This window comes from Candidatus Obscuribacterales bacterium, assembly GCA_019744775.1.
GTDB lineage: Bacteria > Cyanobacteriota > Vampirovibrionia > Obscuribacterales > Obscuribacteraceae > SBAT01.
Window position 1 is genome coordinate 57672 of the sequence record JAIETZ010000006.1, and the last position, 57671, is coordinate 115342.

15 protein-coding genes (2 of these 15 cut by a window edge) are annotated in these 57671 nt (G+C 49.9%); 10 read left to right on the forward strand and 5 right to left on the reverse strand.

Annotated features, from left to right (window positions below):
- From K2Y22_13540 to K2Y22_13550, 3 genes are all read left to right on the forward strand, one after another.
- On the forward strand, positions 1-3039 hold the final stretch of the coding sequence (locus K2Y22_13540; GenBank protein ID MBX9879478.1) for a hypothetical protein. 19176 nt of this gene lie to the left of the window's left edge; only the last 3039 of its 22215 coding nucleotides appear in the window; its start codon lies beyond the left edge, outside the window; the stop codon is at positions 3037-3039.
- A 224-nt stretch (positions 3040-3263) separates the two neighbouring features.
- On the forward strand, positions 3264-15077 hold the full coding sequence (locus tag K2Y22_13545; GenBank protein MBX9879479.1) for a hypothetical protein: 11814 nt from the start codon (positions 3264-3266) through the stop codon (positions 15075-15077).
- Positions 15078-15331: 254 nt separating this feature from the next.
- On the forward strand, positions 15332-47854 hold the full coding sequence (locus K2Y22_13550; GenBank protein ID MBX9879480.1) for a hypothetical protein: 32523 nt from the start codon (positions 15332-15334) through the stop codon (positions 47852-47854).
- Positions 47855-47911: 57 nt separating this feature from the next.
- Here the strand turns inward: K2Y22_13550 and K2Y22_13555 are convergent, their stop codons facing one another.
- The gene (locus K2Y22_13555) at positions 47912-48151 is read right to left on the reverse strand and encodes a type II toxin-antitoxin system prevent-host-death family antitoxin (protein ID MBX9879481.1); all 240 of its coding nucleotides are present in this window, start codon (positions 48149-48151) and stop codon (positions 47912-47914) included.
- 170 nt (positions 48152-48321) lie between these two features.
- Here K2Y22_13555 and K2Y22_13560 point away from each other — a divergent pair, with 170 nt between their 5' ends.
- The 3 genes from K2Y22_13560 to K2Y22_13570 are packed head-to-tail and all read left to right on the forward strand — an operon-like array spanning position 48322 to position 49813.
- Positions 48322-48522, forward strand: coding sequence for a type II toxin-antitoxin system VapB family antitoxin (locus K2Y22_13560; protein MBX9879482.1), 201 nt, complete (start codon positions 48322-48324; stop codon positions 48520-48522).
- Positions 48519-48917, forward strand: a complete 399-nt coding sequence (locus K2Y22_13565) for a PIN domain nuclease (GenBank protein MBX9879483.1) — start codon at positions 48519-48521, stop codon at positions 48915-48917. Before K2Y22_13560 ends, K2Y22_13565 begins: the two co-directional genes overlap by 4 nt.
- Positions 48917-49813 carry an FkbM family methyltransferase gene (locus K2Y22_13570; GenBank protein MBX9879484.1) on the forward strand — a complete coding sequence of 299 codons (897 nt, stop codon included), beginning with the start codon at positions 48917-48919 and terminating at the stop codon, positions 49811-49813. Before K2Y22_13565 ends, K2Y22_13570 begins: the two co-directional genes overlap by 1 nt.
- Here K2Y22_13570 and K2Y22_13575 read toward each other — a convergent pair.
- Positions 49803-50963: a glycosyltransferase family 4 protein gene (locus K2Y22_13575; protein ID MBX9879485.1), complete on the reverse strand. Its 1161-nt coding sequence runs from the start codon at positions 50961-50963 to the stop codon at positions 49803-49805. The two genes, K2Y22_13570 and K2Y22_13575, sit on opposite strands and share 11 nt — an antisense overlap.
- A gap of 80 nt (positions 50964-51043) precedes the next feature.
- Between K2Y22_13575 and K2Y22_13580 the strand changes: the two genes are divergently transcribed.
- On the forward strand, positions 51044-52054 hold the full coding sequence (locus K2Y22_13580; protein MBX9879486.1) for a hypothetical protein: 1011 nt from the start codon (positions 51044-51046) through the stop codon (positions 52052-52054).
- Entirely contained in the window at positions 52044-52745 is a 702-nt protein-coding gene (locus tag K2Y22_13585) for a YdcF family protein (GenBank protein MBX9879487.1), read from the forward strand. The genes K2Y22_13580 and K2Y22_13585 overlap by 11 nt, the downstream gene beginning before the upstream one ends.
- Here K2Y22_13585 and K2Y22_13590 read toward each other — a convergent pair.
- Together K2Y22_13590 and K2Y22_13595 are read right to left on the reverse strand one after the other, a co-directional pair.
- Positions 52742-53419, reverse strand: a complete 678-nt coding sequence (locus K2Y22_13590; GenBank protein ID MBX9879488.1) for a hypothetical protein — start codon at positions 53417-53419, stop codon at positions 52742-52744. The genes K2Y22_13585 and K2Y22_13590 overlap by 4 nt on opposite strands.
- Before the next feature lie 30 nt (positions 53420-53449).
- Positions 53450-54433, reverse strand: coding sequence for a glycosyltransferase (locus K2Y22_13595; GenBank protein ID MBX9879489.1), 984 nt, complete (start codon positions 54431-54433; stop codon positions 53450-53452).
- Positions 54434-54599: 166 nt separating this feature from the next.
- On the opposite strand from K2Y22_13595, the gene K2Y22_13600 reads away from it, so the two are divergent.
- Together K2Y22_13600 and K2Y22_13605 are read left to right on the forward strand one after the other, a co-directional pair.
- Positions 54600-55598: an NAD-dependent epimerase/dehydratase family protein gene (locus K2Y22_13600; GenBank protein MBX9879490.1), complete on the forward strand. Its 999-nt coding sequence runs from the start codon at positions 54600-54602 to the stop codon at positions 55596-55598.
- A 20-nt stretch (positions 55599-55618) separates the two neighbouring features.
- On the forward strand, positions 55619-56911 hold the full coding sequence (locus K2Y22_13605; GenBank protein MBX9879491.1) for a class I SAM-dependent methyltransferase: 1293 nt from the start codon (positions 55619-55621) through the stop codon (positions 56909-56911).
- Here K2Y22_13605 and K2Y22_13610 read toward each other — a convergent pair.
- Positions 56901-57671: the 3' portion of a glycosyltransferase gene (locus tag K2Y22_13610; protein MBX9879492.1), read on the reverse strand. It continues 213 nt past the right edge of the window; the window shows 771 of its 984 coding nt (coding positions 214-984); its start codon lies beyond the right edge, outside the window — the gene reads right to left on this strand; it ends in the stop codon at positions 56901-56903. The two genes, K2Y22_13605 and K2Y22_13610, sit on opposite strands and share 11 nt — an antisense overlap.

Below are 57671 nucleotides of genomic sequence, written 5' to 3' on the forward strand. Positions count from 1 at the left end.
ACCTATAATGCCGACTTCAACACCTTTGTGCAGCTGCAATCGAAAGCATCCGGCGGCTCGGTAATTGTTGGTAGCGGCACAACACAAACAATCAACGGCAGCGCTTATGGTCAGTTGATAGCACCGCAAATAACCTTTAACGGCGCAGCCACTGTTAATAATTCCGGTGGCTACCTAGATCTAACCGGCGATCAGCTCTCCACGAGCATCACTTTGACCAACAATACAAACGTCACATTGAATGTATCCGGCGGTGTTACCTTCATCGGCTCATACGCATCACAAGCACTTGTGATCAATAAGACAGCCGGTGCCAATTCAGCAACATTGCAAATCAACAATGAAGTGCAAACATTCTCCTATGGAGCAAACACAACAATCGCCGCAGGAGTAATTCTTTCTTCAAACAACAACATCACCGTCAGTGTCGACGGCGGCATGCTGACCACCAATGGCACAATAACAACGTCTGCTGTCGGCGGAACAATAGCATTAGGCAGTCTTGATGCCAACACAACTCTGGCCGGCACACCGCAAGGAATTACCGCCACAGGTGGTGGCGGCTCAGTCATACTTGTACAAGCAGGCGGCATAGGTCATACCTTGGCTATAAACGGTTCTCAATCATTCAATGCCGGCACCGATGGTAGTGTCACCTTCATTGCCGATACTCTCAGCATGAACACGAGCATCACGGCGTCATCAACAAGCAGTCCTCTGGCTTTTTTCGGGCAAAACGTCAATCTCAATGGCGGTGCAGTCATATCCGGCACCAATTCAGTTTCCTTCTTTGCCTCAGGAGGCTCAAATACGCTGACAATTACATCTCCTGATGCAACTTCAGCGCAGATTGTTTCCAGTTCCGGTCAAATCGTATTTCAAGGACAAAGCATTGTCTTTGCCAAATCATCCGGTGGCAACACAACCTTTCTCAACCTAAACAACTCTCCTACTTATATTCAATCCGTTGGTGGCAATGTCACGATAAATCCCAGTGTCACTGTGAGATCAAACAACGATATAACTCTGCAAGCCAACAATGGTGTCAGCTTCAACATTAACGGTACTCTTGAGTCAACCAAAAATGGGGGACTAATCGACATCTCCGGAACCGCAGGCATGACCATCGCCGGCTCATCCACAGGCACCATCAAAGTATCAGGCTCAGGCGCCAATTCAATAAGAGTAATCGGCTTTGATAGCGGTCTGACTCTCAACAATTCACTAATTCTAGATGCCGGCGCAGCAGGCACAGCCCTCATTGGTGCAGCCGTAGGCTCGATGACAATGGCAGCCGGCAAAACCATTAACTTTGCCAATTCGACTCAAGGCAACGTGCAGGCAACAACACTTCTATTATCCGGAAATAACACAATCACTGGCTCCAAAACATCCGGCACCGCTCTCAACATATTTTCATCCAACCCGAATCCATTTACCTTGAACCTGCAGGCGACAACCTCTTCAACATTTGCCACAGGCGGCGGCTCAATAAATGTGTTTTCTCCCAAAAATGTCACCATCGGCATTAGCGGCGGCACACCAACAGACACGGCAACACTTAACTTCACAGGCGGTCCGGCAACCATTACTTCCAACCAAGGAACAACCGTCATCAGCTCCCGAGTGATAATCAACTCCCAAAACAACATAACATTCAATGTAAATCAAATTACCGTGGGCTCCAGCGGACAAATAAACACTTCCCTCGGCTCGATAACTCTGATTGCCGCCACAGGCACTATCAGTATCGGCAATAATGTCACCATGTATGCCAATGAAGGCAACTTGACCATCCAAAATACCGATACATCGGGCGGCACAATTAATATCGCCAGCGGTGCCAACCTGACCGGCTTTACACTCAGCAATCCAGGCTTAGGCTTTGTCAATATTGTCGTTGGACCAATACCAAGCATGCCCACTGTCGGCTCGGTGCCCGCCAATGTCATCGTCAACGAATCAGGAGGCGGCATTGTCTACTTCGGCACAAACAGCATTAATGCTGCCGCACCGAATAACACGATAAATGCTAAAGGACGCAATGTGGTCTTCAACACAGGCGGACAAGGAGCATCGGCAATTACTCTTGGCGGCAACGTGACCATAACAGCTGATCCTCCTGAGTTTGTCGCATCGGATACAACCAGCTCCTCCAAACAATTTGCTTTCACCAACCTAAATACCTTTCTACCTGCCGATTCAACCAATCTCAACTCGCACAGTATCGCCACCACCGTCATTCCATTTGATACCAGTCCTTCATCCACCGTGCAATCAGCCGTGGGCGACGACACAATAAACAACTACGTAAGACAGGCACTTACTCAGTCCGGTGTTTTGCATAAGCCGACACAAGACAACGATGATGATAATGACGACAACAACCCATACGAACCAATTAGCTATAGCCCATCTGTTGTGCGCAACAAACGATTCGTGCCGGCAACTCACGCCAATGGACTTTACACTCTGGAAACAGACAACGCATTTATTAAATGCACCAACGGAGCCAGGGTCAGTATAAAACAACCGACAGTGGTCACTCTCAAATCAGGTGAAGCTCTCATAGCAACTACAAGAGGCAAACAGCAAATCGCCGCCGGTTCCTATACGGTCAGGGTCAACGCTCAAGCAACCGTAGTTGTTAGTTTTGAAAACAACGTACTTAAGGTCGCCAATATTTACGACAAAAGTCCTTCGTCCGTTCAGGTTGAGACTGCCGGTGGCACAGTAAGTTTGGGTGTCGGTGAAGAACTAATTATTGCACCTGACGAAGACACTATTGCAGAAGCTATGCAAAGCGACAAGCTTGGTCGCCGTAATATCAAATCACACAACCTCCACATCTCTTGTCGCATAACGCACAGCGAAATTTCCCTGGTGTCGCTTTTGGAAAACAATGCCACCGTCAATCAGTTGGTGTTAAGCCACGATCGGGATGATCGCGCGCTCGCTAATTGCATTCTCAAGACAGCTGCTTGCTTAATGCTGTCCACAGCCAAGCATGGTCCATATCAAAGTGCTATCCAGAAATAGTTTCATTCTGCACCCACTTAATCGTGCTTAAAAGCACTGGTTAGTTGTAAACGCTCTCAAATGCACAAGAGCTTAATTGCAAAATACCAGTTGCGAATTACATCTTGCAGTTCTACAAAAACTTCACAAGTTAAATATATAATTCTCACAGAACCTATGAAAGAAAGTTCTGTCACTTCTATATAGCACCCTGACTTACTCAGTCCCCTGTGCCCGGAATCCCAATGAAGAAATCCCTACTAGCACTACCCCTGGCATTTTTGCTGACGTTCAATTATCTGCCTCTGCCGCTTCAAGCTCAAGAGGCACCTGTTGATGGAGCTGCTGCCCAAAGCACCCCTGCTCCTGTAGTGCTGGACCATACTTCGCTTGGGCAATTAGCTGATCTAGTGATCAACCCACAACAAACCGTTGCTATTGACTTCGGCTCCCTAACAGGTGGATTGACGCTGCCCGGCAACCTGACAAACAATGGTTCAATTTACGCCTATTCAACCAACCCCAACGTAAACATCGGCTCCATTAACGCCAATAACATCTATAACAATGCCGGCGGCTTAATTACTTCAGTCATTCCGCAAGGTGGTATCCCTGGGCTCTCACTAAACCTGGCGAATCTGGTCAGTAATTTCAGCCTCAATCTAACAGCAGTAAACAACATAGTTAATGCCGGAATGATTTCCAGCGCCGGCAACCTATCAATGACAGCAGGCGGCACCATCACGAATGCCGCCACGCAAGCAAATTTGGCAGCCATGTTAACAGCAGTCAACACTGTTAACCTAACAGCAAGCAATATTGTGAATAGCGGCATAATTTCGGCTATGCAAGGCAACATCAATCTCGCCTCAAAACTCTCTACAGATTTAATCCTGAACAATGTCAATGGTCAATTGTCGGCATTGAACGGCATAATCAACGCTCGAGACTTAAGTTACCTCGGCGCTATGAATACCATTCTTCATGGTGGTGATTTTCTATCCAGAGAACTAAATATTTATTCCGGAGATGGCATTGTCGATGTTAACGTCAACGACATTTTAGGAACGGTCAATATTAATGCCGGTTGCGCCCATGTCCAGGCTGCAACTGACAATTTACTTTTAGGCTCGCTGATTATTACAGGCGATCCAACCTACTACAACACTCTAGGTTCCATTACAGTAACCGGTCCTGTATCGACAACTTCCGGACAGAACCTGGCTTTTGCCGCCCGGCAGGACATAACCGTCAGCGGTAATATCTCAACAATTGCCAGTACTTCAACTAACGGTACGCTTATATTTATTGCCGGGGCAAATATTACCGGACCAACACCATTAGCAAATACTCAAATCAACAACAATACTGCCAACACAGTAACCATTGCCTCCGGTTCCGGTTCGACAACAGGCGGGGCTATTAACTTAACAGGGTCAGGTAACACCATCACAACCAGCGGTGGCAACTTAACCATGGTTGCTTTTAGTGGATCCGGTGCCGGTTCTGCTCTCACACCAGGCACGATAAGTGTTCAGCAATCTATATCAACAGCCGGCAGTGGTACTGGCTTCAATGGCAGCGTGACAATGATAGCCGGAGCAACTTCAGGCGCCGGTATTACCACAAGTGCTATTAACACAGGTGGTGGCTCAGGTTCAAATGGTGGCGCTATTACACTTAGAACTGCCGCTCCAAGCACCAATAGCAGCACATCACTCACCAACGGCACCCTCACAGGAGGCTTCACAGCCGGCAGCACGACAGCTGCCTCTGTTACTACCGGTGCCTTAACTACCATTGGCTCAACCAGTACAAGCGGCCGCGCAGGCGGAGCCATCAACATTACAGCCGGCACCTCCATCACCACGGGCGCAATTGCCACAATCGGTGGCACGGGCACTAGCAACACGGCAGCTGATGGTGGCGCCGGTGGTGCAGCAGGGAGCGTCACATTCAATGCCGGCGGCAATATTTCGGTGGGCAATATTAGTGCCTATGGGGGCACCGGGGGAAGCTTCACCGGTACCAGCGGCAGCGCTTATTACGGCGGCGCCGGTGGCGCCGGCGCAGCAGTCAGCCTGGTGACGACAGGTGACAGCTCCAGCATAAGCAGCGGCTTCATCAATACATCGGGCGGTGCTACAGGTACAGGTGGCTATAATTCCGGCACAATTTCAGGAAGCTCAGCAGGAGCCCAAGCCGGTGGCTCTGCAGGAACAATTACACTTACCGCCCCTGGCGGCATAAGTGCCGGTTACTTACGAGCATTTGGTGCAGGCGGTGAAGGTGGCAATAACGGTAGCAGCGGAGTTATCGGCACACAAGGCGGCAATGGGGGCGCAGGAGCTGCCGTATCACTAACTTCCACCGCCGGTGCTATCACTTTGACAGGTGATATCAATACTTCAGGCGGCGGTGGCGGTGGCACGGGAAATTCCGGTGGCACGGCTACAGGTGGCACCGGTGGTGCAGCAGGAAATATTAGTATCAATGGAGCTGGAGTTGTCCAAATTACCGGTCCTGTGTTGGCAGCAGCCGGAGGCGGCGGCAATGGCAGCAGCGCCTCTTGCTGCGGTGGTGGCGGTGGTGCCAGTTTCGGTGGTGGCGGCGGCGGCGCCGACGGCGGCAGTGCAGGCGGCGGTCTCTTCGGCGGCGGCGGCACATCCAACTGGGGAAGCGCCTCAGGCGGCAGCGCCGTTTCCGGCGGCGTTTCAAAAAACCCGCAAGGAAGTGCCGGCGTAACGAACGGTTCGGTCGGACAAGGCGGCAACAGTTTTGATACTACTCCTAACGCCAGCCGAACAGGCGGTGTCTTTGGCGTAGGTGGCGTCGGTACAAATGCAACTGCCAATCAAGTAGGGCAAGCAGGACAAGGAAATATGGGGGGAGCCGCCGGTTCCACCAACGGTAATATCACCATCTCCGGTGGCAGCGTGTCTTTAACAGGCACTGTTTCAAGCTTTTATCCTGGTTCAACAGGGGGATCCACAGGCTTCACCAGTTCACCTTATTCTGATGTTTCAATCTATGGAGGCACGACCGGTCAAGCTGTCCAAATAACAGCCACCAGTGGTGATGTTTCCATTGCAGGTACTCTCAATCTCTCAGGAGTAGATAGAAGCGGACAAACAAATGGAGCCGCCGGTGGAGCAGCAGCCGGCTTAACGGTATCTGCTTCATCAGGATCAATCAGCCTAGGTGGCATTACTGCTGTCGGCGGCAGCGGTGCTTCCACCACCAGCGCCGTGGGTGGCGCAGGTGGTGCAGGCGGAGCAATAAGTTTAACTGCCGGACAAAACGTCACAGTCGCCGGCGCCATTAATCTAGCGGGCGGACTTGGTGGCACATCAACTTCTTCCAGCTTCAATGGAGGTGTCGGTGGTGCCGGTGGCAGCTTATCCTTAAATGCCAACGGCATTGTTTCACTTGCCGGCAGCGTTTCAACAGCCGGAGGTACCGGAGGTACAAATTCATCACGCACAGGTGGTACCGGCGGACAGGGAGGCTCAGTTACAATTACCGATACGGCAGGACCTATAACAATCACAGGCAATGTCAGCACAGCCGGTGGCACCGGGGGCACAGGCTCGACTCAAGGCAACGGTGCAGCCGGCGGAGCCATGTCCATTCAAACAACAAACTACGGCGCTGTCACAGTCTCAGGCAATCTAAATACCTCCGGCGGCAATGGACCAACAGTTGGTCAACCGGGAGCGATTACAGTCAGAGCTAACAGCAATTTTGCTTCACAGGGTTTTGCCTCTCCCGGCAGTCCTATCTTTATAAGTGGTTATATTCTTGCTCAAGCAGGTGGCACAAGCCGCAGCGCCTTAACCTCCGGTGCAGGTGCTATTACATTAGCAGGCAATGCTGTAGCCATAAACGGCACGACAAATATAAGTGGAACAAATTACAGTATCTTCGGTGGCTCCTCGGTCAATATCACATCACCCGGTGCCACCATCGGTCAGAACTATGCTTCTGCCAGTGATCTCAGTTCAACAAACACCGTCACCAATGGTATTTCTACTGTGGGTTTTAGCGGCAACAACACGAGTGCAACCTTTGCAATGGGTTCAAGTGGCAGCAAAGGTCAAATCGCCAGCCGCATCAACGGTACCAGTGACACCATTACCATCAATACGGCTCCTAACAGCGGACATCCAACCGCTCATAATATCCTCGATACCTCACCACAGACATTTACGGGTGGTTCTGCCGGGCTGCTTTACCGCGACAGTGGCAACACCGTGCGCTCAGTAACTTCAGCAAGCACTATGACTGCGGCAAAACGTATTGCCGTCATCCAAAACCTATATGCCGGCACTCAGACACTGATAGTTGATACAACAAACACCCCGATTGCAACAGGCGGAAGCTTTGAGATAGCCTCAGTCAATTTTCCAACGGCAGGCGACAATGGCGGCAACTTCTCAACCTTAGTTATTCCAGCATCAGTTACAGCCAACGTCACAACAACTACCGTCATTCCGGCAAACGGACCCACAGTTGGTCCAATTACTATTAACGGCACGCTTAGCTTCAATGCCACTTCGGGATCATCTTCCGGTGGTATCAATGCTGCGGGCAACATTACAACCGGTGCCTCCGGATTGATAACCAGCACGCAAACTACAACAGTAAGCCTGACTTCGACAGCAAATAGTATTGGCTCATCCGGATCTCCGCTGAAAGTAAGTTTGTCTAATCTGGCATTGAACGCAGCCAACGGCTCTGTCTATGCCAATGATCAATTATCCAGCGGCAACATCACACTTAACAACTCAGGAGTCAATACATCAACAGGCACATTCCAATTCCAAGTCACTGCAACAAGCGGCAACCTGCTCACAGGTGCTTCACAAACAATTAGCGGCAAGACACTTGTTATAACATCCACTAGCGGCAGTATCGGTACATCCGGTTCCACTGTAGCTGTGAACACAGGGCTGCTGACAGCTTCTGCTTCAAGTGGCAACGTCTATATAACCGATAGCGCCAAGGTCATCTTGCAGGACAATGGCGCCTTCACCAACGGAGCCTCAACATCAAGCGGCACCTTCTCCATAACTGATACAAATGCGGCCGGCTCCGGCAATACTGCAATTGCATTTAGCGGACCAACAACAATTAGTGCCGCAACTGTAATTCTCAATGCCAGTACCAGTGGTGATGTTGGCACATCAGCAACACCCATAGCAATTATCGCAGGTACAGTCGCTCTCAATGCACCTAACGGTTCTGTTTACGTCAATGACTCTTTGTCAACCGGAAATATCACAATAAACAATTCCGGCGCCAACACATCCAACGGTAGATTCCAATTTAGAGCAACTGCTACAAGCGGCAACATCTTAACCGGTGGTTCTCAAACTATTACCGGCAACAATGTCATTCTTGCTTCCACAAACGGCAGCATTGGTTCAACCTCTTCACTGGTTGCTGTAAATACCGGTCTTTTGACCGCACAAGCTACAAATGGTTCTTCTTATATAACCGACAGCGCACGCGTAACACTGCAAGACAACAACGGCTTTTCCAATGCCGCCAGTTCTTCCGGTACATTTTATGTAATAGACACTAACGCAGCCGGTGCCGGTACCACTGCCATCGCCTTCTCCGGACCAACAGGAATCGCAGCCGGCACTCTAGTTCTGCGTGCCAGTGTCAGTGGCGACATCGGTACAACCAGCAACCGTATCACAACCAGTGCAACGAATATTACAGCTAATGCTCAATCAGGATCTGTATACATAACTGATACCAGTAACTCAAATGTCAATTTACAAAATACAACAATCGGCAGCACGATACAAAACTCAGCCGGCAATACATTCAGCCTTGTAACCAATCAAAACCTAACTACCGTTAACAGTTTTGCTGCAATCAACAACTTATCCCTAACATCGACCAACGGCGCAGTCGATCTCTCCGGCATATTGTCGGCAGGCTCTGTTACAGCAAGCGGTGGCAGTTTAACTGTTTCCGCCGGCACCAATATAGTAGCTCCAGGAAATGTTTCAGCAGTAACTTACAATACATCCGGCGTTAACGGCACTAATGGAACATCTTCAGGCGGTACAGGCAATGCAGGCGGAGCAATAACACTTACAGCCGGACTCACTTCAACATCAGGCGTCATCACGCTACCAAATCTCTCACTCACAGCTAACGGCGGTAATGGTGGCACAGCCAGCAGCTCCGGCGGTACAGGCGGTCAAGGTGCGACCGGCGGCAACATAACAGTTGCAGCAAGTGGCACTATTTCCCTTAATGCAATAAGTGCCAACGGTGGCAACGGCGGCAGCAAAATTGGCGGCGGCAACGGCACCGGTGGAGCCGCCGGCGCAGGCGCCACAGCGATGATTATTTCAACAGGAGACAATGTAAATCTAGGTACTATCACTGCAACAGGCGGTACTGGCGGCAACGGAGCGGTCAGCGGTAGCAACGGTAACGGCGGTGCCGGAGGCAAAATCGATATCGAGAGCCAGAAAAAATCCATCTCTATAACCGGCAATGTAGACGCCTCCGGTGGCATAGCCGGTACGGGCGGTAGCGGTGGCAGCGTTGGACAACCAACAGGAACATCGGGACACAGTATTCAATTGATGGCTGTTGGCTCTCTGGCAGTAACCGGTTATGTGGCAGCAGCAGCCGGTGGCTCGGCAGCTAATACTATTACCGCTACAAATGCCGACATAATTATGTACGGCAAGACAGTTAATTTGTCAGCAACAGGCACAAGCCTCTTTGGCGGTACCGGCGGCTATAACGCTTTCGGCGGCTCTTCCATGACAATCGTAGCGCCAGGAACATCGACACTGACTCAGTACAGCACTAACTTGGATCTGACTACAACTTCAACAGTTTCCATGGTTGCTTTCACCGGTGGCACATTTACGGTCGGCACAACACCTGTGCCCGGTGGCAACGGAGCTGCTGCCCAGCTGGGAACTAAAGCGGGTTCGACGCTTTCAATTAACGGCATCAATACTCCAAATCCGGTGAATAGCACTTCAACACCACGCACTTTCGCTGGCAACTTGGTCGTTATATACAATGGTAACTCCTTCATGACCGTTGCTCCGGCTCAAGCAGTGACACCTGCTCAGTGGGTAGCAGCAGTTCAAGTTTCAACAACAAGCTCGCAAGATGTCACTCTCAATGCAGGCGGCACCGGCACGCAAGTATCCGGCATATTCACGCTTGCAGATTCCAATTATCCGTTAATTACAGCTGCTGGCGGCACATCGACGACTTTCACCAACATCAATATTCCATTAGGGGTTACTGAAAATGTCACCACTACCAATACGGTTACCTCCACCGGCAACGTAACAATTAACGGCTCCTTGAATTTCCAATCGGGATCATCTGGTGCACTCACCGCCTCCGGCAATAACTTAACTATTGCCGCCAATGGCACCATTCAGTCAGCAAGTGGCAATTTGGCTATTACTGCAATCGGTACCGGTTCAGGTCTGGTTGTAGGCAGCTCAGGTATTGTGGCTTCAGCCGGAGGCAATCTCTCAATTACAACAGGAGCAGTTAATAACGGTGGCTTGATTACAACCTCACAAAATAACGGCACAATTACCATTCAAAATGCCAACACAATGACATTGACCGGCAATGGTTCAATAACATCAACAGGAACTGGAGTTAGTTCAATCCTCATTCAAACAACCGGCAACACTCACTCACTGACGATAAATGGCTCATGGACTTACGATCCAGGAATTGCCGGTTCCACAACCATTTCTGCAATAACGACAGGCAGCCCGCTCACTTTTGGTGCATCCACTACGCAGAATATAGCCAGCGGTACTCTTACCGTAAGTTCTCGCACGGTAGTTCTCGGCGATGGCGCGCTCATACAAAGCCAAAGCTCAACTGGCACTGCAATCACCATCGACAACGGTGCTGCTGGAGCAACTCTAGTTGTGCAGGGACCATCCGGAGGATCAGCAACCATTCAAACAAATGGAGCAGATATTCAAATACAAACAACTAACACAAGACAAATTACGTTCGACAAATCGAGCACTGCCGCTACGACACTTAACTTCAATACGCAAGGTCTTGGCACGGTTATTACAAGCAACAATACAGATCAAAACATAAACAGTTTGGTTACCTTTGCCTCCGACAGCAACATTCAAATGAACATCAATGGCAACAATAACCTCAACTTAAACGGAACAATCAATTCCTCCAAATCATCGGGTTCTATTGTTGCGCAGAGTACAACTGATTTAAACATAGCCGGAACAGGTACTATCGCCTTCACCGGCGGCGCTTCAGGCACAATTCAATTAATTGCTAATGGCGCAAATAGTCTAGCCTTCATTGGTAATACAACCATGGATCCAGGTGCAGCAGGCTCAGCAATATTCAAATCACAAACAGCCGGCGGCATTATTTCAATTGCATCAGGGACAATACAAACTGTGCAATCAGGTGCTTCGATCTTGGTGAGCGCACAGAATTTTCGCTTCTTGGGTGACGGTGCTGCTCTTGTTGCAACAGGATCCTCCAACATCACTTTCGATTCGGGTACCGCCGGCAATAACCTTCTAGTAAGAACTCAGGCAGGCACGACAACAGGCGGCATATCGACTGCTGGTGGCACGATTCTTTTCACGCCACTAACTGACGGCACACTGACATTTTCAAAAACTACTGGAGCCGACGCCATCCTTATCCTGTCAACAGGCGGCTCCGGACTTGTTAAAACAGTGTCGGCTGCCAACACAGCCATCAACGCCGGCGTTATCTTATCTGCCGACAGCAACATTGAAGTAAACGTCAATGGCGGCAATACAGCAACAGTAAACGGAACGATTACAACGAACAAAGCTGCTGCCAACTTGCTCATTCAAAGTACAACCAATCTAACTCTTGCCGGCACCGGCATCTTGGCAGTCACCGGCAGTGGCAGTAAATACATAACAGTTCAGGCACAAGGCGCCAATGCGCTGACAGTTGCTGCATCACTGACATACAATGCTGATGTAGATACTTACGTGCAATTGCAATCAACAGCTTCCGGAGGCTCAGTTGCATTTAACAACAACACCGCGCAGACGATAACCGGCAGTGCTTATGGTCAAGTTATTGCTACTCAAATAACTTTCAGCGGTAATGCCACATTTACAAACTCGGCAGGCTATCTAGATTTAACTGGCGATCAACTGTCCACAAATATTACTCTTACCAATAGCAGAACCGTGACTTTGGATTTGCCTGGCGGTGTAGCGTTCATTGGCTCATATGCTGCGCAGCCGTTGGTAATAACAAAGACGACAGGCACCGGCAATTCAACATTGCAAGTCAACAACGAGTTACAGACATTTTCTAATGGCGCCGATACTACTATCGACACGCGTGTCATTCTTTCATCTAATAACAACATTACAGTAAATACAGATGGCGGCGCCTTGAATGTCAACGGCACAATAACTTCAAGTGCAGCAAATGGCAACATCACTATCTCAAGCCGCAATGGCAGTTTAGTAATGGGCGGCTCACCAACAGGAAGTATTTCCGTAACCGGCGGTGGCTTAGCATCAATTCTTGTTCTAGTACAAGGCATTTCAACTGCTCTGACAATGAACTCCAACTACACTTTTAACGCCGGCGCCTCCGGAACAGTCAATGTCATTGCTGATCAAATTACATTCGGTGCTGGTACAACCACCACCATAACAGGCACTAGCGCACTAGCCTTCTACGGACAAAATATTATCTTCGGCAATGCAGCAACCATAACAAGTGCCAATACAGTTAGCCTATTTGCTTCAGGCGGCAGCAATCTGCTGACGATAACCACACCGGACAACGGTTCGGCTAACATCAATGTCTCTTCCGGTCAGATAGTAGTTCAAGGTACTTCACTGGCATTTGCTAAAACTGCCGGAGTTAATAGTTCAACTCTTAATCTGAACAATGCCAATGTATACATGCAAAGTTCCAACGGTAACACATCGATAAATAGCAACGTCATTGTTCAGTCCAATCGCAACATCACCCTCGAAGTCAGCGGCAATCACAACTTTGCACTAGAGGGGACGCTCAAATCCAGCAACAATGCCGGCGTAATCAACATTTCCGGCAGCGGCGGTGTAACAATCTCAGGCAGCACTGCCGGGACTGTGCAGATGACAGGCAGCGGCGCTAATAACATTAGCCTTATCGGCTATGACTCAGGACTAACCGTTAACAACTCAATTACTCTTGATGCAGGATCATCGGGCACAGCAACAATCGGTGCCTCCTGCTGCGCCATGACTCTGGCAGCAAATAAAACAATTACCTTCGCCAATCAAACTGCAGGCAGAGTTCAAGCGACAACTTTACTTTTAAGCGGCAACAACACAATTACAGGCAGCAAAACAAGTGGCACAGCGCTCACTATTTATTCTCCAAATCCCAATCCGTTTACCTTGAACCTGCAAGCTAATACCTCCTCCACAATTGCCAGCTCCGGTGGTGCAATCAATATAGATTCACCAAAAAACATCACAATAGGCATAAGCGGCGGTACCGGCTCCAGTACTGCAACACTTAATTTCACCGGTGGCAATGTCACGATGACCGCCAACGAAGGAACAACGGTGATAAGTTCACGCGTAACAATCAATTCGCAGAAAGATATTACCTTCAATGTAAACCAAGCAACAATTGGTGCTAATGGACAGATAAATACATCTCTGGGATCAATCACCTTAATTGCCGCCACAGGAACAATAAGCATAGGCAATAACGTGACGATGTACGCCAATGAAGGCAATCTCACCATTCAGAATACAAATGCGGCCGCAGGCGCCATTGATATTGCCAGCGGCGCCAACCTGACTGGCTATACAACCGGTAATCCGGCATTGGGCTTCGTCAATATCGTCATCGGACCAATTCCCGCGATGCCTGTTGTCGGCAGCGTTCCAGCTAATGTCACCGTCAATGAGTCAGGTGGCGGAGTTGTTTATTTCGGACAAAATAGTATTAACGCATCTGCACCAAATAACACAATTAATGCTAAGGGCAGAAATGTTGTCTTCAGCACAGGCGGACAAGGCTCATCAGCTATTACACTAGGGGGCAACGTCACCATAACAGCTGACCCACCACTTCCAAGTGATGCAACGGCAAGTCAATCAACAGCTCCAACATTGTCTTTTGCAACAACAATTCCAACAACGACTGCAGTACATCAGACAATTTCCACTACCGTTATCCCGTTTGATACCAGTCCGGCATCATCAGTCGGTACGCTTGTTGGCAATGACACGTTGAACAACTCGGTTAATCAAGCACTTAACGCCGCATTCCCTGCGACAGAAGATGAACTACGGAAGCACAAAGACAACGATGTTTACAGCAATTTAGATCCCACAGTTTCGCCATATCAGCCGATAAGCTACTCACCTGGACTGGAATACCAACGTTTAAAACCTGCTGACAGCAAGAGTGAAATCTACACATTTGAAACAGCCGGCACATCAATTAAGTGTGTCGGTGGTGCCAGAGTACTCGTTAATGAACCGGGTGTTGTCGCGGTAAAGCAAGGTGACGTGGTCATTGCTGCTAACAAAGGCAAAACAACCGTTCGCTCCGGAGATGCAATCATAACGATAGATTCCTCAACAATTGCCTTTATTAGCCAAGAAGGCAACTCGCTGAAAATTCGTAATCTATACGAGACAGGCGGCGATTCTATGTGCGTTGTCGTCGACGGAAAACAATTTCACGTCGCCGTTGGACATGAAGTCATCATCAGTGAAAATGAAGCTGTTTACAAAGAAAGCAAACACGACAAAGTAGGCAGACGTCACACAAAAGCCATTGACTCTCAATGCGACAAACATATTGCAACATGTGAATTCTCATTGTTGTCTCTTATCGAGACAAGCAAAATACTGAGACAAATTTGCCACAGCAACGAAGCAGATGACAAAGCTATAGAAGCTCGCTTGGTTAAAATGGCAGCTTGCTTAATGCTCACTACTAGCTCGCATGGAGCCTACACGGATGATATAAAAGGTGGGCAGTAAACTAACAGCTAATAACTAACCAGTTAGCTAACTAGAATTTCGTAAAACATTAAACCGAACCCCGGTTTAACGGAAAAGTAGTTTAAATATATATATGCGAGGGCATATAAACGTTGAGTGGGCGTTGTTCAGCATGTCCTGCGGCGGTGAATGTAGCTTTGCTGATTGGCTAGCCATGAGTGTCCGGTTTGGTGCTCTGGGGGTCGGCTAGTGCTATGGGTACAAGTAGGTCTTTACTACCAACCAAGGTGCTAATGGTTTTATTAACCTGGCAGTTGATTCTGCCGGGATTTTTGGCGTTTCCGCCCGCTGCATACGCTCAAGATGCCTCAACTCCACCCGCTGCCCCTGCTCCCGCCCCCACCCCTGACCTCGACTTAAGCTCTGCCGCAAAAAATTTCACAGCCCCGACCAACCTTAGTCCGACCAATATTACTGTCGGTGGTCAGACCGTAACGGTCCAAGCATCGCAAGCACTAACTGCAGCTGAATTTGTTGCCGTGCGCCAAGTTATGAATACAGGTAACCAGTACCTACAATTAAACGATCTCGGGGTAGCAGTGGGTGGCGGACTTAGATTAAATCCGACCCTAATGACCGGCATTGGCAACCTTGTCGTACCTGAAAGTGTGAGAGTGTCTCAAAACGCTGCAGTTTTACAAAGCCTCAACTTGGCAGGCAACTTCGTCAATTCGGGCACCTACAATATCTTTTCGTCCAACCCGGCAGTGACAGCCGCCAGTATTAACGCCGCCAATATTTTCAACAATGCCGGCGCCACAATAAGTTCGTCTTTAGCCAACCTCACCCTTAATGCAGTCAACAACATAGTCAACGCCGGAACAATCACCAGCGCCGGCAATTTGTCCATGATGGCCGGTGGTTCAATTACCAACACCGGGGCACTGGCAATGATGTCGGCGCTCAACAATATAAACATGACCGCCAACAACATCGTCAACAGCGGTGTCATTCAATCACAATTGGCCAACATCAACATCGCCTCGCAAATGGCCAGCAATTTAGCCATGAACAACATGGCAGGACAATTAAAAGCGCTCAGCGGCAATATCAACTTCCGCGATTTAGCATTTTCCGGCAAGCACAACTTGAGTCTCATCGGTGGAGATTTCTTGTCTCACCAACTGAACATGTACTCCGGCGACGGAATTGTGAATGCCGATATAGGCAACGTCACCGGTCAAATAAACATCTCAGCCGGTGAAGCACATGTTAGTGCAGCAACAAACAATTTAAACCTGGGCAACATGAACATAACCGGAGATCCGACGTATTACAACACTGCAGGCGATGTTACAATTTCCGGTAATCTTGGTACCAGCACTACGCCTTTAACAGTTTTAGCCATAGTTGCCAGCGGCAATATTCTTACAACTACAGGTGCCGGTTCGATAGACACTCGTGGACTATCAGGCAATGGTGGAGCGATAACTATGGTCGCCGGCGCCAAGTTTACTTCCGATGGTCCGGCATCCGGTAGTAATGACACCACATCTACTCTCACAATCACCGGCGCATCGCTCACCGGCGGCAAAATCGACTTAAATACAGGTGCGGCAATCTCTTACATCGGTTCGTCCAGTACAGGTGGCGTTGGTAATGGCGGCAACATCCAATTAGTAGCCTTTGCCGGCTCGGCTTCCGACTCAGGCACAATTACATTGCCGACAAGCACCCCGGTTTTTGCCAACGGCAATGGCGGCGGTAATGGTGGTGCCATCTCCATGATAGCCGGAGCCAATTCCGGCACTGCAATTACGACCGGCGATCTAACTTCTACCGGAGCAAGTGGAACAGGCAGCATAGCTCTGGCAACGGCACAGCCGACTATTTTTACTATATTCAATGACCCAAATGTAATCATCTCACCTGGAGGAGCCATAGGCTCAGGAGCCTTTATTGCCGGTGCCACCACAGGAGCTTCCATATCAACTCAAAACCTGCAAACATCAGCAGGAACAGTAAGCATCACTGCCGGTAATAACGCCGGCATCAACACAATTACAAATGCCGGTGGCACGGTCACAATAAATACCACCAGCTCAACAGCCTTCAATATTGGCGGCGGTGGTGTCAACGGCACCACTGGAGCAATTACTGCCAATAACACATCCGGGCAAGGGGGTACTATTTCCATAACCAATAACGGTTCCGGCGGCATCACGCACAACACAACTGCCAACCTCAGTGTCACCTCAGCCGGCAACGGACGAGGCGGGGCGATTATACTCAATGCAATCGGCACAGGCGCAGGTGGACCATTAACCATCGGTACAGGCGCCACAGCAGTCACCATTTCAGCCAATGCTATCGGCACAGGCTCCGTCGGTGTCGCACCTGCAGCGAACATAAGTTTGCTAGGCACAACGTTGAGCTTCAGCACAAACGGTCTAACGCTAAGTTCGACAGGCGGCACGTCAGGCGCCGGCGGCAAAGTTAATGTCTCAGTCTTAGGTGGCACATTAACAGCCGGTACAGCTACTTCTCTCATCATCAACGCAACAGGTGGTGGCACATCCGGTGCGGGGGGCACGATAAGTCTCGCCTCAAGCGGAGCTTTGGCAGTTACAACTGGCGCCAATTTTACCAACGCGCCCACAAATGGTGCCGGTGGCGTCTATAACCTCACGTCATATGGCTCTTCCGTCACGGTGACCGGTGCTCTGAGCGCTAGCGCTGTCGGCGCTAATGGTGGCGCGGGCGGCAATATATTCGCCTCTGCCGCGACCACGGCTAGTTTCTCCAGCACAGTCAGTGCAAGCGCAATTGGTTCTATCGGCGGAGCAGGCGGCACTATCTCAATACTGAGTAATAGCGGCACGACTTTTAATATCGGTGGCGGCGGCGGCAACGGCACAGGTGGTGCAATCACTGCTAATGCCGTTACAGGCGGTCAGGGCGGACAGCTATACATCACAAACAATGGTACGGGCGGTATCACACACAATACTACCGCCAACGTAAGCGTCACTTCTGCCGGCAACGGGTTGGGTGGACTTGTCCAACTGGATGCCGTCGGCTCAGGTAGCGGTGGTGCGTTAGTAATCGGAAATGGCGGAACGGCTGTTACCATATCAGCTAATGCATCGGGCTCAGGGTCAGTCGGAACATCCAACAACAACATCCTTCTCTATGGAACAACAATCACTTCTGCAAATGGTTTGACATTAAATGCAACCGGTGGCACTACGGGTGCCGGCGGCAAAATTATAGTGTCGACGTCCAACTCCGGAATAACAGCAGGCTCCGCCACTTTCGTGGTCAACGCCGTGGGCGGATCGACTTCCGGCGCCGGTGGGCAAATAACTCTAAATTCATCCGGCGCTCTAGCTGTAACCACAGGAGCTAATTTCACTGCCGCGCCAACTAATGGTGCCGGTCCTTCATATACTTTCATCTCCACTGGTTCTACTATCGCTGTCACCGGCGCCCTGAGTGCCAGCGCCGTTGGTGCAAACGGTGGTGCCGGCGGCAGTATTTACGCCAACGCATTTAGCAGTGCCGGTTTCTCCAGCACTGTCTCAGCCAGCGCCCTAGGCAGTACAGGTGGTGCAGGCGGAACAATTACCATTTTCTCCAATAGCAGTTCGCCATTCAATATTGGTGGTTCGTCAACGCAGGGAACAAGTGGCGCCATTACCGCCAATGCGGTAACGGGCGGACAAGGCGGACAAGTATTCATTACTAATAATGGCATTGGTGGTATCACTCACAACACTACAGCCAATATCAGCGTGACTGCTGCCGGCAATGGACTAGGCGGCGTGGTATCACTAGACGCAGTTGGCACGAACAGCTTAGGTGGCACCCTCACACTAGGTACCGGCACGGCTGTCACCATCACCGCCAGTGCCGCAGGCTCTGGAACCGTCGGCTCAGCTGTTACCAACAACATATTTTTGAAGGGATCAACAATCAGCTTCGTCACCAATGGTCCCATTCTTACCGCTTCAGGCGGCACAACAGGTGCCGGTGGCAACATCTATATTGAAGCCACCAATGGAGCACTCACTGCCGGCACCGCAGCCACATTAAGGCCGACAGCTACCGGTGGTTCCACATCAGGTGCCGGTGGCACTATTACCATTAAATCATCGGGCAATTTGTCGGTAACACCTGGAGCGGGAGTGTTCACCGCAGCTCCTGTCAGTGGCGCCGGTCCAACATACAACTTAATTTCTACGCAGGGTTCCGTGACGGTCACGGCAGCTCTAAGCGCCAGTGCTGTCGGCGGAATAGGCGGCAATGGCGGCAACATCACCGCCACAGCCGGCACCACCGTTGGTTTCACTGGTGCATTAAGCGCCAGTGCTCTTGTGAGCGGCAATGGCGGCAGTATTACTATCACCTCCAACAGCTCCACAACCTTCGCTGTCGGCGGCTCCGGCACCCAAGGAACCAGCACCACCATAGCCGCTAATGCAGTGTCGGCAGGACAAGGCGGCAAAATTTTTATTACAAATAACGGCACGGGTGGTATCACCCACAATACTTCCGCCAACTTAAGCGTCACTGCGGCAGGCAATGGCTTAGGAGGCGTAATCTCACTCGATGCCGTCGGCAGCAACAGTGTTGGCGGACCTTTGACCTTAAACGCAGCAGGAGGTGTCGCCATAACCGCCAGTGCAATAGGATCCGGTACTGTAGGTGTTGCAGTCAGCAATAATATTTTTCTCAAGGGCGAATCCCTTGTCATGGGCGCAGGCGGCGTCCAAGCCAACACTACAGGAGGCACAACAGGCGCCGGCGGCAAAATAACCGTGCAGATTACCAATGGAGCGCTCACAATCGGAACAGCAGCTACCTTGCGCTTGAGCGCAATTGGCGGCGGTACCTCTGGAGCCGGAGGCACCATAACCATTTCATCGAGTGGTGCACTGACTGCTACGCCTGGTGCCAACTTCACTGCTTCCCCGACAAATGGTGCCGGTCCCATATTCTCTTTAACTTCAACTGGTTCTTCTGTAACAACGTTAGCAGCGTTGAGCGCCAGCGCCACAGGAGCTGCCGGAGGCGCCGGCGGGTCGATAACTATAAATGCAGCAACGACTGCCAATATTACGGGAGCACTGGGCGCGAGTGCTTCGGGCTCAACCGGAGGTAATGGCGGCGTCATAAGCATAAGCAGCAATAGCGACTCTACATTCAATATTGGCGGTTCCGCCACTCAAGGGACGAGCGGCGCTCTCTTGGCCAATGCAGCTACTTCCGGACAAGGCGGGGTTATAACCATAATTAACAACGGCGTAGGTGGTATCACGCATAACACATCCGCAAATATCAGCGTGACAGCCGCCGGCAATGGACTGGGCGGCTCGGTGACCCTCGATGCAGTCGGCACCGGCACCGGCGGTCCTCTGCAAATAGGCACCGGCGGCACCGCAGTCACCATTGCCGCAAATGCGTCGGGAACAGGAGCTGTCGGAACAGCACCTACGACAAACATCAGCTTAAAAGGCACCACTCTTGCCTATAGCAGTCTCGGCTTAACTCTGCAAGCAACTGGTGGCACAACCGCGCCGGCAGGCGGCAAGATTTCGGTACAAGTTACAGACGGAGCCATTCAGACAGGTGCCAGCAACTCGCTTTTGATTAGCGCGGTCGGTGGCTCAACATCCGGCGCAGGAGGCACCATTACCATTAGCGCCAAGGGTGCTCTTGCTGTTACTCCGGGCGCCAACTTCACAGCCGCACCCACAAGCGGCAAGGGCGGCAACTACAACCTTACTTCCACCAACGATTCTGTGTCCATAATTGGCGGTAGCTTATCAGCTAATGGTGTCACGTCAGGCGCCGGTGGCTCAATCACCATATCGGCAGGACAAAACAATTCAGTGAGTGGTGGCAGATTATCATTTAGTACCAGTTCATCAACATTGACAGCAAATGGAGCTGGAGGCGGCAATGGTGGCAGCATCAGCGTGACCGTCAGCAGCCCCTTCGCCTTCAATATTGGCGGCGCAGCAACAAATGCCAATGGCACAGGGGCAGCCATTACAGCTAATTCAGGCGGTTCAGGCGGCGCTGGCGGGTCTGTAGTTATTACCAGCACAGGCATCGGTGGAATTACCTTACCGGGCAATAACATCTCGGTTAACGCAACCCTCGGCGCCGGCGGCACAATAAAGCTTTTAGCTGCTGAAGGACCCATAACAGGACCTCTAAATATCGCCGCCGGTACAACACTCAATGCCGGCTCGACAATGGACGAAGGCGGAGAAATTTGGCTCTCCGGTTCAACCATTAACTGGACCGGCTCTGCTGCACAAGGACTCACGCTAAACGCTGATGCATCACAAGTCGTCAACTTTGGTGACGGGGGAATAGTATCCATCAAAACAACAGACTCTGTCACCTCCTTGAATATCGGCACCGGTGCTCAATCCATTTCCATAAGTGCCAGAGGCGGTGACATGACAGGCGCCGGTGGACAAGTGACCCTTTCTTCCGGAAAAGACATCACTTTAAGTATCGGCTCAGGCTTTGTGGTTGGACCGACTAACGGTAGTGGTGCAACATTCACATTCACTGCCGGAACCAACGCATCTGCCGGCAGCGGCAATATCAGTATAAGCGGCGGTAGTCTCTATGCCAGCGCCGTAGGCGCCGGTTTGTCGGGCCTAGGTGGTAGCGGCGGCACGGTCACCATTATTGCCGGACAAAATAATGCCGCAGGCGGCACTCTGTCATTTGCCACCGCCGGCAGCACAATCCTATCCGACAGCACAGGCACTATTGGCGGCGGTATCATTAGTATCACAACTAATAGCTCTACGGCATTTAATATCGGCGGTGCTTCTCCAGGTGCCAATGGAACGGGTGCAGCCATATCCGCCAGAGCCACCGGACACGCAGGAAGTGGCGGCTCAATCACAATCAAGAACATGGGTAGTGGTGGCATTACGCTGCCGGGAAGCAATATTTTAGTCAACGCCTCCAGTGGCGCCGGTGGGACTATCACACTTGATGCGGCAAGCGGCTCAACAGCAGGAGCACTCACCATAACCGCCGGTTCCGTACTATCTGTCAACGCGGCTGGCTCCGGAAACTTCAACGGCGGACAAATCACTCTCAAGGGCTCCAGTATTTCTTGGTCCGGTGCCTCAACTCCGGGACTGACCCTTAACGCCAACGCGGTTGGCTCAGGAAACGGCGGCTCCATTTCCGTGACCACAACAGGAACAACCAGCGATCTAGCTATTGGCACGTCAGCCACAAGCCTGAGCCTGGCTGCACGTGGTGGTTCACTTAATAGCTCGAATGGAAAAGGTGGCACAATTACTATCTCGGCAGGACGCGATCTAAGTGTTACAACAAGTTCGATATCTGTTGCTCCTCAGGGAGCCACGGGAGATGGAGCTACGATAAGTCTTATTGCCGGTGCCACCGGTAGCACCGGTAATCTGGCTATCACAGGCGCCTTAGATGCAAGTGCCGTCACACGCGGGTCAGGCTCAAGTGCGGGCGGTTCGATAGCACTAGCATCTAAGTCTTCCACCACTTTCAACGTCGGTGGTGGTGGGTCCAATGGTACTACCGGCGCGCTGTCCGCTAATGCCACGCAAAATGGACAAGGCGGAACGATATCCATCACTAACAACGGCACAGGTGGTATCACTCACAACACGACAGCTAACATAAGCGTTCTATCCGCTGGTCAGGGCAAGGGCGGAGTTATTTCTCTCGATGCAGTCGGCTCAGGTTCTGGAGGTCCTTTAACACTAGGCACAGGAGCAACCGCTGTCACCCTCTCAGCCAACGCACTCGGGCAAGGTATTGGAGGCACCACACCAACAAACAACATATTCCTTAAGGGAAGCACATTGAGTTTCAGCACCAACGGACTTACCCTCAACTCAAATGGCGGTAGAACTGGCTCTGGTGGCAAAATAACAGTTCAATTACTCAGTGGCAATATAACAGCCGGAACAGCAACAACTCTTATCGCTACGGCCACAGGAGGCACGACCTCCGGCGCCGGCGGCAGTATATCTCTCCTCTCTGGTTCCGGCTCGGTCACCGTGACCACCGGAGCCAGCTTCACAGCTGCACCGACAGACGGTGCGGGACCTTCCTACACACTAACATCCAGTTCGCAGGCAGTTTCTGTTACCGGCGCCCTTAGCGCCAGTGCTGTCGGCTCAGTGGGAGGCGTAGGCGGTTCAATAACGGCAAGCGGCGGAACGACATTAGGATTCTCCAGCACTGTCAGTGCAAGCGCAATTGGTTCTACAGGAGGAGCCGGTGGAACAATCACATTGTCCAGCACAAGCGGCAGCACATTTAACGTTGGCGGATCTTCCACTCAAGGCACCAGCGGAGCAATTACAGCCAATGCTGCCGCTAACGGACAGGGCGGCACCATCTCCATTACCAACAACAGCACAGGTGGTATCACTCATAACACAAGTGCCAATATGAGCATAACCGCCGCGGGCAATGGTGAGGGCGGAGCAATTCTCCTTGATGCCGTAGGTAGCGGGGCCGGTGGCACATTGACACTGGGAACCGGTGCAACAGCAGTAACACTGGATGCTAACTCCATTGGAGCAGGCAGCGTAGGCACCGTTATGACTAACAATGTGCGTTTGAAAGCAACCAGTATCAGCTTCTCGACAAACGGTCTAATTGTTAATGCCACAGGAGGTACAACTGGGGCAGGCGGCAACATATCAATAGAAGCAACCAACGGCGCCTTAACAGCAGGAACATTAACAACACTAGTTCTTAATGCCGTTGGCGGCAGCACATCCGGCGCAGGCGGCAGCATCACTCTTAAATCCAGCGGTGCGTTGACCGTCACGCCAAGCGCCAGCTTTAATGCAGCAGCTACAAGTGGTGCCGGTCCATCCTATAGCCTGACGTCCACAGGCTCGTCTGTATCAGTCGCAGCCGCCCTCAGCGCATCGGCAACTGGCGCCATAGGCGGCAATGGCGGCAGCATCACCGTCAGCGCCGGAACTACAGCCGGCTTCACCGGAGCTGTGAGCGCCAGCGCCCTTGTCAGCGGCAATGGTGGCACCATATCAATTGCCAGCAATAGCGCAACAACATTCGGTGTCGGCACGTCAACAACCCAGGGTACAAACAGCACAATTGCTGCAAATGCGGTTACCAGCGGACAAGGCGGCACAGTTTCAATAACCAACAACGGCACCGGTGGTATCACTCACAACACTACCGCCAACTTGAGCATTTCCTCAGCCGGTAACGGCTTAGGCGGCTCCATTGTATTAGATGCCGTTGGAGCCGGCTCCGGCGGACCACTCACACTAGGAACGGGAGCCACTTTGCTTACACTAACAGCAAATGCATCAGGCTCCGGAACCACAGGCACTGCTCCCACAAATAACATAAGAATCAAAGGCTCAACATTGAGCTTCAGCACTAATGGTCTTTCCTTGAATGCCACCGGTGGAACAACAGGATCTGGAGGCAACATTTACGTCCAAACAACAACAGGTGCCGTCACAGCCGGTACCGCCACGACACTCATTGCCAGCGCTATCGGTGGATCGACATCAGGAAATGGCGGCACAATCAGCCTCATTGCCGGTGGCGCATTGACCGTAACACCGGGAGCAAGCTTCACCGCCGCCCCAACAAGTGGCGCCGGTCCAACATACAATCTCACTTCCAGCAATTCAACAGTTAGCGTAGCGGCAGCCTTAAGCGCTAGTGCTGTAGGAGCAATCGGCGGCAATGGCGGCAGCATCAACGTCAGTGCAGCTAGTACTGCCGGATTCACCGGTGCGGTAAGCGCTAATGCTCTAGTAAGCGGCAAGGGTGGAAGCATTGTAATTTCTACCAACAGCGGTACGACCTTCGGTGTCGGCACCTCCACTACCCAGGGAACTAATTCAACTATTTCCGCCAACGCCGTATCGTCCGGACAGGGTGGCACAATTTCAATAACCAACAATGGTACTGGTGGTATCACTCACAACACTACTGCGAACATCAGCGTCACTTCTGCCGGCAATGGTGAAGGCGGCACAATCATTTTTGACGCTATCGGCACCGGGACTGGTGGCACACTGACACTTGGAACCGGCGCTACTCAAGTAGCCCTATCAGCGAATTCCTCCGGATCCGGCAACTTCGGCACTATGCCGACCAACAACATTCGCCTCAAAGGCTCGACGCTTGCCTTCAGCACCAATGGACTTGCTCTCAATGCAACCGGCGGTACAACCGGAAATGGCGGTAACATTTCCGTGCAAGTGACAGGCGGCACATTAACAGCCGGCACAGCAACTACATTAATAGTCAACGCAGGCGGTGGTTCTACAACCGGCGCAGGCGGCACAGTGTCATTGACCTCCAGCGGCACCCTCACCGTGACAGCCGGCGCAAGTTTCTTGGTTGCACCCACAAGCGGCAATGGCGGCAACTTCAACCTAACTTCAACCGGCGCCAACGTGAGTGTCACAGGTGCTTTCGCAGCCAGCGCGGTAGGTACAATAGGTGGTGATGGCGGCACTATAACAGTCAACGCTGCTACAAACGCCCTATTCTCCAGCACAGTCGCTGCCAGTGCAACAGGCATAAACGGCAGTACTGGTGGCACAATCAGCATTACCACAAACAGCTCATCAGCTTTCAGCATGGGCAGTGCGGCAACCAACGGCACCTCCGGCGCAATCACCGCACAAGCCAACGTTGGCGGACAAGGCGGCACAGTCAACATAACCAATATCGGCGGCGACATTTCAACCGGACTTTCACCAGGCGTCACCACCAGCTCGCTCAATCTAACGTCAAAGACAGGCAACATTGGTACTTCCGGTTCGCCGGTTTTGGTGTCCACATCAATGGTCACTTCAAACACAGGTGCGCCGGGAACTTCATTCATATCTAATTCCGGCTCCGCCACAATCATCGGCACGTCAAGCGTCGGCGGCAACTTCTCTGTTACAGGCACAACGAGCAACGCCGAAATGTTTACCAACGGCACAGTGACATCACAGACAGGCACACTGACGCTGACTAACAACGGTACCATTAATACATATCACGCGATTACCGGTTATGCGCTTGCACTTTCAACATCAGGCAGCAATGGAAGTATTAATCTCGATCAAAACGCCACAGGCATATCCGGAGTAACAATCACCACCAACGGCTCTGGCAACGTAACGAACGCTGCATCAACTACCATCGGGACAACCAATTCCTCCATCACAATTTCAACCAATGACGTCAGCTTCTCCGGCTCCATCAATGCAGGTGTTGGCACTGTGTCTCTTCAACAAAATGGCAACAAGCCGATAAGCGTTGGCGGTTCCGGTGGCACTGTTTCCATTTTGGCCAGCGATTTAGCTGCCATTACGGCTGGTACCCTGGTGATTGGCAACTCCACCCAACCAGGTGCAATAACCGTTGCCGGAACAATTGATGTGTCCGGCGCAGGTCCTGCAGGAGTCTATAATTTGCAATTCAATACTACCACTACATTTACCTCGACCGGGCAAACCATAACACTAGGCACAAAATCGCTAACTATAAATATGGGCAATTCCGCCACACTTGGAGCCACAACCGCCACCACAGGAAACATATATATAACTAGTGGCAACGCACCCACCATAGACGCTGCTGTGTCTACATTAGGTTCGTTAATTGTCACTGGCGTAAACAGCATAAATGCAACATCCACGATTGCCAGCAATTTCCTCTATTTATATTCAGACGCCGGTATCTTTCTTAATCAACCGGTTTCCGGCAACACCGGAGTTGTCTTAATTGCCGCAACCAACAGTATTTCTGCAGACAGCATCAACGCCAATGGGCTCAATGGAGGCAATGTTGTTTTACTAGCTGCCGGCGCCGTTAACATAACCGGTACAATTGACACCTCATCCACAGGCGGTGGAACTGGTGGAAACATCAACATCATAGCTAGCAGCTCATTCAGCAATATTCAGGTACAGAATCTTACTACTACAGGTACTAGCGGTGGCGATGTAGTAATGTCCTATCTTGGCACATCTCTGCCTGGTATTGGCGTAAATGTAACTGGTAATATCACAACCGATGCAACAGGACTCAATGGATCAGCGGGCTCAATTGCACTTACCGGTTCTGCCAGTATTCTAATCTCCGGCAATATCAGCGCTCAAGCCACTGCCAATGGTAGTTCAACCACAGCCCTAGGAGGCAGCGTCTTCCTTTCTAGTGGCAGCACTTCATCGACCGCCATCAGCGTTGGCACCATCAATACAAGCGCAACCAACAATGGCACAGGCGACAAGGCTGGCAACATCATCTTACTTTCGGCCACCGGTTCAACTGGTCTCAATCCTTCAAATATCACCAAAGGGACACTGACCCAAACTGGAGGCACTGCGGGCAGCAACCTTGTGTACGGACTGAATGGTGCTGCCACCACCATTCCCTCAAGTCTGAATGTCACACCCACAACAAGTATCAATATTCGTCCAGGCGGCTACGATACCGTCCAAGGGTCAGGCGGAGCCGGATCGCTCAATATTGCTATGAATACCGGTGGCGATACACAAATGCTGGTCCCACTCAATACTAGCGCCGGCTCCGGAAGTACATCGCTGTTCCTAAATTCATTTACCCAAGTATCCGGGTCTGAAAGTCTAATACTTGCTTTACCGGGCGGTCTAACCACAAATGCTGCAATTAACACTTCCTCAACAACAGGGTTGGTGAATATAGTTGCTCAAGGCGCCATAACTATGGGCGGAGCTCTAAACCTCAATTCAGCCTCTGATGTGATCGTACAAAGCACAAATGCCAGCGGTATTACAGGCGGTTTCAACTTTACTGCCACTGCAGCACGGCATGTTCAGATATACGGCACCATGACGCCATTTAGCACCACCGTAGGTGGTAATGTCAGTCTGACATCTACAACCGGTGCTACCTACGTCAGCGGCAACATAACAACAACACCTTCTACCAGCGGTAACGGCGGCTATGTAAGCATAGTCTCCGGCACGACGATAACCAAATCCAATATAACTACTTCCGCCACAGGCACTACGTCTAACGGTGGATACATATATCTAAATGCGCAAGGTGCAATAACTACCGGCAACCTGACGTCCACCGGCGGCGCCTCATCGGGAGTCCCAGGCAGAATCAACATCACAGCCGGAGCCGGTGGTACAGGCAATCTTGTAACAGGCACAATTACCGGGGCTGGTGGCAGCGACACATCTTCAATGTACTTAAGTTCACCAGGCTCAATTACGACAGGTGATGTTAACTTCATCTCAACCGTCAACATGACCGCCGGTACTAATGTGTTAACTGGTGCGATAACCACCAGAAACAACGTTACTTTGTCCGCAACCTCAGGTTACGTCGTAGCCGGCGGTAGTATTTCTACCGTGCCTTCCACTTCAGTAGTGGGTGGTTACTTGAAAGTTGACGCAGGAACTTACATCACTGTTCAATCTATCAACACCACGGCAGGTACAGGCGGCAATAGCAACGGCGGTACCGTCTATCTAAACGCACAAAGCGATATAACTGCCGGCAATATTACGGTACACGGACAAGGGACAGGTGCTCCTGGCGCCGTGCTTATTTCTGCCGGAAACGGTGGCACAGGCAATGTGCAAATTGAAAGCATCTCCGGCTCGGGAGTTAATAACGGAGTCAATGTCGGTATAGATACGCCCGGCACCATAAGCGCTGGACACATCGCCTACGTAGGGCTAGTAGCAATGAGTGCCGGCACAGGCATCACCCTATCAGGCATCAACACCACGCCATTCGCTGCCACCGCCCAAGCAGGCTTTATAATCGTTCGCTCCTTAACAGGCAATATCAATGTCACCAATACCGGTATCACAGCCAACAGCTCCGGCTCAGGCATACTTGGCGCAACCGTCAGACTGCTTGCTAATGCCGGTGATATCACCGTCGCCGGTGGCATCAACCTTGCCGGCACATCCACCGCCTCCGGAGGCGGACTGGAAGTAACAGCCAATAACCTGACTCTGTCCGCAGGACTGGATGGCGGCGCACTTAATTTGTCCGGCAGCGGCACCACCGGCAGTACCGGATACGCCTACTTATTTACTCAAAACAACGTCACCCTCAATGCAATTACCATGAACTCCGGTACATCCGGATTGGGATCGCTATTCTACATTCAAGCCGGCAACAGCGGCACAGGCAATATTTCAACAGGTGCTATTACCGGCACCACTGCTTTGTCAGGTCATGAAATGCTATTTATGGCTCCCGGCACAATCACCGTCAACGGTAACATCGACATACACATAACCAGCACAGGATGCTGCGCTACATTCCAGGCAGTGGCAGGCAACGCGGGCACAAGTCGTGCAGCAGCCCAATCAGGAACACTTCTTATCAACGGTAACATCGATGCATCAGGTGCCAATAATGGCGGCAATGTGTATCTCGTCAACATGGGCACTAATGGTGGCATCACAGTAGGCAATATAAATACTAACGTCACAACCTCCGGACAAGGTAATGCAGTAGTCGTTATTGCGCATGGCGCACTTAACCTGGGCAACATCAACACAAGTGCCACCGGTGTTTTCTTCGGCGGTCCGGTATTCTTGTCCAGCGGCGCTACATCCGGAACAGCAGTCACAACAGGCACAATAACAGCTAGCGGCGGAGCAGGTTCACAAAGTCTCTGGATTGCAAAAACATCAACTGGTGGCGTCAGTCTCGGAACACTGACTGGATTTGCCGGTCAATTTATAGGTACGCCTACCGGTGCAGTTGCCAACGTCACAAGCTCTCAAACAATTGCCCTTGGTTCAGGAACACTGACAGGATTCAATCCTGGCGGCTTTGACTCAATCAACGCACCAACGGGTACAATCTCACTCACCTATTCAGCCGTAAGCCCCTGGATTCCGCTTGTTGTACGCAGCGGGAATTTCAGCGCACAAACACTAACCGGCACTGCCGGCACGATTGGTTTAGTTTATGCTGCAGGCGACATCAATATCGGCGGAAACATCACCGGTATCTCAGACTTAAAACTGCGTAGTTCAGCCGGTGGATTTACTGCGCAAAACGTTACCATAACGCGCACCGGCTTAAACTCCTTAATGGGTATCAATGTGTCGCAAGACATCACAATGGCCAACACTTTCAACTGGTCATCCAGCTGGGACGGTAATGGTGGATTCATGGGACTCTATTCCGCAGGTGGCGGACTGAATTTAGGAACCGCCGGCAACAGCAGCAGCAATTCAATTAGTACAGCCGCCAGCGGTGCCACAGGTTTTGGCGGAAACATGATCATAGTCACAAGAAATTCACTGGTTGACTACAACACGACAATTACTTCAGCCGGCGGCTCCACGTCGGGTAACGCCGGACAAATAAGCATCCATTCACTAACCGGATCACTGGACTTCTATAGCCGCTACAACACCGTTACTCACAACAATTCAAGCATTCTTGCCAATTCCAACAGCGGAGCCGGTGCCCTCATTGACTTACAAGGATATAACGGCATTAACTTCTTGAGGGACAATAGCTTATCAGGCGGCACAACTAACGCCACTGTTAGTGCCAGCGGCACAACAGCCGCCGGCACAATACTCTTCTGGAACTTCACCGACAGCGGCATCCTTAACATGTCGGAAGCCATTGCTGTTTCAGCCACCGGCACCAATGGTGGCATCTCGGCTAACATTGGACAAACATCAACAATCAATGGCACCCTCACAGCGCCTTCCGTACTTTTGCTCACCGACTATCTAAATGAAACTATCACCACTACAGGTGCTATAACTGCTTCCGGCAGCGGTACTGCGGTCAACATGACCGGACTTGGTGCCAATTTCGTTCTCAATGGTAACGTTACTGCTTCTACAGCATCAGTTGGAGTGGCATCACTTGGATTAACTATCGGCAGCTCATCGACAGTGTCAGGAGTTGGCGCAACTCTCACCACATTCAGCTTAGCCAACTCCGGTGTGGTTACTTCAGCCACAACCGGCACTCCAGTAACGCTCACAAGCACAGGACCACTCACGCTATCCGGAACGGGAGCATACAACCTGACTGGTGGCGGTCCTAACACGTTGACAATTTCAGTTACCGGTGGGGCAACTCTTACCGTCAACGGCACCAACACATTCAACCCAGGAAGCGCGGGTACAGTCAACTTTAATGCACAAAACTATGGTAATTCCATCGTCTTCGGCACCGGCACCAAGACCATAACCGCTGCCACAGGTACAGTAAACATCAGCTCACCAAATGTCACTTTCCAAAGTGGTACCAGCCTTTCTACCAACTTAGGTGCAGGCAGAACATTAACAATCAACTCCGGCGGTGGCGCCAATCCATTAACAATAACCGGTCCAGGCACGGGTAATACAGCTTCGCTGGTTGTTTCCGGCGGCAGCTTCTCTATCTCACCGACATCAGGACAAGCAGTTATCTTTACCGGCGGCGGAACAATCAACTTTACTGGTGGCGCAACCACAATATCAACCGGGTCTAATGCGGACATCACAATTGGAACGAACATCGGCGGAGCAACTGCCAAAACAATCAGTGCCAACGGCACAGGTGACATCATTCGTGTAGGTGACAGCACTGTTTCCGGAACAACCGTTGCTCTCTCGTCCGGAACCGGCGACATTGGCACATCGACTATGTTTATTCAGACAAGCGCCAGCTCCAGTCTGACAGCAAACTCAGGCAGCGGCGGCACTGCCTTCGTCACCAACGCCGGGGCTGTGAGCATCGGTGCTTCGACTGTCGGCAGCACATTCTCTTTAACCACCACTGGAGCCTCAGCCAACCTGACTACTACAGGCGCCATAACATCCAGCACCGGCACTCTTACAATTACTACAAACGGCAACCTAACAGCCTCGAACGCACTTTCCGGTAATTCATTAGTATTGGTAACATCATCAGGCAGTAACGGCACCATTGCCTTAAATGCGAATGCCACCGGCACCACTGGAATAACCGCTACTACCGATGGCACCGGTAACTTCACCAACGGTGCATCCAGTGCAATTTCCACGTCCGGCAATACACCCATATCAATCACAGCTAATGATGTTACCCTCTCCGGCACAATGAGCGCCGGCAGCGGCACTGTAACACTGGTTCCCAATGGCGCAAAATCGGTTTCATTTTCCTCAACTGGCGGCACGTTCTCTATTGCCGCGTCCGACATCGGAGCAATTACCGCGGGCACTCTAATTGTCGGTACAACAGCACAAGCCGGCGGTTTTACCATAGGCGGTGCGGTCAACGTTGCCGGCGCCGGACCAGCTGGTGTATTCAATCTTCAATTCAACAATGGTGGCGCCTTCACTTCAGCCAACCAGACGATAACTATCGGCGCCCGGACCCTGACAATAAATACGTCCGGGGCTTCCAGCACTACCCAGCTAGGTGGCATCTCCGGCAGCAGCGGCTCAGTTACCGTGAGCTCCGGCGGCACACTGACTATTGGCGTAGGTGTTAGTTCCAACCTTACAATGTCGGGAGCTTCAACCATCAACTTGTCTACTAATGGTAATAATTCCGGAATTGCCGTTAATGCCAATATTTCCACAGGCTCAAGTGGTTCTGTCACCATCAACGCTAATGGCTCAGGAAGCATTAGCCGTTCCGGATCTGTGACCGTCAGCGGTCCGACGGTTACCTTAGTCTCAGGCTCCGGAAATATCGGCGCGTCAGGAACAGCAATCTTAACTGCGGCCACAAACACTCTCACCATTAATACAGGTGGCAGCGGTACGGCCGATGTATCCAACGCCGGAGCCATCACTCTTGGTGCTTCGACAGTGGGCAGCAACTTTACATTCACGACAACCGGCTCCTCGGCTAACATCGGCACATCCGGAGCCATCACTTCCACCAGCGGCACATTGACTCTGACCGCCAATGGCAATATCACAGCCTCCAATGCCTTCTCCGGCAATGCGCTTGTTTTGCAAACGTCATCTGGATCTAACGGTGCCGTAACTCTTAATGCCAATGCAATCGGTACAACTGGTGTCACCATTACAACAGATGGTACAGGCAATGTCACAAACAACGGCGCCACGTCAATTTCCAGCACGAATGCGCCGATAACAATAACCGCAAACGACGTCTCCTTCACCGGCGTCAATGCCGGAACAGGCACCGTTACCCTTCAGCCAAATGGAGCTAAAGCAATTTCCATAAATGGCTCGAGTGGAACCTTTACCGTGCTGTCAACCGACTTATCGGCCATTACCGCCGGGACATTAATAATTGGTACTACATCACAAGCTGGTGGCATGACACTGCAAGCGGCCCTTAACCCAACCGCCAATTTGCAACTCCTAAATGGCGGCAACTTTACCTCGGGTGGTCAAACGATAACGATGGGGTCAAGGACCCTGACTATTAATGCGCTAGGAACAACGACTGTCAACGCCATAAGTGGTAGTGGTTCAACTACACTCTCAGTCAACGGGGGCACCGGACTTACTGTCAATGGCATCGTCAACATTAGTGGTATTGGCGGAACAATAAATCTCACTACATCTAATAACGGCTCTATTGCCTTAAATGCAGATGTCGGACAAACCGGCGTGACGACAAATATCAGTGCTAATGGTTCGGGTAACATAACAAATGGTGGCAGCATAGTTTCAGGCGACTTTGTAAACCTAAGTTCCGGTACAGGTAATATCGGAACCGTTGGAACACCTATTCAAGTCGGTCAAACAGGAGATAAGTCCGTAAACACCGGAGGCACAGGCTCCGCATTTATCACCAGCGCCTTTAACCTCAGCTTAATTACCTCTACGGTTGGTGGCACTTTCACAGTTACTACAACGGGCGCTTCGAATATAATCGGTGTAAATGGTGCCCTTACATCTACTTCCGGAACATTGACACTTACCTCAAATCTCGGCAGTGTCGTCGTCGGCAATCCCGTGTCAGGCAATACGGTTGTCTTACAAACTGGTTCTACTTCCAACGGAACCATAACTATTAATAGCAGCGGATCTGTTACCGGGACAAATGGCGTCACCATAACTACTGATGGCACGGGCGATTTGGTAGTATCAAATTCCAATGCTATCTCCTCTACCAATGCTGCAATCGCAATAACAGCCAATACCGTCACGCTAGGCACCGGCACCATTAATGCAGGCTCCGGCACAGTTTCACTTCTACCAAATGGCGCTAAGTCAATTGCTGTTGGCGGGTCCGGTATTGGTGGTACATTCTCAATATCGGGAACTGAACTCGCCGCAATAACAGCCGGTACTCTTATCGTCGGCACAACTACACAGACTGGAGGCTTGACAGTCAGTGGTGCTATCAACGTTTCCGGAACTGGTGCCGGAACGTACCATCTACAATTTAACAATGGCGGCAACTACACATCCTCCGGTCAAACAATTACCTTAGGCGACCACAACCTCACGGTTAATTCACTGGGAACCATCAATTCAGGCACAGTAACAGGCAGCTTAAGCACAGTCAATATGACCAGCTCGAGCACAACGACAATTTCATCAGCAGTAACGGTGGGCTCATCTGGCACTGTTTCCTTAACAACAACAAGCAACGGAGCCGTGACAGTTAATGCCAACCTCGGCGGCGGCTCAAGCACTACAATAACCACCAACGGTACTGGCGATGTCACCAATGCCGTCTCTACCACAATCTCTGCTGCCAGTGGCGGCACTATCTCTATTACCGCAAATGACGTAACTTTCTCCGGCTCTGTTAGCGCGCCATCAGGAACAGTCACTATTCTTCCCAATGGTAACAAGTCGATTACCGTTGCTGGGGGCGCCGGCACGATGACCATTGCGGCATCGGACTTGTCCGCAATTACAGCCGGAACGCTTATACTGGGAACCACTACAAATTCCGGCGGTTTGACTATTAGCGGAACAGTCGATGTATCAGGCGCTGGACCAGCCGGCGTTTACAACTTGCAATTAAATAATGGCGGTGCGTTTACATCCTCAGGTCAAACGATCAATCTAGGGGCAAAAACGCTAACCGTCAATACACTAGGCGCCTCCAGCACAACGACTCTCGGCGCAATCAATGGAACCACCAGCAATGTCACAGTAAGTTCCGGAGGCACACTTACACTCAGTAGCGCCATGGCAATTTCAGGAACGGCTACTGTTAGTTTGTCCACAAACGGCAATAACTCCGGCATTGCCATCAATGCCAATGCTTCGACCGGTGCAAGCGGTAGCATTGCCCTAAATGCAAATGGGTCCGGCACCATTTCCCGCACAGGCGCAGTGACACTCACATCCGGCACCTTACAGCTCACTTCCGGCACAGGTAACATCGGCTCCGGAGGCACTCCGATTCAGACAGCCGCGAGTATTTTAACTGCCAACACAGGCAGTCCCGGAACTGCCACCATAACCAACGCCGGCGCTGTAACACTCGGCGCTTCAACTGTCGGTGGCAATTTCTCTGTAACTACAACAGGCGCTTCTGCCACTATCGGAACCTCGGGAAATATCACATCAACTTTCGGCAGTCTAACGCTGACAGCCAATGGCACCATAACCACATCCAACACTGTATCTGCCAGTACATTAATATTGCAAACATCATCTGGTTCCAACGGTGCGGTCAACCTTAATGCCAATGCTACCGGCTCAAGTAGCGTAACTATCACAACTGATGGTACCGGCAACGTCACCAACGCCGTCTCGACTTCTATTTCCTCTTCAATTGCTGTTACCATCACGGCAAACGACGTTGCATTTTCCGGATCCGTCAGTAGTGGGGGTAACTTATCACTCATTCCCAATGGTGCCAAATCAATTACAGTCGGATCAGCCGGAGGTACATTCAATGTGCAATCAGCCGATCTTTCCGCTATTACCGCCGGAACACTTATCGTCGGCTCAACTTCTCAAGCCGGCGGACTGACAATTGGTAGCGCACTCAACGTATCCGGCTCCGGTGCTGGTGCATATAACCTACAATTCAACAACGGCGACGTCTTCACATCCTCGGGTCAAACAATTACTCTTGGCGCCAAAACGCTCACCGTCACTACACTAGGAGCATCAAGCACCACCACGCTGGGCGCCATCTCCGGAACCACCAGCAATATCACCGTCAGCTCCGGCGGCACACTCACTGTTAGCGGGGCTATTGCTGTATCAGGCACTGCAACCGTGCAATTGCAAACTCCCGCCAACTCTTCTCAAATCGCTATAAATAATAATGTTTCAACAGGATCAGGCGGCACAATCAATATTACTAATACCGGCAACGTTAGCAGATCCGGAAGTTTCACATTAACATCAGGTACGGTTAACTTCCAGAACAACGGCGGCACAGTAGGCTCAGCAGGTACACCGATGCTCACCGCAGTTTCAAACTTAACCGTCAATGGCACCAGTTCCGGATCAAGCACCATCTCAAACACAGGCGCTGTGAGTATTGGCGGCTCATCAATTACAGGTGACCTATCAATTACTACAACTGGAGCATCTGCCAACATCACCACCACCACCTCATCAATCCAATCAATATCGAACAGCCTCACCCTCATAGCAAATGGCAACATAACGACTACCAGCGGCGTGAGTGGTTTTACGGGCTTGACACTGCAAACATCATCCGGTACAAACGGCAACATAAACTTGCAAGGCAGTCTTAACGCTGGCGCTCCAAACGGATCAGTCGTTATAACGACCGACGGAACCGGTAATGTAACGAGCACAACTCAGCCGATAAACGGCGCTAATAATGTGACTATCACAGCCAATGATGTAAGTTTCGGAAGTGCAGTACTTGCCACTACACTCACCCTAATTCCAAATGGCGCAAAGTCCATTTCCGTCGCCTCTTCATCGGGCACATTCAGTGTCACCACCAGTGACATCGCGCAATTTAATGCTGTCGATATTGTTATTGGTACAACTGCTCAAGCAGGTGGTCTAACCGTCGGTGGCGCACTCAATATCTCAAGTTCCACTTTCTCATCGTTGCAGCTCAACAATGGTGGCAACATTACGTCATCCGGTCAAACCATTACTCTTGGTGCCAAGCCCCTATCCATCAACGCTGTCGGCACAATCACCTATGGCAGCATCGTGAGCACAACCGGCAACATATCCATGACGTCAGGTAGCACTTTGAGTATCCCAACTGCAATAACAATCTCAAGCAGCGGCATTATATCCCTTACCACCAATGCAGCCAATGCTGCTATCACAATAAGCGCCAATGTTAACGCTGGTGCTTCCGGCATTATCAACGTCAGTGCCAATGGTTCAGGAACAATTACCCGCTCCGGCAGCGTAACACTGACAGCTAATACAGTAAACTTGACTTCAACCAGCGGCAACATAGGTGCATCAGGAACACCAATTCTCACGGCGGCCGGAACTCTAACCGCAAATACGGGCGGCTCTGCCACAGCCGATATTAGCAACACCGGCGCTTTGCTCATCGGAACATCCACAATCGGCGGCAACTTCTCTGTGACAACAACAGGGGCTTCCGCCACCATCGGCACATCGGGGTCCATTACTTCTACAAGCGGCATACTCACCCTCACAGGCAACGGCACCATTACAGCTTCCAATGCTCTTTCTGGTAACGCATTAGTACTCCAAACATCTTCAGGCTCTAACGGTGCTATAACCCTGAATGCCAACGCTACCGGAACAACCGGTGTCACGATTACAACGGACGGCACTGGTAATGTAACGAATGCCGGCTCCACGTCCATTTCCAGCACCAATTCCGCCGTTACCATTACGGCAAATGACGTTGCCTTTTCCGGCACGGTCAACGCAGGCACTAATACAGTCACGCTACTTCCCAATGGCTCAAAGTCAATAACAGTTGGTTCAGCCGGAGGCACCTTTAACGTACAATCAGCCGATCTGTCTGCCATCACAACAGGAACTCTTATCGTAGGTACCGGTGCGCAAACAGGCGGACTAACAGTAGACAGCAATATTGATGTCTCCGGAGCTGGTCCTAGTGGTGTCTACAATCTGGACTTCCGCAACGCCAGCAGCATCACTTCCGCCGGACAAACCATCACGCTGGGTGCCAAATCCTTAAACATCCAAACCTTTGCTTCTAGCTCAATCACCCTCGGCGCTATTTCCGGCACAACAAGTCCTGTAACAGTGACATCCAGCGGCACATTAACCATCGGTGCAGCCATTGCTGTTTCTGGTACAGCAACCATCAATTTGTCTAGCGGCACCAATTCCGACACCACTATTAATGCCAATATATCCACCGGCGCCAGCGGTGCTATCCAAATCTTTGCCGGTGGCACCGGCTCAATTACACGATCTGGTGCTGCTACTCTCACTTCCGGCAGCGTTAGCCTTATGACCATAACTGGTTCTATTGGCTCTTCCGGAACTCCGATACTTACCTCCACCGCATTATTAAGCGCAAACACCGGCAGTCCTGGCACTGCAACTATTTCCAATGCTGGTGCTACAACTCTAGGTTCATCAGTTGTAGGCGGCAACTTCTCAGTCACCACAACTGGTGCCTCCGCTAACCTGAGTGTGGCCAGCAATGCCGTTTCTACCAACGGTACTCTGAGCTTAACGGCCAATGGCACCCTTTCAGCCGCGGGTCCATCCAGCGGAAATATTGTTCTATTAACTACATCATCAGGTTCCAACGGTGCTATTACTCTTAACAACAACGTCACAGGTACCAATGGCATCACTATAACCGCTGATGGCACGGGAAATGTCACCAACGCAGTTTCAACGTCCATAAGTACAACTAACTCACCAATATCCATTACCGCAAATGATGTCGCCTTTTCAGGATCTGTCAATGCCGGCACGAACAATATTTTTCTTAATCCCAACGGCGCCAAGTCCATTTCTGTAGGTGGAACAGGTGGCACTTTCTCCGTGACAGGAAGTGACCTCTCGGGAATTACTGCCAGTACTCTAACTATTGGCGATTATTCTATAGCCGGCGGACTAACCGTGTCAGGCAGCATTAATGTATCAGGCTCAGGCGCGGGTGCTTACAATCTGCAGTTGTATAATGGCGGCGCTTTTACTTCCTCCGGGCAAACAATTACTCTGGGCGCTAAATCTTTAGAGATCACCACCCTTGGAGCATCAAGTACCACAACGCTGGGTGCCATCTCTGGCACAACTAGTTCTATCAACGTCAGCTCCGGCGGCACATTAACAGTAAATGGTGCAATAAATGTTAGCGGAACCGCTACCGTTATTCTGTTCGCTAACGGCAACAATTCAGCTGTGTCCATTAATGCCAATGTCTCAACAGGCGCAGGCGGCGAAATTGATGTTACTGGCAATGGTTCCGGCAACATTACTCGCACCGGCGCTGTCACCCTAACCTCCGGAACCGTCAGGCTTTTAAGCTCATCAGGTTCCATCGGTTCTTCCGGTACTCCAATTCAAACAGCTGCAACAACATTGACCGCCAACAACACGTCTACCGGAACTGCAGATATCACTAATGCCGGTGCAGTCACCCTGGGAGGATCATCAATAGCCGGCAATTTCTCGGTAACTACGACAGGAGCCTCCGCGACCATCGGCACCTCAGGCTCTGTGACCTCCTCTACCGCCACCCTTACCTTGAGCGCCAACGGCACCATCACCGCATCCAACGCCCTCTTTGGTGCGTCTGTTGTGCTACAAACCTCTTCTGGATCAAATGGCAGCGTGACTCTGAATGCCGATACCACAGCCAGTGGTGGCAGTCTCACTATTACTACCGATGGCACCGGCAATGTCACCAATGCCGGATCCACCAGTCTCACCTGTGGCAGCTGTAGTATGTTAATTACCGCCAATGATGTCACATTCTCCGGCTCCGTCAATGCCACCGGCGGCAACACAGTCACGCTCAGACCCAACGGCGCCAAGTCCATTTCTGTAGGAGGCACCGGCGGCACATTCTCAGTTGCATCTTCCGATCTGTCTGCCATAACTGCTGGAACTCTTGTCGTCGGCACAACCGCTCAAGCGGGCGGACTTACAGTAGCAAATGGTCTTAATGTATCCGGCTCAGGCGCAGGCGCTTACAACTTGCAATTCAACAACGGCGGTGCGTTCACATCTTCCGGACAAACAATAACGCTTGGTGCTAAGACTCTTACCATCACCACCACAGGAGGCTCCAGCACAACAAATCTAGGTGCAGTTAATGGCACCACCAGCAACGTCACTGTAAGCTCCGGCGGCGCACTTACTGTGAGCGGTGCCATGTCAATCTCAGGAACGGCCACTGTCAGTCTGGCTACCAGCGGGAGCAACTCAGCTATCTCAATTACAGCCAATGCCTCAACCGGGGCGAGTGGTACGATGAGTCTCAATGCAAATGGTTCCGGCACAATCACACGTACTGGAGCCGTGACACTAACATCCGGCACCGTCAACCTAATATCTGGCACCGGAAATATAGGAAGCGGTGCAACTCCAATTCAAACAGCCGCCAGCATTCTTACTGTTAATAGTGGTAATCCTGCCACAGCTGATATTACAAATGCCGGTGCTGTCACTCTAGGAACTTCCACGGTTGGTACCAATTTATCAATTACAACCACGGGAGCTTCTGCTAATTTAGGCACTTCTGGTGCTATCACGACCACTCTAGGCAACATGTCCCTTACCGCCAATGGCAACATCACAATTTCCAATACTCTCATCGCTGGATCAACCGGCAATACCCTCACACTAACTACTTCTTCCGGCTCCAACGGCACCATCGCCGTTAATGCCAACGCGACTGCAAACAACGGCAATATAAACATAACGACAGACGGAACCGGCAACGTGACTAATGCTGTCTCCACGCAAATTTCAAGCAACAACATTACAATAACTGCCAATGATGTGGCATTCTCCGGCACACTCGTCGGCGGCTTGAGCGTCAGCCTCCTACCAAATGGAAACAAATCCATCTCCGTCAATGGCACGGGCGGTACCTTCTCCGTCACTGCCGCCGACCTTGCGGCAATTGCAACTACCACCCTAATTATTGGCACAACTGCTCAGTCGGGCGGCCTTACAATTATTAGCGATTTCAATTCTCCGGTATCAATCTTAACTTTTAGGAACGGTGGCAATTACACCGCTGCCGGAAGGACCATTACGCTCAATTCTGCTAGTCTTACAATCAACGCTCTTGGAACAGTTGACACCGGTTCCACTACAGGGACCAACAATACCCTAAACATAACCGGAGGCGGTATCACCGTATCAGGCAACCTAGTAGGCGACTTAGGAGCACTTCTGACGACAACCAGCAACGGCAGTATAGCTATCAATGGCAATGTAAATGCGGGAGGCAACGAAGCAGACATCACAACAAATGGCAGCGGTTCAATTACACGTTCTGGAAATGTCACCATTACAGGAAGCATAGTTCGCTTAGCCTCCGGCACCGGAAATATCGGGACAGTCGGCACTGCCATTCAAACAACTACAAACAACATACTCTCTATCAATACCGGTGGCAGCGGCACTGCCACAGTTACCAATACCTATGCCGGACCAATCTTGCTCGACACATCCACCGTTGGCGGTGACTTCTCTCTCTCGACCACTGGCGCATCAGGAAATCTCAACACATTTGGAAACGTTACTTCAACTAGTGGAACACTGACGTTTGCAATTAATGGAACCATCCAAATCGGACATGCAGTCTCTGGAAATGCGGCAATTGTCCAAACGTCCTCAGGGTCCAACGGCAGCATTCTTGTCAATTCTAGCGCTGGCAGTTCCCTAACCGGCACCACCGGTGTCACCATCACAACTGATGGCTCAGGGGTGCTCTCAGTTGCCTCCGCTAGAACAATATCTACTACTAACGCTCCAATTACAGTTACCGCTGAAGACATATTATTGAGCGGCTCGCTGAATGCAGGAACCAATACCGTCACTCTTGTACCAAATGGTAGCAAAGCCATTGCTATATCCGGCGGCGGTGCCACCTTCAATGTTGACAATGGTGAACTTTCGCGGATAACTGCCGGCACTCTGATAGTAGGCTCAAGAGCTGTCACAGGCAATCTCACAGTAAATGGTGCTGTTAACGTATCCGGTTCAGGAGCCGGTGCTTACAACTTGCAATTCAACAATGGCGGCACATTCACATCATCAGGACAAACAATTACACTCGGCACAAAGAACCTCACAATCAGCGCCTCGGGTATTGTCACACTTGGCACCATTAATGGTTCATCTGGAACTGTGTCCGTGACATCCGGCAGTGCACTTACCATCTCCAACGCTCTATCCCTAAGCGGAAGTGGAACGATTACATTGGCTACGGACACCGGCAACACAAATGTCGCCCTGAATGCCGCCGTCTCTACCGGTGCATCCGGGATCATCAATATCACAGCTAGTGGCTCCGGCGATATTACGAGCGGCAATTCAGGAATAGACCTTACAACAGGCACCGTCAATCTCACGTCCGGCAGCGGCAGCATCTACAGAGTTGTTGGCTCAGGTCCTATTTCGGTCTCCGCATCTTCACTGTCTGTTAACACCGGTAATCCTGGTACTGCCCAAATTCTTACCAGTGGCCCTATCACTCTAGCCACGTCTTCTGTAGGAGGCAATTTCACTGTTACAACTGCTGGATCAATTAATACCTCAGGCACTGTCACTTCCGTTAATGGAACGCTGAACTTGGATGCTGCAGGTACTATCACCGTTTCTAATCCAATGTCCGGCAACTTCGTGCTTCTACAGACACACGTTACATCAAATGGATCCGTTGCACTAAATGCCAACCTTACCGGCACAACGGGTGTCAATATCACAACTGATGGAACAGGCAACGTTACTAATGCCGGATCAACTTCAATTACTGCCGTTGATCAGCCAATCAATATTACAGCCAATAATGTGACCTTCTCTGGTACGGTTAACGCAGGCACTACCGGAATCGTCACATTGAAACCCAATGGTGCCAAATCAATTTCTGTCGGAGCTTCCTCCAGCACATTCAATGTAACTTCAACGAATCTCTCAGCCATTACTGCTGGAACCTTAAATATCGGCTCTCAATCCGACGCAGGTGGACTTACTATAGGAGGCGCAATCAACGTCTCTGGAAGCGGCGCTGGTGCCTTCAACCTCTACCTTAACAACGCCGGCGCAGTTACGTCCTCCGGTCAAACAATAACTATTGGCAGTAAACTCCTCCAAATTACAACAACAACCCCATCCGGCACAGTCACACTAGGAACCATATCAGGTACAACAGGCAGCATGACTGTGACATCCGGTGGAAACATTACAGTTGGCTCTGCAGTAACATTCAGCGGCGTTGCCGGTGGCGTGTCACTGGTAGGGCAAACGAGTTCCAACGCCAATATCGCCATCAATGCCAACGTATCGCTCGCCGCCGGCTCGGGCGCCATTACTCTTTTGACTTATGGAACAGGCAATATAACTAGATCTGGCAGCGTCACGCTTACTTCTGATTCCGTTCAATTTGTAACCGACACTGGCAGCATTGGTTCTGCCGGCACTCCAATGCTCACTGCCGCCACCCAAAGCTTGTCTGCCAATACCGGCAATTCAGGAGCTGCATACATTAGCAATGCCGGTGCGATTTTCCTAACTACCTCGTCAGTGGGTGGCGACTTCTCAGTCACAACAACTGGAGCCTCCGCCACTCTCGGCATCACAGGAAATGTAACATCTACTAATGGCGCAGTGACGCTTGCCGCCAACGGCACCATTACAGTCTTCAATCCACGTACCATATCCGGAAATACCGTTGTCCTGCAAACATCCTCAGGTTCTGGTGGTTCGATTACCTTGAATGGCAACGTCACCGGTACCGGCGGGGTGACTATCACTACCGACGGAGCAGGCAATGTAACCAATGCTGCCACCAAATCGATAAGCACAACAAATTCCCCTATCACCATAACAGCTAATGACGTCTCATTCTCAGGCACGGTCAATGCCGGTACGAGTTTAGTAACGCTCCAACCAAATGGAGCCAAGGCAATTTCTGTTGGTTCAACTGGCTCAACATTCTCAGTTACGAGCAGCGATCTCTCCGCGATTACAGCAGGAACACTCATTGTCGGCACTACTTCTCAAGCAGGCGGTCTAACCATAGCCAGCTCACTTAACGTCTCCGGCTCAGGTGCGGGTAATTACAATCTGCAATTCAACAACGGCGGCAATTACACAAATTCTGGAAACACACTGACACTTGGCTCCAAGAATTTAACAGTAACATCTCTGGGCACCGTTAATACAGGCACCGTAACAGGCACATCAACAACGATAGCAATGACATCCGGAACAGGTATGACGGCATCAGGTGATATCACTGCTTCTGCTGGTTCTGTAGCATTGACTAATACCGGAAACGGTACGATGGCAATTAACAACAACATTACTGGTTCAACGGGTGTCACTATGGCAACGAACGGAGGCACCTCAGATATTAATGTCATAGTCAATAAGACTGTAAGCGCCACTACTGGCGATGTTTCTCTGACCACTCCAACAGCAACAATAAATGGCAAGCTTACGACAGCCAAAGATGACGGCAACGTGATAGTCCAAAACAGCGGCGCTCTAACTATGAATGGAACAGGTACTCTGGAAGTCACAGGAAATGGCTACCCAACGATCAATGTTCAAGCCGGTGGTGCCAATGCTCTGAATTTAAATGGCTCGTTTACCTACAATTCATGTTCATCTTGCATGGTGCAATTACAATCAGCTGCTTCAGGCGGCTCAGTTGTCGTCGCCAATAATTCAACTCAAACAGGCAACAACGGCGGCTACTTCCAATTCATAGCTCCGCAAGTCACCTTTAGCGGCAATGCCACCGTAAACAACACAGACGGATATCTGGATCTGACCGGCAATACGTTAAGTTCAACAATTACCTTTGCCGACAATTCCACCGTTAATCTCAATCTCGGCACCGGTACCGCCTTCATTGGTTCATACGATACTCATGCCTTGGTCATCAACAAGACTGCCGGCGCCAATACCGCGACACTAAATGTTACCGGCGAAGTACAGACTTATTCATATGGCGCCAACCAAACGCTTGCCGCCAACGTCGTTCTTCAATCCGACAGCAACATCACTTTCAATGTCGATGGCGGCACTCTAACCACCAACGGCTCCATCGTCTCCACTATGTCCGGAGGCACCATAACACTATCCGGACATGACTCCAACCTGACCCTTGCCGGCACACCACAACAAGTTGCAGTAACCGGCGGCGGCAACTCTGCAATCATCGTTCGCGCCAGCGGCACCAACCACACTGTCACCGTCAACTCCAGCTACACTCTTAATGCCGGCGCTTCCGGCTATGTCGCCATCGAAGCAGACAATTTGAGTGTCGGTTCAAGCGTCACAACTTCCTCCAACAGCCCAGTTGCCTTCTATGGACAAAACCTAACCCTCAGCGGTGGCGCTGTCGTTACCAGCCCCACAGGCGTGTCCTTGTTTGCCTCCGGTGGCTCCAATGTATTGACCATCACAGCGCCCGACGCCACCTCCGCTCAAATTTCCTCAACTGCCGGACTGGAATTCCATGGCAACAGCATTGTCTTCGCCAAATCAGCAGGCGGCAACACCACTTTCCTCAACTTGAATAATTCCCCTGTCTACATTCAATCAGTCGGCGGCAACGTTACTATAAATCCGAGCGTCACAGTGAGATCAAACAACGACATTACACTGCAAGCAAACAGCAATGCCGCCTTCAATATCAACGGCACTTTGGAATCAACCAAAAACGGCGGTGTCATCAGCCTCTCCGGCAACAACGGACTGACCATTGGCGGTACCACTGCCGGCACAGTCAAGGTTTCAGGCTCAGGAGCCAACTCCATCTCAGTATTCGGCTTTGGTAGCGGCTTGACTCTGAATAATTCACTGACACTAGATGCCGGCAGCTCAGGCACAGCAATAATAGGCGCTGCCTCCGGCAACATGACAATGGCAGCCAACAAGTCAATCACATTCGCAAATTCCACTGCCGGCAGCGTCCAAGCAACGACACTTCTTATGTCAGGCGGCAACACAATTACAGGCAGCAAGACATCAGGCACGGCACTCTCCATTTTCTCGCCTAATCCAAATCCATTTACTCTCAATTTGCAAGCTACTACAACCAATACCATCGCCTCAGGCGGTGGCGCCATCAACATCTTCTCTCCGAAAAATGTCACTGTAGGCATAAATGGTGGCGGACCGACAGACACTGCCACACTGAATTTGAATGGCGGTCCGGTAACGATTACATCTAATCAAGGCACGACGGTTATCAGCTCACGCGTGATTATCAATTCGCAAAATGACGTCACTTTCAATGTCAATCAAATTACCGTTGGGGCTTCCGGTCAAATCAATACATCCAACGGCTCGATTTCGCTGATTGCCCGCACAGGGACTATCAGTATTGGCAACAATGTCACCATGTACGCTAATGAGGGTAATTTGATTATTCAAAACACCGACAGTTCAGGCGGCACAATAGACATTGCCTCCGGCGCCAACCTAACCGGTTATACCGACAGCAACCCATCATTCGGTTACGTCAACATCGTTGTCGGTCCGATTCCATCAATGCCTGTTGTTGGAACTGTGCCTGCTAATGTAATCACCAATCAATCAGGTGGTGGCGTTATCTATTTCGGCGCCAGCAGCATTAACGCTTCGGCTCCGGATAACACAATTAACGCCAAAGGCCGCGATGTTGTATTCAGCACAGGCGAGCAAGGATCGTCTGCCATCACTCTTGGTGGCAACGTGACAATCACTGCCGACCCGCCGGAGCATCCAGCAGCCTCCAATACAATTACAACTGCCGAAGTGCCGACATTCATGAGCATGTTCATGAACTCCAGCGCTTTGACAGCAACCGATAGCACTTCCATAAACAGCCAACGAAATTCGAGCATCGCCACAACCGTCATCCCATTTGATTCCAGCCCGGCATCAAGTGTCAACACCTCAGTTGTCCAGGACACCATCGGCAATGTCGTCAATCAGGCTCTTGAGCAATCGGGCATCCTCGACGGCGCTCCTAAGGTCAAAGACAAAGACGAAGACAAAGAAAACTCCAAGAATCCCTACCAACCAATCAGCTACTCACCGGATCAACCAATCAGCTACTCGCCAGCAGTCGCCAATACGGCTAAGTTTGTTCCAGTGAGCAGCAGTCACAGCCTTTGCACTCTAGGTACATCCGGCACCAGCATCAAGTGCCTGGGCGGATCTCAGGTCTTCGTTGACGAGCCCAATGTCGTCGAGATAAGAAAAGGCGAAGCACTAATTGCGCCGACTAGAAAAGCCACAACGGTTGTTGCCGGTGATGTACGCATCACGCTACAGCCATCCAGCATTGCCACCATCGAGCATCATGCTCACACCGTAAAAGTCCGCACTCTATACGAACCGGATGCCACCTCAGTATCAATTGTCATCGAAGGCAAAGTTATTAATGTCGGCGTCGGTCAAGAACTCATCGTCGCAGACAACGAAGGTGAACTGCACAACCACCTACAAAACGACAACATCGGCAGACGCCGCATCAAAGTAAATCCAGTAGGCTCCAGACATGTCGGCACGAGCGAACTCTCACTCATCTCCTTCATCGAAGCCAACCCAATCCTCAATCAAATCGTCCACAGCCAAGATCAGGACGACAAAGCCATGATGGATAGACTGGTTAAAATGGCCGCCTGCTTAATGGTCTCCACCACCTCCCACGGCGCCTACAACGAAAGTTTGCAGAAGTAAACTCTCATGGAAGTCGTAGGGGCGCATTGCATGCGCCCTTTAGACGTACTAGACTGATCACCTTCTGCCCTCATCACGTAGTGCTTTCCAGTCAAGTCCGCCTAACGAATTTTGGCGACGAAATTTCTTAATGCGATCAATCACATCTTGCTTGTTTTCACAACTTTTAGGAACCATAGGAACCAGCATGGCTACTGGACGACCATGCTTGGTGATCGTTATTTGCTCACCTTTTTCCACTTTTTCAAGCAGACTTGAGAAGTGCGTCTTAGCTTCAAATGCGCCCATTTCCAACATAAGATAAACTCCAACTAGTTGCCAACTAGTTTAATACCTTTTCAGGCACGCGTCGAGCGATAGTCCTTTCCTAGGTCCCTCTCATTGCCCGTCCTGAGCAAGAAATAGATTAATGAGACCGTACACACAAATGTGGTATATTTGTGTATGCAGTTCCAGGAGAATGCACAATGCATAGAACCAACATTGAGCTGGACGAAAAGCTGGTCAAGAAGGCCATGAAACTGACGCGACTGAGCACTAAAAAGGAATTGGTAAATTATGCCCTTGCGGAGCTAGTCCGTCAAAATGAACTTAAAGGATTACTTGATCTGGAAGGCAAAATTCAGTGGGTTGGCGACTTGGCAAAAATGCGTGAGTCCCGAGTATGATTCTTGTCGATTCTAGTGTGTGGATTGATTTTCTAAATGGAGAAAATAGCCCACAGCGCCACGTTTTGCACAGGCTAATAAACGACAAGATTAAGATATCGATTGCAGAGATAATCATTACCGAAGTCTTACAAGGTCTCAAGCAGGAAAAAGAGTTTACAGTCATAAAAACCTTTTTTGAGAAATTGCATTTACATAAGCCCATGGGCACAGATACCTATATCAATGCAGCACAAATCTATCGAAACTGTAGAAGCAAAGGCAAAACTATAAGAAGTACCGTTGATTGCGTTATAGCAGCTATATGCATCGAGAATGACATGCCTATTTTGCACAGAGACAGTGATTTCGACATGATTGCCGCCTGCACCGCTTTGCGAGTACTAAAAATCTAATGTCTTTAATTGCTCATATTCACTCTTCACTACGCCACTGGAAACACACTGTATCGTATGTCGCTTCCAAGCCCTGGGTAATCATCTGGTGGCTCCGAAAGCATTTGGCTCCGGAGATGCCGCTTAAGTCGCGAACACGCTGGGGCGCCACATGGCTCGCCTACAATGACTTTCTCGGTGCCCACACGTTTTGCGGCACTGGTTTTGAAGACAACGAACAACAGTTTTTGTTGAATTACTTACAAGAGGGCATGACCGTAATAGATATCGGTGCCCATCACGGCTTCTATACTCTTTTAGCTTCTCAAAAAGTCGGACCAAACGGAAGAGTTATCTCCTTTGAACCGTCACCGCGTGAGTTAGCAAAACTAAAAGTACATCTCTCTCTCAACAACTGCAAGAATGTAGAAGTACAAGAAGTCGCTCTCGGCGCCGAAGAAGGCAAAGTCAACATGTTTGTCTGCGTTGATCACTCGGGATTGAATAGCTTGCGCCTACCAAGCGCTGAGACAAAAGCCACTGAGGTCGAAATTAAGCAAATTAGGCTCGACGATCTTTTAAAAGAAAAACAAATCAAGAAAGTAGATTTCGTCAAAATGGATGTGGAAGGTGGCGAACTAGCCGTCTTGAAAGGTGCAGACAAAATTCTCTTGGATGAATTGCGTCCACTCATAATTTACGAAATACAAGACATCCGCACGACTCCCTGGGGCTATAAGGCTGTCGAGCTTTATCAATTTCTCAAAGATCACAAATACAAGTCTTTCAACGTCACAACAAATGGCCGCCTCATCCCTTGTCCCGACAAACAAGAATTCGATGACAATTTAGTTGCTGTCCCTGAAGAAAAATTGTCCCTAATCGAAAAGTTTATTGCCCCAGAATTTACAGCTTAGTATCTTTCTTCAACATCAACTCAAATAGTTCGACGTATTCGGCAACTTGCTTTTTCGGATCAAACTGATTGAAGCGATTGATCGCCTTTTCAATCAAAGTTTCTTGCAATGGCTTGTCGTTGATTACTTCATCCATTGTGCGAGCTAGAGCTATACGATCGCGATTTGGAAATGTCCGGCAAGCATCCAGTGCGCACTCGGACAACCAACCGGATCGCGAAACGATCATTGGTTTTCCGGCAGCCAAAAGCTCCATCACAATTAGCGCTCCCGGCTCTTCCCAAGCCGACGGCAATACGCACACTCCAGCTTCGTTAATTGCATCGAAGAGTTCCTTACCAGTTAAAGAACCACGGAACCAGACATGTCCATCAAGATCCAGCCTTGAACATAATTCCTGCAAAAATTGCAATTGCGGTCCATCGCCAATAATCTGCAGCGTGTAACTACGACTGCCCAATCGATGCTGCTCGTTATTGTTTAAATATGCCAGCGCATAAAGCAGGTCATCGACACCCTTCTCCGATATTAAGCGACCGATAAATGTAAAACTAGTCTGGGATTTTGCCAGATTCGCTTTAGCAATTTCGGCACTGCCCACCTTAAAATCATCAACTTCGATGGGATTGTAAATTACCCATTGGCGGGGAAGAGGCTGGCGCCTTTCTTGATGAAGGCTGGCAGCCACGTTGGCATCGGCCAACAAACCGACAAGCCGTCTCAGCCAAAGCTTAATACCACCTGGAATTGCCTTAAATCCAAATAAGTGCAAGTGATACCGGAAAGAAGCCAAAGGAGTCATGGGCGCAGGCTTACCGGCCACCCAGCCCGCGCCGTCGACACACTGTAGCTGATAACCATGATGGGTCCAGCTAAATGGTTTATCAAGCAAGGTAGCCAGAAAAAACAAGCTGACGCTGGAGCCGTTGGAATGAACTATATCGTGGTCGGCAACAAGCTTGGCCCGCTCAATGAGCCCCGGACGCCTAACTAGCGTATATGGCACCAGACGATGGTTATCAGATGCGGTCTCAGTGACGACCGTCACTTCGTGACCGGCTTCAACCAAGCCCTTGGCCAGGCTGTGTCCAACGTCCTCAACACCGCCGATATTAGGCCAAAAGCTGTAGGAATAAAGCAGTATCTTCATAGGGGTCCGTCAGATTTAACATACCACGCACTGCTTTTTTCAAATAAGGCTAGAATCAAGGAAGAAGTTTTAGAGACCAAATGACAACCAATTCAGAAAACATGGCGGACTCCACTTGGGGGAAGGACATAACAATCCTTTGTCCTTCGGATTTTCGTTATTTGCCTGGCGTTTACGCCCTCTTCAATAGCGCCGTCCTAAATGGTTTTCTCGGTAAATTTGAAATTCTCGTCGATAAGCACCATGACTTCGACTTGTCTGTCATTCCCAATCATCCGCAGCTAGCCGTACGTTCCTTTGAGGGTCCCGGCACCGACTATTATTTCACTGTAAGTCGTCTAGCTGGATTAAGGGGATTGAGTCCCGGCAAATATCTGCATCTTGATGCAGATATGATTATAGAAAGGCCGTGCGGTCACTTATTTGAACCAATTGAAAATGGCATTGTAGTGAGCAGTGAACCGGAACGAAAGTACGACCAATATGATGTGCTTTTATATGACCAGGCAAAGGAAGTCGGGCTGTCCCATAATTTGAAACCATTCAATTACGTCAATGGCGGATTATTCGGATTTCGTATTCCTGAACACAATGACTTTATCAATCAATGGGCAGAACTTTCATTCAAACATTTTCGCAACCGTAAACTGATGAGCCCTGTCAATTGGTTTTGTCTTGATCAATGTATGCTCAATCTGCTCATTAGACAACCGGATGCACCGGATGTTTTCGCTATTTCGCCCAGGCAATTGGAATTCGGAAGTTTTGGGCAGTACTTTCAAGACCGGCCATTTCCTTATTTGCTGCAGGGAAAACTTATACCGACAGATCAAACCAAATTCATTATCCATGGCGCCGGCATCGACAGACCATGGCTTGAGCGCACACGAACGACACTTAAAGGAAAAATTGGCAACGCGCTGGATCATCTAGGATTGCTTGGACTATTTAAGAAACCAAAACCTTACGGCAGAGCATGGGCTTACTATGCCTTATCTGAAAATCTACCTATTCCGCATACAACATGGACAAACAAGCATTCATTCAACAAGCACAACAATCCCATCTGGCGATCAATTTATGGTCTTTAAAGCTATGGTCTCTGGAGCCAAGCCGTCTAAAATTCTGCTTGCTATCACATGTCTAATTGTTATTTGGCTTTTGTGGACAACAATTAGTCTTGCAATTGCCGCCACAAAACCCTCACAAGCTTATTTTGTATTAGGCGGCAACAACACAAGAGAAATTCACGCAGCCGAATTAGTTGCCAAACACCCACAAATGCTCACTCTTATTTCCGGAGGCAGTCCTGATCCGTGCATTTGGAACGCCTTTCAGCGCGCCAATGCGCCAATGGATAAAGTCTGGCTGGAAAAATGCGCGGATTCGACATTTGGCAACATGTACTACGGATTGCCCATTCTCAGAAGCTGGAAAGTCTCAAGGATTACGGTAATTGACTCACACAGTCACGAGCCGCGAGCGCAACTTTTGGCAGGAATTATTTTTGCCACTCATGGTATTTGGACGGACTTCGATATTCTCGATGATGGATTTCCCGCTAAACCGGAGTGGGACATTAAGACTGCCTTGGATGTAATTCGCGCCTGCTGTTGGGCGGTGATAAGTCAATTCTATTATCCGCATTGCAGCAATGTAACTCAACTTTCACAAGTCGATATGAATTACTGGAATGAGCAAGGGTATCATTGCGCACATCATATAAATCCGCTGACCGGCCAAATTGAAAATGATTCGGTTGTTCGAAATACCGGAAATTAGAATTTGAGTCCCTTCATGTACCAAAATCGTATGCCGGCGCGTTCAATGTATGGTCCAGGTTTCTGTGAGTGAGCAAACGCCTTAACTTTCTTCTGAACCATTTCATTCGAATCACTATCAGCGATGCGCATCATATCTATGACATCCTTTTGCCGAATCGCTTTACGCTGCCACATCTCCCCACTCACTGTGGGTTGCCAGTTATTTTGTTTTAGATCATCAATGACTACTGATACCAGATTTGGTATGAAGCTAAGAGTACGCTCGCGTAATGTCTCTGCATCATCATCTTTTTCGATTGGGAAACGTAACACCCTCAAAATGGGACCGGTATCCACGCCCTTATCCATAATATGAGCAGTAACACCAAATTCATTATCCCCTTCAAGGAGGGCCATCGAACAAGAGCCTCGTCCCGGCCATTTCGGCGGCGCAGTGTGGAAGTTGATGGCAGCGATAGACGGACTGGTAAGTAGTGGCTCACGCACAATAAGAGGACCGAAGGCAAACACGAATTGCGGGGCAAGTTTTGCCAAAGCTTCTTGATCTGTCTTTTCATTAAAGCTGAAAGAACTGGCAAATACGAGCTCAAAAGACTCCTTCAGTCTGTCTTCAACATCTTTCGAAGTTTGACTGTTTGTCCATCCAAGATAAATTGCCGTCGGTTTTTGCATATATTAGTCTCAAAATTACTTTGCCGATGTTTACGCGAATAGTCGTTTTATACTACGCAACCAATCGTAAGCTGACTGCCCTGCAAAAGTGGCACAGCTAAGAACGGATGCATAAAATTTGCCGGCTGGATCCGGTGCCATTTGCTTAGCCAAGGCAAAGTACTGACGAGCCACTTTTTCCTCTCCAGCACGAAAGCAGTCTAGTCCATGAGACACACAGGTACCGGCGACCGTACTTCTGGCATGTTTAAATACATTTTCCAGCTCATCGGCAGAAAAAATACCGGCTGCTTTAGCAAGAGGATATTGCTTTTCAACAATATAACTATAACCAACACCTACTTCTGCATTACGTCTTAGTTTTTCCGTAGCCGATCCACCATGTACACGGTATTCGCCGAGAGCATCTGCAATCAAACAGACTTTTTTCGACTTGAGGGCACACCTGAGCAATAGATCCATATCCGGACCATAGGCGAAGTTTCCATCATAGTAACCGGCCTCATCCAATACAGATTTCCTGACAAAAATTGTCGATGGTTGCACAGGAATTTTACCTGTGATGTAGTCCTTGTAAAAAGCTGCACCAGTGAGACAAACATCCTCAGCAGCCACAGCCTGCTTATCTCCGATAGGCTTGCTTTTCTCATCAATCAGTAAAACAGAACCAATTGCAACTCCCGCCTCAGGCTGGTCAATAAGCGCTTGAGAAAGCCTTCTCAGTCCATTAGGTAATAGCCTGTCATCATCATTTAAGATCAGAACAAATTCACCCGAACAAAGGTCGATGCATTTGTTAAGTGCTCCAATCATACCCAAGTTCACTGGATGGTAATGATATTTCAAGCGTGAGTCGGGAAAAGCACTGACGATTTCTTTGACATTTACTGGTGAATTAGTATCTAAAACCAGAAGCTCTAGATCGAGATCTTTATCCGCAAGCACACTGGCTATTGCTTCTCGAAGATAGTCTGTACGATCATACGTTAAAATAGCGACGCTAATTTGCGGCATGGCTCTCCCTTGTTCACAGCATCAATTGAATTATATACTTCGATAAACGCATTCGGATCTTCAAAATTCAAAAATTGCGCTTGACAGCATTCGATCAAAAGAATGTGGCAGATACGGCGCGGTCTAGAGGTTTTCGCGTAAAATAAGCACACGAAGAGGATGATTTGTGACCAAGAAATCTTATCTGGTGACCGGCGGTACGGGCTTCATCGGCGCGTCTCTCGTGACAGCGCTTGTAAATCGTGGACACAAAGTACGCACGCTTGATAACAACTCAAGAGGAGCGCACAGACGCTTAGCTTCTGTAGCTGGACAGTACGAGCATGTGGAAGGCGATATCCGCGATTATGCCACCTTTGCCGAAGCAGCAAAGGGCATAGACTGTGTTTGTCATCTTGCTTACATCAATGGCACTGAATTTTTCTACTCCATGCCGGAGACTGTGCTGGATGTTGGTGTCAAAGGTATCGTCAATGCAATTGACGTCTGCAAAAACTTGAGTATTCCTGAGCTTATTGTTGCTTCCAGCTCGGAAGTTTACCAGACACCGCCAACAGTGCCAACTGACGAGAATGTGCCTTTGGTTATACCGGATGTTTTCAATCCGAGATACTCTTATGCTGCCGGTAAAATCATCTCGGAGGTAATGGCAATCCATTGTGGCGCAAAGTTTTTTGAACGCATGATCATCTTCAGACCTCACAATATTTATGGTCCGGACATGGGCTGGGAACACGTTATTCCACAGCTTATCATGAGGGCAAAAGAGCTTAGTCAACAAGGCTCAAGTCCGGTGAAATTTCCCATTCAAGGGACTGGCAATCAGACACGAGCGTTTTGCTTCATTGATGACATGATCAATGCGCTAATGACAGTTTTTGAACATGGTAAACACATGGAAATTTACAACATCGGCACCGATCAAGAAGTGACGATCTCAGAGCTGACACGCATCATCGGTCACTACTTTAAATGCGAACTGGACTTAGTGGCAGGCGACATTGCCTCTGGAGGCACCTTGCGCCGCTGCCCAGACATTAGCAAAATAAGAGCGATTGGTTTTGAACCTCAGGTAAATTTAGTAGACGGCGTACGGCGCACGGCTGACTGGTACGATGCTAATCAAAATCTAGCTCCGGCAAAATCGTTTGTTCTTAATGGATAGAATACTTAAGGAGATAGAACATGAAACAACAGACTGCACTTGCTCAGGGCACAGGCTCATCCGTTGTCGTCGAACGCTGCCAAACATGTGACAGTGCCCGTCTTGAGTCAGTACTGTTCTTGGGTTACCTACCGCCTGTAAATACGATGCCCATTACAGGCAAACGCCCGGCAGAAGAAGCTAGTTACCCTGCTGAAATGTTGTTTTGTCACAATTGCACCCTGGCACAATTAGGACTGATTGTCGATCCGGCAATTTTGTTTCCACCAGAATATCCTTATTCCAGCGGCACGACAAAAATTCTCCGGGAAAACTTCAAGGAACTCTACGAGGAATCGTCTAAGATCGTACCTCTAACATCCGACGATCTAATTATCGACATAGGCTCTAACGACGGCACGCTTCTAAGTAATTTCAAAAACGGCGGACATAAAGTGCAGGGTATCGAGCCTACACTGATGGGGAAAAAAGCAATTGAAGCCGGTATTGCAACTGAAGAAGCTTTCTTTAACATCGAAACCGCCACTCGAGTACGCTCAAAAGTAGGCAAAGCCCGCATCATAACCGCAACCAATGTTTTTGCACACATAGAAAACATTCATGACATCATGGAAGGCATAATGACCTTGCTTGACGATGATGGAGTGTTCATCTCTGAATCCCATTATCTTCTGGGACTAGTAGAAACGCTACAATATGACACCATTTACCATGAGCATTTACGTTATTATTCTTTGAGTAGCATTAGCTACCTTCTCAATCGCCATGGACTGGAAGTAATTCACGCCAAGCGTATACCGACGCATGGTGGTTCTATTCGAGTTTATGCGGCCCGCAACGGCAAACACCCAGTCAGAGACTCTGTAAAAGAATTACTAAACAGCGAAAATGCTGCCAACCTTGGCACCAAACTTTTGCCGGAATTCAAAGAACGCGTCGTGCTTTCCAAGTTAAAACTCAATTCTTTATTGCTTGATTTAAAATTGAAAAAACAAAGAATTTTTGGCGTCGGAGCACCTTCTCGTGCCAGCACATTAATAAACTATGCAGGCATCGATAATGGCATTCTTGACTGTGTGGTAGAGGTCAAAAATTCACACAAGGTAGGTAAAAATATGCCTGGGACTGTAATTCCCGTAAAAGAAGAATCCTGCTTGTTTGATGAGCAGCCGGAATATGCGCTTCTTCTTTCATGGCACATCAAGGACGAATTGATACAAAATCTATCCGCCAAAGGCTTCAAAGGTAAATACATAGTCCCTCTGCCGGAACCGCAGATCATAGGCAATGACGGCACTAGCTCTAACGCTTGACCATTGTTCTCAGCTTTTGCAGTCCAGTATAAATTTCTTTCCCACCATAAGTGGCGAGCGACAGCATGGACAAGTAAAACTTTCCACCAAGTGTCGGCGTCAACTCGGCGGCGATGGCAAAGTACTGGCGCGCAACCTCGCATTGCCCTCTCTTAAAACAGTCCAATCCAATAGCTGTGCAACTGCCCGCGTACTGTCCGGCAGCAACGCAAAACATTTCTTTCAGATCATCATCAGGGAAAAGACCTGATGATTTGGCCAAATGATATTGCTTTTTAATCAGTCCTTGATACGAGCGGCCTATTTCAGCATTTGCTTTGAATTTTGTTGTGGCTGTGCCACCATGAATTCTGTACTCGCCAACGCTATCAGCGACAAGGGAAATCCTCCCATTAAGAGCAACACGCAGCCATAAGTCCATGTCCGGGCAATATTGGATTGCCGGGTCGTACTGCCCAGCCTTATTTAGAATTGATGTTCTCAGCAGCACCGAGCATGGTTGAACAGCAATTCTACCGGTCAGATATTTTCTGTAAAAGTCTCTTCCATCTATACATCGATCAACTTCAGTGATTTTCACCTTTTCACCAATCCGCTGACCATTCTCGTCAATAAGCAGGACTGAACCTATGGCCGCACCTACTTGCGGATCAACTACGATTTGGTCGTAGAGCTTTTTCAGACCACCCGGCAAAAGCCTGTCATCATCAGCCAAAAGCATTAGATATTCCGACTGACAAAGTTCAATGCACTTATTACC

Coding starts and splice junctions, on each gene's coding strand:
- K2Y22_13605 (MBX9879491.1), top strand. CDS start 55,619: ATGAAACAACAGACTGCACTTGCTCAGGGCACAGGCTCATCCGTTGTC.
- K2Y22_13555 (MBX9879481.1), bottom strand. CDS start 48,151: ATGTTGGAAATGGGCGCATTTGAAGCTAAGACGCACTTCTCAAGTCTG.
- K2Y22_13585 (MBX9879487.1), top strand. CDS start 52,044: ATGGTCTTTAAAGCTATGGTCTCTGGAGCCAAGCCGTCTAAAATTCTG.
- K2Y22_13580 (MBX9879486.1), top strand. CDS start 51,044: ATGACAACCAATTCAGAAAACATGGCGGACTCCACTTGGGGGAAGGAC.
- K2Y22_13590 (MBX9879488.1), bottom strand. CDS start 53,419: ATGCAAAAACCGACGGCAATTTATCTTGGATGGACAAACAGTCAAACT.
- K2Y22_13565 (MBX9879483.1), top strand. CDS start 48,519: ATGATTCTTGTCGATTCTAGTGTGTGGATTGATTTTCTAAATGGAGAA.
- K2Y22_13575 (MBX9879485.1), bottom strand. CDS start 50,963: ATGAAGATACTGCTTTATTCCTACAGCTTTTGGCCTAATATCGGCGGT.
- K2Y22_13545 (MBX9879479.1), top strand. CDS start 3,264: ATGAAGAAATCCCTACTAGCACTACCCCTGGCATTTTTGCTGACGTTC.
- K2Y22_13595 (MBX9879489.1), bottom strand. CDS start 54,433: ATGCCGCAAATTAGCGTCGCTATTTTAACGTATGATCGTACAGACTAT.
- K2Y22_13570 (MBX9879484.1), top strand. CDS start 48,917: ATGTCTTTAATTGCTCATATTCACTCTTCACTACGCCACTGGAAACAC.
- K2Y22_13550 (MBX9879480.1), top strand. CDS start 15,332: ATGGTTTTATTAACCTGGCAGTTGATTCTGCCGGGATTTTTGGCGTTT.
- K2Y22_13560 (MBX9879482.1), top strand. CDS start 48,322: ATGCATAGAACCAACATTGAGCTGGACGAAAAGCTGGTCAAGAAGGCC.